Below are 55,872 nucleotides of genomic sequence, written 5' to 3' on the forward strand. Positions count from 1 at the left end.
CCATTACCACAAACAGGACAACGAGGATATCCTCTCAATATACGATTTTTCTTACCCCTACAATCTTCAAAAGTAAACTGACGTCTACAGTCTTTACATTGATATTTTTGATTACCTGCTTTGTCTTTTCCAAAGCGATAGAGATTTTGACTATGGCATCTTGGACATGAAATTTTATTCAATAATTTGCACATAATTTCATCTCTCCTTCGGAGGTATTTTTGGTGTTGCTATATTTAAGATACTCTAAGGAGGGATGAAATTCAAATATCATATAACTTAACAGAACTTAGTATTATTTATGGAGGGTTATATATGAAATTGGTAATAGCCATAGTACAAGATGATGATTCAGCAGAATTAATCGATTCTGTAACAGAAGCAGGATTTAGGGTTACAAAACTAGCTACAACTGGGGGTTTTTTAAAAGCTGGTAATACAACTTTAATTATTGGAGTTGAAGAAGAAAAAGTTAATTATGTTATTAGTTTAATAGAAGATACTTGTAAAAAGCGTAAGCAAATAATAAACACTACAACACCTATTACTGGTAATATGGATATGTTCATGTCTTACCCTATTGAAGTTGAAGTAGGTGGAGCTACTATATTTGTTTTAGATGTAGATCAGTTTATTAGGGTATAAATAAATTATTGGAGGATATCATGGGGGAATTTATTGGACATAGTAGAATATTAAATAATTTAAATTCAAGAATCAGCACAGGAGAAATCTCCCATGCCCACATAATAGTTGGAGAAGATGGAATTGGAAAAAGCCCATTAGCCAATATAATGGCTAAAAATATATTAGGGATAAGGGCTGATAGAGAATGCGTAGATATTATAAATTATAGATTGAAAAAAGCTTCCTTTGGGGTTGATGAAGCTAGAGAAATAATAAGTGAGATTAATAAAAAACCCTATGAGGGAGATAAGAAGATAATCATAATTCATGATGGAAATAAATTAACAGTTCAAGCTCAAAATGCTCTTTTAAAAACTATTGAGGAGCCTCCTAAAGGTGTTTATATAATTTTATTATGTGAGAGTTTAGAGCTGATTCTAGATACTATAAAATCCAGATGTGAAATACATAAACTAACTCCCTTATCCAATGAAGAAGTTAGTTTATATCTAAAAAAGATAGGTATTTCTGAATACAAAGATGAAGAGATAAGTGCAGCTATTTCATATGCAGAAGGAATACCTGGAAAAGCTGAAGCTTTCTTAAAGGATTCATCCTTAAAGAATTTACGAGATATATTAATTGATTTATTATATAAAATCATTAAAGGAGATATTAGCAATTTATTGGAATATGAAGATAAATTGTCTTCCTATAAAGAAAAAAAAGAGGAAATATTAAATATTTTATCATCTTTTATAAGAGATATAATGGTTTTTAAGGAAATAAATAATGAAAAGGGGATAATAAATAAAGATAAGATAAATGATATTAAGCAATTAGCTATTGAAATGTCCTATAAGAAACTTACTAAAATTATTGATAAAATAGGAGAGTGCAGACATAATTTATTAAAAAACTCAAATTTTTTATTGACAGTTAGAGTTATGCTTATAGGTTTTATGGAGGTTAAATAATGATAGAAGTTGTAGGTGTAAGATTTAAGAAGGCAGGTAAAATATATTATTTTGATCCTAATAATTTAGAAATAAATGCTGGAGATTTTGTTATAGTAGAAACTGCTAGAGGAATAGAGTTTGGAGAATGTGTTATTGGAATTAAGGAAATACCTGAATCTGATATTGTAGCACCTTTAAAAAGTGTAATAAGAGTTGCAGAAGAAGATGATGTAAAGAAACATAAGGAAAATAAATTAAAAGAAAAAGATGCTCTAGAAATTTGTTTAAAGAAAGTAGAAGAGCATGGATTAGATATGAAATTAATAGATGTAGAATATACATTTGATAATAATAAAGTAATATTTTACTTCACAGCAGATGGAAGAGTAGATTTTAGAGAATTAGTAAAAGACTTGGCTACTATTTTTAAAACACGAATAGAACTTAGACAAATTGGTGTTAGAGATGAGGCTAAGATGCTAGGGGGATTAGGAGCTTGTGGAAGAACTCTTTGCTGCTCAACCTTCTTAGGAGATTTTGCATCAGTTTCTATAAAAATGGCTAAGGAACAGAATCTTTCATTAAATCCAACAAAAATATCTGGAATATGCGGAAGATTGATGTGCTGTTTAAATTATGAGCAAAGTACATATGAAGATATAAGACAAAGATTACCTAAAGTAGGTTCAATTGTTAGAATAGGAGATATAGAAGGTGAAGTTGTATCTAATAGTACAGTAAAAGAGAGCGTGAAAGTAAAATATAAAAGAATAGATGAGGAAATAATAGAAGAATTTAAGATAGATAATATTGAATTGGTTGAAGGAAGTTATGAAGATGCTGTTGATGATTCAGAAATAAAATTAGAAGTTGAGTCACCAGAAGATAAAAATTTAATTAAGGATCTTATAGAGGAAAACTAGGGGGAGAAATGATATGAAGTCCTTTTTAAAGGTTCCTAATATGAAAGATAATAAAGATGTTGCTATTATTAGAGAAGCTATTGCTAAAAATATAGGGGTAATAGCTTGTGAAATATTATTTTCTAAAAAGGAAGTTACTATATTTTATGATGAATCAAGTATTACTTTAGAGGATTTAATTTCTTCAATAGAAGATATGGGTTATACTGTAATTTAATTTAAATGTATAACTTAACCCTTTAAAATTTAGAAGGCCTATGTTAGAATAGTAATGAAATAATTCTTATTTTTAGGAGGTGCTTTATATGGCATATAAAATAGAAGATTCATGCATAAGCTGTGGTGCATGCGCTGCAGAATGCCCTGTTGAAGCTATATCACAAGGAGATACTCAATTCATCATTGATGAAGATACTTGCATAGATTGTGGAAACTGTGCAAATGTTTGTCCTGTAGGAGCTCCAGTAGAAGCATAATTTACATAAGGAACCGCTATATTAGCGGTTCTTTATTTTTTGTTTGACAATATTATTATAGTGCAGGGCTCATCAAATAATAATTCATCAGTATATATTATATCCTTTTCTATTAGTAGAGTATTCTTCATGGATGATAGGAATTTATGAGGTCCGTCAAGAAAGAAATATTCTGATGAAGTTTTATAAGCCATTGGAATTATATATTTAGGATTAATATTTTTCGATAATTTAGCAGCTTGAAAACCATCTAAGCAAAAGTGACCGCCAATAGGAATAAATAAAAAATCACAGCCATATATTTTAGATAATAATTCAGAATCTAAGCAATGACCTAAGGAACCCAAATGACATATTTTATAATCATCAATATTAAAGTAATATATAATATTTTCTCCTCTTTTATATCCATTTAAATCATCTCTATAAGTATTATAACCTTCTATAGATATATATTCATTAGTAAAGCTGCAGGGGGAAGTTATAACGATAGAATTTTTATTGATAAAATCACTAATAATTTCATTATTATGCAAGTGGCTAAAAGTAATTATATCTGGATTAAAATCATACTTTTCTATTAAAGGATGAATTTGTATAGGATCTAAAAGAATTTTCTTGCCAAGGGAAGTTTTTATTAAGAAACTTGTGTTACCCATCCATTTAATCTCCATCTTATTATCACCTCATATATAGTTTTGACAAAATTGATAGAATTAACAAATGGACATTTAAAAAATAATAATATATAATAAAAGTCAAAGAAGGTCAACAAAAAATTTGGTTTAAGAAGGTGATAAAATGGCAAGAATTTCTGATGTAATAGAAAATTTTATAAAAGATATGATAAGTGAAGAAGAAGAAAGTATGGTCTCTATTCGTAGAAATGAATTAGCAGATAAATTTTCATGTGCACCATCTCAAATTAATTATGTTTTATCAACAAGATTTACTTATGAGAAGGGTTATGTTATAGAAAGCAAAAGAGGTGGTGGAGGATGCATTGTTATAAAAAGAATAAATTATCATGATAATAGCGAAAAGCTAAAGTTAATAGGAGAATCAATTGGCAATAGTATTACTTATAATGGAGCTATATCTATATTGAATCATTTAAAAGAAACAGATTTAATTACCAATAGGGAATATGAAATAATGAAAATAGCCTTAAATGATAGAACAATAGCATCCTCAGAGTATAAAAACGAACTTAGAGCTGATATTCTTAAGGGAATGTTAGCTGTTATCTTATCATAATTTATAAAATTTAATAATGAAATAAAATAATGCGGATTGGAGGTATATATGGTTTTTGAGAATTTTACAGAGAGGTCTCAGAAGGTTTTGGTAGAAGCGCAAAAGGAATCTCAATATTTTAGACATGGATATATAGGAACAGAGCATATTCTCTTGGGCATTCTAAGAGAAGGGGGATATGCTAAGGAGGTTCTTTATAATAATAAAATAACGCTTGATAATGTTAGAAGGGTAATAGAAGATTATTTGGGATTTGGAGATATCGATATTTCTATTGGAGAGATGCTTTTAAATCCTCAAACTAAGAAAATTCTTGATGATAGTTTAGTCAAGGCAAGGGCCTTTAATCATCAGAATGTAAAACCAGAACATATTTTATTATCATTATTAGATGATAAAGAGGGTGTAGCTTATTATATTTTAGGAACTTTAGGCCTTGATTTTAATTTAGTAAAGAGTAAATTAAAATCTTATTTGTATGAAGATAAATCAGGAGAAATTAATTTAGAAAATAAAAGTAAGAAGAAAAATTCTAAATTAGTAATGCTTAGTCAATATGGTATAAATCTGACTGAGCTTGCAAGAGAGGGAAAACTGGATCCTGTAATTGGAAGAGAAAAAGAAAATCAAAGAATATTAGAAATATTATGCAGAAGAATAAAAAATAATCCTTGTCTTATTGGAGAACCAGGAGTAGGAAAAACAGCAGTTGTTGAGGGACTTGCTCAAAGAATAGTTAATGGAAATGTTCCTGACATTTTAAGAGATAAGGAAATAATATCTTTAGATTTAACTTCTATGATTGCAGGGGCAAAATATAGAGGTGAATTTGAGGAAAGATTAAAGAGAGTAATGGAAGAAATTAAAATGTCTCAAGACATTATAATTTTTATAGATGAAATACACACAATAGTAGGTGCTGGAGCAGCAGAAGGAGCTATAGATGCTTCTAATATTTTAAAACCAGCTTTAGCAAGAGGAGAAATAAAATGTATTGGGGCAACTACTATAGATGAGTATAGAAAATATATAGAAAAGGATCCTGCCTTAGAGAGAAGATTTCAGCCCGTTAGAATTGATGAGCCAAGCAAGGAAGATACTCTTTTAATTCTTAAGGGTATAAAAGAAAAATATGAAATGCATCATAATGTAAAAATAGAGGATGAAGCTTTGGAAGCAGCTGTAGAATTAGCAGATAGATATATAACAGATAGATATTTACCAGATAAGGCAATTGATTTAATAGATGAAGCTTCAGCAAAAGTAAGAATAGAAAACTTAAACAATTTTGTAGATTTTGAAAGCATAGAAAATATTAAAACAGAAATTAAAAATATAATTAGAGAAAAAGAAAATTCAATAATAAACCAAGATTTTGAAAAAGCAGCTTATTTAAGGGACAAAGAACAGGAGTTAAGAGAAAAATTAAATAATTATAAGGTAAATTCGAATAATGAAATAAGTGATAATTATTTAGTTAATAGAGAAAAAATAGCTAAAGTTGTATCTGCCTGGACTAAAATTCCACTAGAAAAACTTACAGAGAAGGAATCTGAGAAATTATTACGACTAGAGGAAACCTTACAAAAAAGAGTTGTTGGTCAAAAGGAAGCTATTTTAGCAGTTTCTAGGGCTATAAGAAGGGCAAGAGTTGGTTTAAAGGATCCAAATAGGCCTATAGGAACATTTATATTCTGTGGGCCAACAGGTGTTGGAAAAACTGAATTATGTAATGCTTTAGCTGAGACTATGTTTGGAAATAAAAATAATTTAATAAGAATAGATATGTCTGAATATATGGAAAAACATTCTGTATCAAGGTTAATTGGTGCTCCTCCAGGGTATGTAGGATATAATGAAGGAGGGCAGTTAACAGAAGCTGTAAGAAGAAATCCATATTCAGTAATATTGCTTGATGAAATTGAGAAGGCCCATGAAGATATATATAATATATTGCTTCAGATAATGGAAGATGGACGCTTAACAGATAATATGGGCAGAAATATTAATTTTAGAAATTCAATAATAATAATGACTTCTAATGTTGGAGCCCATAATATTAAGAAGCAAAGTTCTGTAGGTTTTTCAATTAGTAATGATCTAGAAAAAGATGAATATGAAAAAATGAAAAATAATATTATGGAAGAGATTAAAAGAAAATTTAAGCCAGAATTCTTAAATAGGGTTGATGATATAATAGTATTCCATAAGTTAAAAGAAAATGATATATTAAAGATAGTTAACTTGTTGCTAAATAATACAATAAATAAACTAAAGGAAAGAGAAATAAGCTTAAGCCTAGATGAGGAAAGTAAAAGATTTTTAGTAAGTAAGGGTGTTGATACAACTTATGGAGCAAGACCATTAAGGAGAGTAATCACTAAGGAATTGGAAGATAAATTAAGTGAAGAAATGTTAAAGGGCTTTATTAAAGTTGGAGATAATTTAAAAGTTTATTGTAGTGAAAATGGACTTAAATTTAAACACATCTCTTAATCCATTGACAATTGAGAATTGACAATTAAGGATTAATTTCAGCCTAGGCTGAAATTCTAAAAAATTATGCTGTTACACATTTTCTGTGTAACGGCTTATTTTTTTAATAATAATTTGTTTATTAGTGAGAATAATAAAAATATAAAATAATTAATAAAATGAGAAAAATTATTAATTATTAGTTGCATTTTATATATAAGAACTATATAATGAAAATAAGACATACCCCTGGGGGGTAGAAAGAGGAGGGAATATGAGTAAGGAAATTAGAAATAAAGATCTAGTAATTATAGGCGGCGGTCCAGCAGGATTAACAGCAGCTATATATGCAACTAGAGCGAAATTAGATATGATTTTATTAGAAGATCAAATAGTAGGTGGTCAAGTTAGGAATAGCTACACTATAGAAAATTATCCTGGATTTAAGGAAATATCAGGTTCAGAATTAGCAGACAAGATGCAGGAACAAGCTGAAGCTCTTGGAGCTGAAATAGATGAATTTGACATAATTGAAAAAGTAGATTTTAGTGTAGATCCTAAAATAATAGAAACTACTAATTATATATACAGAACTAAAGCAGTAATAATAGCTACTGGTGCAACTCCTAGAAAATTACCTATACCAAATGAAGATAAATTTTCTGGAAAGGGAGTACATTATTGTGCAGTATGCGATGGCGCAATGTATGAAGGTAAGATAATTGGAGTTGTAGGTGGAGGTAATTCAGCTTTAGAAGAAGCTCTATTCTTAAGTAAATTTGCTTCAAAAGTAGTTATGATAAGAAGATATGACTACTTTAGGGGAGAAAAATCAACTCTTGATGAAGTAATGAAAAATCCTAAGATAGAAATTCTATTTAATGAAGACTTAGTAGATGTAAAGGGAGAAAACTTTGTTGAAAGGGCATTAATAAGAAATGTAAAAGATAATACTGAAAGGGAAATTCCAATAGATGCAGTATTTGGGTATATTGGAACAGAGCCTAAAACAGTTATTTTTAAAGATTATATAAATTTAACTTCTAATGGTTATATTATAACTGATGAATTAATGAATACTAATATAAAAGGTGTTTATGCAGCAGGAGATGTTAGAGAAAAACAATATAGACAAATAACAACAGCTGTTGCAGATGGTACTATAGCGGCCCTTGAAGCAGAAAAATATATAGTAGAAAGCAAAAGAAAATAATAGGATTTAGAGGTGAAAAAATGATAAAAATTTATTCAACATCATGGTGCCCATCATGTATAAAGGCTAAGAAGTTCTTTAAGATGAAAGGATGGGACTTTGAAGAAATTAATGTAGCAGATGCAAAAGAAGAAAGAGACGAAGTATTTAAGGTTTCAGGACAAAGAACAGTTCCAGTAATTGATATAGACGGACAAATAATAGTTGGTTTTGATCAAAAAGCAATAGAAGCAGCTGTACAAAAATAAAGGTAGGTGATATTATGTTTAGCAATATAAAAGACCAGGAGCTAATATTTAGAAATTTAATAAATGGTAACTGGACTAATAGTAAAAGTGGAAATTTTATTGAAATATATTCACCAATAGACAATAGACTTGTGGGTAAAGTGCCTGCTATGACTACAGAAGAAGTTGATTACACTTTTGAGTCTGCTAGAAAAGCACAGGAAGAATGGAAAAATACACCTATTAATAAAAGAGCTGAGGTTCTTTATAAGGCAGCAGACATATTAGAAGATAAGGTTGAAGACTTAACTAATATAATGATGCTAGAAATAGGAAAAGACAAAAAAAGCTGTGAATCAGAAATTCTAAGAACAGCAGATTTTATTAGATTTACTGCAGATGCTTCAAAGAGTTTATCAGGAGAAAGTATTCCAGGAGATAGTTTCCCAGGATTTAAAAGAAATAAGATATCAGTAGTTACTAGAGAACCTTTAGGAGTGGTATTGGCAATATCTCCTTTTAACTATCCAATTAACTTAGCTGCATCTAAAATTGCCCCTGCAATAGTAGCAGGAAATACAGTGGTTTTAAAGCCTGCAACTCAAGGAAGTCTTTGTGGATTATATTTAGCAAAAGTTTTTGAAGAAGCAGGAGTTCCAGCAGGAGTTTTAAATACAGTTACAGGAAAAGGAAGCGAAATAGGAGATTATATAGTAACTCATAGGGATGTAGATTTTATAAACTTTACAGGTAGTACAGAAATAGGAACAAGAATCTCTAAGATAACATCAATGGTACCATTATTGATGGAATTAGGTGGTAAGGATGCTGCTATAGTATTAGAAGATGCAGATTTAGATTTAACAGCTTCTAATATAGTATCAGGTGCTTATTCTTATTCTGGTCAAAGATGTACAGCAGTTAAGAGAGTTTTAGTTGTTGATAAGGTTGCTGATGCTTTAGTTGAGAAGATAAAAGAAAAGGTTGAAAAATTATCAATTGGAAATCCTTTAGAGATTGATGATGTAAATATAGTTCCTTTAATTAATAGCAAAGCAGCAGATTTTGTAGTTGAACTTATAGAAGAAGCAAAAGAAAAAGGAGCTAAGTTATTAGTTGGAGGAAATAGAGAAGGAAATCTTGTTTATCCAACATTATTTGACTATGTAACTACAGATATGAGATTAGCTTGGGAAGAGCCATTTGGCCCAGTACTACCAATAATAAGGGTAAAGGATAAAGATGAAGCTATAGCTATAGCAAATGAATCAAAATATGGTTTACAATCAGCTGTATTTACTGAAAATATAAATGAAGCCTTTTATGTAGCTGATAGATTAGAAGTAGGTACTGTTCAAGTAAATAATAAAACTGAAAGAGGACCAGATCATTTCCCATTCTTAGGAGTTAAAGCTTCGGGTATTGGAACTCAAGGAATCAAATATTCAATAGAGGCAATGACAAGACCTAAGGCAACTATTATAAATTTAATTGATAGAAAATAATATAAAAAATGAATATATAAATGGATTTGTTGAAAAAAAGAAGATTGTAAACAATCTTCTTTTTTTATGTACTAGTTAGTATTCTATTAAAGATTTAAAGCTTCATCGATAGCTGGTTTATCAAAACCTACAATGATTTTCCCGTTAATATCTAAAACAGGAACTCCCATTTGCTTTGATTTGCTAATCATTTCTTCTCTTGCTTCCATATCATCTTGTACATTATATTCTTCAAATTCAACATTTAGTGACTTTAAATAATTTTTTGCTTTTACACACCAAGGACATGAAGATGTACTATATACTTTAACCATTTGTATTCACTCCTTTAAAACGTAATTAATATTATTTAATATTAATTTTATACTAATTATGAGATATTTACAATACACATATTATGTTATAAAAATAAATAATATTGTTATCTTATTATATTATCATTATTTAGGTTAGAATTTAAAATCATATTGCTTAATAAGTCTGATGAATATGTATTAGAAAGATCTTCAGACAATACTCTTTTATTTTCTTCTCTAATAGTATTCTTTGCAGGGATATTTTTTAAATAATTTTTATTAATCATAGAATCATCTCCTTGTATAATAGAATCAAGTATATTTTTTGTAAAAATACTTTTTTTATAACAATTAATAAAATTTTATAAGTGGTCTAGACATCTATAATGATTATGAGTATAATATGATTAGGAGGATTAATAAATGATAGACAAAAGTAGTCCAATTCCCGTTTATTATCAATTAAAAAATGATTTAATTAAAAAAATATCTGAAGGATTATGGAAGCCTGGTGATTGTATAGCTAGTGAAAGAGAATTGTGTGAACTTTATGGAGTAAGTAGAATGACAATAAGGCAGGCTATAGGGGAGTTAGTTCAAGAGGGTGCACTCATGAGGATAAAAGGTAAGGGAACCTTTGTATGTGATCAAACCCTAAAGCAACAAGATATTATGAGTTTTACAGATATTATAAAGAAAACAGGAAGATCTTTAGAAACAGAGGTTTTAGAATTTATTGAAATTAATACACCAGAAAAATATAAATCGATATTCCTATCAGATAAATTATTTAAAATTAAAAGAAAAAGAATAGTTGATAATGAATGTATAGCTTTAGAAACAGTATATATTCCTAAGGAATACTGTGAAAAAATAGATGAGAGTATGTTAAAAAACTCTTTATTTAAAATTTTAGAGAGCTTTGGTCACAATATTGAATATTCAGAATCATCAATTGCAGCTATTTTAATGGATGATGAATTAGGAAGAATATTCAATGTAGAAACCATGGTTCCAATGTTAAAAATATCAAGTAAAACATTCGACCAAAGAAATAAGATTATATTTTTAGAAGAAGCTATTTATAGGTCAGACAAATTTTTATTAGAAGTTAATATATCAAGGAGAGAGGGTAAAATAACATGAGACTAATAATTACTAAAAATTATGATGAATTAAGTAAAAGAGCTGCTGAAATAATAGCAGAAACAATAAAGGAAAAACCAAATGCAATATTAGGTCTGGCAACAGGTAGTTCACCAGTTGGCTTATATAAAGAGTTAATAAAAATGTATAAAGATGGGGAAGTAGATTTTTCAAATGTAACAACAGTTAATCTAGATGAATATGTAGGATTATCAGGAGAACATCCTCAAAGTTATAGATACTTTATGAATGAAAATCTATTTAATCATGTTAATATTAATAAGAACAATACTTATGTTCCAAATGGTCTTGCAGAAGATGCTGAAGAAGAAGGAAGAAGATATGATGCAAAGATAGCAGAACTTGGTGGAACAGATCTTCAATTATTAGGTATAGGAAATAATGGACATATTGCATTTAATGAACCAGCAGAAGAGCTTGTTTTTGGGACACACTTAACAGATTTAACTGAAGATACAATTAAGGCTAATTCAAGATTTTTTAATTCAATTGAAGAAGTTCCAACTCAGGCATTCTCAATGGGAATCGGTGGAATAATGAAAGCTAAGAAAATATTATTAATTGCAAGTGGTGAAGAAAAAGCAGAAGCAGTAAAAGCTATGATAGAAGGAAATATTACTACTAAGTTACCAGCATCCCTTCTACAATTACATCATGATGTAACAGTTATAGTAGATGAAGCAGCAGCAAAATTACTTTCAAGATAATAATAACTAAAATAATTAGAGATTAGGTAATTGATAAAATTATCTAATCTCTTTTTCTTTTAAAGAATATTTTTTACACAAAAAATGGTATTTGGAAAATACTTATGATATATTAAATATTAGTGTTAAATTTAATTTAAATAAGGTTATAATAATAAATAGCAATAAAGCTAAAAAATAGATAGGTAGGTAGATATAATGCCTAAAATAAAATCTGTATATGTTTGTCAGGAATGTGGATATGAGTCTGCAAAGTGGCTTGGTAAATGTCCAGACTGTAATAATTGGAATACACTAGTAGAGGAAATTAGAGATAATAAAAAAGAAGTAAAAAATCAAATAAATACTGTAAGAATATTAGAAAATTCTCCGAAAAGTATAGGGGAGATACAATCAGGTGAAAAAAAAAGATATAATACCGGATTAGAAGAATTAAATAGAGTGTTAGGGGGAGGAATTGTAAGGGGTTCCTTAACATTAATTTCGGGAGATCCTGGAATAGGCAAATCTACACTTTTACTTCAAACATCAAATTATATTGCCAGCAATTATGGAAAAGTTCTTTATGTATCTGGTGAAGAATCTGAAGAACAAATAAAAATTCGAGGAGATAGGCTTGGAGTAAAATCAAATAATTTATACATATTATCAGAAACAAATCTAGATTTAATAGAAGCTCATATAGAGGAACTAAAACCTGTCTTTGTAATAATAGATTCGATACAAACAGTATATAAGGAAAATATAAGTTCAGCACCTGGAAGTGTATCTCAGGTTAGGGAATGTTCAAATGCAATAATGAGAATAGGAAAAAATAATAATATTCCCTTATTTATAGTTGCTCATGTAACAAAACAAGGGGAGCTTGCAGGACCAAGGGTGCTAGAGCATATAGTTGATACTGTATTGTATTTTGAAGGAGAACGTACAGAGGAATTTAGAGTTTTAAGAACAATGAAAAATAGGTTTGGTACAACTAGTGAAATTGGAGTATTTGAAATGTCAGAAGAAGGTTTAGTAGAAATATATGATCCTTCAAAGATATTTTTAGAGGAAACTAATTTTAATCAGGAAGGCTCATCAGTTATAGGAATAATGGAGGGTACAAGACCTATTTTAGTAGAAATGCAGGCTTTAGCTACTGAGACAAAGATGAATATTCCGATAAGAACTGGTATAGGGATAGATTTTCAAAGACTGAGATTAATAATAGCTGTTTTAGAGAAAAAGTTAAGAATACCTTTCTATAAGTATGATGTATATGCAAATGTTGTAGGAGGCCTTAGACTAGAAGGAACAACTGGTGATTTAGGGTTAGCCTTATCCCTAATATCTAGTATTAAAAATAAGCCTTTTAAATTAGAGAAAGTATTAATAATAGGAGAAGTAGGTCTTACTGGAGAAATTAGGCCAGTTGCATCCTGCGATAAACTAATAAGAGAAGCAGAAAAAATGGGATTTAAACATGCTATAATTCCTGATAGAAATAAAGATAAGGTAAAGAGCAAAACAATAAGCATAATTGGAGTAAGCAATTTAATAGAGGCAATTAATAATATATTCTAAAGATTAGGTGAGCATATGAGAATAAAAGATGATGAAAAAATGAAAGATATTTTAAAAATTATGAGTCCCGGCACACCATTAAGAGAAGGTTTAGAAAATATTTTAAGAGCTAAAACAGGAGGGCTAATTTTAATTGGTGATAGCGAAGAAGTAATGAATTTAGTTGATGGAGGCTTCAAAATTGATGCTGACTATTCACCAGCCTATATATATGAATTAGCTAAAATGGATGGTGCCATTGTAATAAGCGAAGATTTAAAAAAAATATTAAGGGCTAATACTCAATTGGTTCCAGAACATTCTATTACTACTTATGAAACTGGAACAAGACATAGAACTGCCCATAGAATGGCAAAGCAGACAGGTAAAATTGTAATTGCCATATCTCAGAGAAGAAATATTATAACAGTTTATAAAGGAGACTTAAAATATGTCCTTCAAGATACTAGCGTAATTTTAAGCAGAGCAAATCAGGCTATTCAAACTTTAGAAAAGTATGTAAAAGTATTGGATAAAGTAATAAGTAATTTAGACATATTAGAATTTCAAGATTTAACAACTGTATTTGATGTGGTTACGGCTATACAAAGAACAGAAATGGTAATGAGAATTGTAGAAGAAATAGAAAGGTATATTGTAGAGCTTGGAAATGAAGGTAGACTTGTTTCTATGCAGTTAAATGAATCTATAAGATTTATAGAAAGAGATGGTATACTTCTTATCAGAGATTATTGTAGATCCGATTTAGATTATTGTGAAGTGTATGAAGAAATACAAAAATTAAGTTCTAGTGAATTGTTAGATTTAGAGCATATAGCAAAGATTATAGGAAGACAAGGAAATTCTTTAGTTGATTCTTTAATATCTCCAAGGGGATACAGAATACTTTTTAAATTACAGAGAATCCCTATATCTGTTATAGAAAACTTAGTAAAACACTTCAAAAAATTAAAATATGTATTAGAAGCAGATATTGAAGATCTAGATAATGTAGAAGGTATAGGAGAAGCAAGAGCTAGAATGATAAGAAATGGTTTAAAAAGAATTAAGGAACAAATCTACTTAAAAAGTGAAATTTGACAAAATTATGAATAACAACTAATAATATGGTTAATAATATGAAAGCAGGTTTAAAACCTGCTTAAAATTTTATTCTAAATTAAATTTTCCAAGAATATTAAGTTTTTCGCTTTCTTTTAGCAGAACATCATATAAACTAATATCTAAAGTATTGCATAGGGCACTTAGATAAAACATGCTATTTCCTATTTCAGATTCAATTATTTCCCTGCAATTATCACATATTTTTCCCTTTAAGTGGCTATCCAGGGAAATTTTAAAATCATCTAACTCTTCGGGCAGATTCTGTTTTTTTGCAGAGATTTTTATACAGCCACAATTAGTTACAGCTTTAGCAACAGCTCTGCTTACTCTTGAAGAAGCCTCATTATATTTAGTTATAATATCCAAAATGCTTTTATGACGAAGAAGCAATTCATTTACATCATTTTGAAAAGCATCAAAAATTATGTCTTTCATAGGTCTTATCTCCTTAATAAAAGAATTATTAGTTATAAAAGTTAATTTTAAGACTGAATATGGTAAATAAATTTCTTTGTGGATTAGCTTAATATAATAATATATAATAATCCTAATATTTTATAGGGGGTATTTTAAATTAATAAGATTTTAATAATTTTTAAGTGTAGGGAATGGCTTTATATGGTATAATAATAAGGAATTTTATAGTTATTTTATAAGAAATAAATAGGAGGTGAAATTTATGTTAAAAAAGATTATAAGAGCTATATTTACTATTATAGGTTTTATTAGCGGCTATATTGTAAGCGGCTTAATATTTGAAATTGTTGCTTTGCAAGGAATATCTTTTTTATCTAAACCAATCGGACTTATATCTTTACGTATCTTTATAACTGTATTATTTGGAATTATATTTTATTTTATATCTCCACGTGTATATAGCTCTATTTTAAAATTAATAGAATATGCTGAGAGAAGCGTTCAAAATTTAACAGTTGCTGAACTTATTTTCGGAGGAGTAGGAGCTTTAATATCATTAATAATAACATCTTTAATAGGGTTGCCTTTAAATAGTATAGATTTATATGGATTAGGTCCAATACTTTTTGTGCTATTGAATTTAATATTTGCAATAATATCAGCTAATATATTTATTGAGAAGAAAGATGATATTACAAATATTCTTAATAATATGAAAAAAGGTACAAGTAATAAAGAAAAAAAAGGAAAATCAAACATAAAAGGTATTCCTAAGGTGTTAGATACATCAGTAATAATAGATGGTAGAATTTTTGATATATGCCAAACGGGATTCATAGAAGGTCCTCTTGTAATACCAAGTTTTGTATTAGATGAGCTCAGACATATTTCTGACTCAGCAGATGCCTTGAAAAGAAATAGAGGAAGAAGGGGACTTGATATATTAAATAAAATTCAAAAAGAGTTAGAAATAGAAACTCAAATTTGGGAAGGCGATTTTCCTGAAATTACAGAAGTAGATAGTAAATTATTGAAGCTTGCTCAAAAGTTAAAAGGAAAAGTTATAACAAATGATTTTAACTTAAATAAAGTAGCAGAGTTTCAAGGAGTTCCAGTTCTTAATATTAATGAATTAGCAAATTCTATAAAGCCAGTAGTCCTACCTGGTGAGGAAATGAAGGTTATAGTTGTAAAGGATGGAAAAGAGGCATCCCAAGGTATTGGTTATTTAGATGATGGAACTATGATAGTAGTTGAAGATGGAAGAAGATTCATAGGAGAGCAAATAGTAGTAATAGTGACTTCTGTCCTTCAAACTGCAGCAGGAAGAATGATATTTGCGAAACCAAAGGAATAGTTAGTAGGTGTTAAGATGGTAAGTGCTATAATTTTGGCAGGGGGAAAAGGTAAAAGAATGGGATCTAAAGTTAGCAAGCAATATATAGAGTTAAAGGGCAAACCCATTTTATATTACACCCTAACCAAATTTATAAATTCTATTCATATAGATAAAATAATTTTAGTTTTGCCAAAAGATGAAATAGAATTTTGCAAAGAAAATGTGTTATTCAAATATTCTTTAAAGGTTGATAAAATAGTCGAAGGTGGCAAAGAGAGACAAGATTCTGTCTATAACGCCTTGAAGGAAGTGGATGATTCAGAAATTGTCTTAATACATGATGCTGCAAGACCTTTTACAAAAAACAGCATAATAGAAGATGGAATAAAATATGCTAGGCAATATGGTGCAGCAGCGCCGGGAGTTAAACCAAAGGATACAATTAAGGTAATTGATGAAAATGGATTTTCCAAATTTACGCCAGTAAGAAATACCTTAGTTGCAATACAGACTCCGCAGGTATTTAAAGCATCAATAATAAAGGAATGTCATAAAAGAATAAAAGAAGAGGGCATATCCGTTACCGATGATACTATGGTTGTTGAAAGATATAATAATAAAGTATATCTATATGAAGGTGACTATGAAAATATAAAGGTTACTACTCCAGAAGATTTGATTTTAGCAGAAAAGCTAATATAATGGTAATAACTTTATTGACAAGATTTTTAGTAAAATATATAATAAATTAAGCTAAAAGTTAATATGCTAAAACGTTGAAGAAGAATAGTAGAATCCGATGTTCAGAGAGAAAATTCGTAGGCTGAAAGATTTTCAATAGGGTTTGAACCAGCTTTGGAGTATAGGCAAAAACTATCGGTTTAATACCGTTATCATTTTAGAGAACAAATTTAGGTGGTACCGCGATACAAGTTCGCCCTAATACATTAGGGCGGACTTTTTTGTTATACTATATTTTAAAGATAAGAGATTTAATTTAATATGAAAATATACAATTAGGAGGAAGAGAATATGAAAATGTCTAATATGTTAATATCAACATTAAGAGAAGTTCCAGCAGAAGCAGAAATAGATAGTCATAAATTAATGCTTAGAGCTGGTATGATAAGAAAAATGGCTTCAGGGATATATAACTATATGCCATTAGGTTTAAAAGTTTTAAAGAATATTGAAAATATAATAAGAGAAGAAATGAATAATGCAGGAGCTCAAGAATTTTTAGCATCAGCTATTATTCCTGCTGAGCTTTGGCAAGAATCAGGAAGATGGAATGCTTACGGAGCAGAAATGTTTAGATTAAAAGATAGAAATGATAGAGATTTTTGTCTTGGACCAACTCACGAAGAAGTATTTACTGATATAGCAAGAAATGAAATAAAATCATATAAGCAATTACCTCTTAATCTTTATCAAATACAAACAAAATATAGAGATGAAAGAAGACCAAGATTTGGTGTTATGAGATCAAGAGAATTCGTAATGAAGGATGCCTATAGCTTTGATAAGGATCAAGAAGGATTAGATATATCTTACAATAAAATGAGAGATGCCTATATTAGAATTTTTGAAAGATGTGGAATAGTGGCTAAGCCAGTTGATGCAGATACAGGGGCTATTGGAGGATCTGGTTCTGCTGAATTTATGGTAAAATCAGAAGTTGGAGAAGATGATGTAGTATTCTGTACAAACTGCGACTATGCAGCAAATATTGAAAAGGCGCCTTCAACTCCAGAAAAAGCTGAAAAAGAAGAATATAAAGAAATAAATAAGATAGAAACACCTAATGTAAGAACTATAGAGGACTTAATTAAATTCTTTAATACAACTAAAAAGAAATTTGCTAAAACTCTAATATATAATGCTGATGGTAAAATAGTAGCAGTTATGGTTAGAGGTGATAGAGAAGTAAATGAAGTTAAGCTTTCTAATGCTTTAGGTGGAGTTGTTGATTTAAGCATGGCTAGTCCTGAGGAAGTTTTTAAGGCTACAAATGCACAAGTAGGTTTTGCAGGTCCTATAAATTTAAATGTTGATATTTTATTAGTAGATGAAGAAGTAGCTAATATGTATAATTTTATTGTAGGAGCTAACGAAACTGGATATCATTTTGAAAATGTTAATTATGGCAGAGATTTTGAAGGTAAGGTTGGAGATTATAGAAATATAACAGAAGGTGAAAACTGCCCAGTTTGTGGTGGAAAAATAACAATATCAAAGGGAACAGAAGTAGGTCACATTTTCAAGCTTGGAACAAAATATTCTGAAGCAATGAATGCAAAATTTATAGATGAAAATGGAAAAGAGGTTCCTTTTTTAATGGGCTGCTATGGAATAGGTGTAACAAGAACAATGGCATCAATAATAGAGCAGAACCATGATGAAAACGGAATTATATGGCCATTATCAGTAGCTCCATATCATGTTAATGTTATAGCAGTAAATATAAAAGATGAAATGCAAATGAAAGTTGCAAATGAAATATATGAAGAATTAAAAGCTATGGGAATAGATGTAATTTTTGATGACAGAAATGAAAGAGCTGGAGTTAAGTTTAAAGATTCAGACCTTATGGGTATACCAATGAGAATAACTGTTGGTAAAAAGGTATCTGAAGGTATGGTTGAATTTAAGTTAAGGACTTCAGAAATTGAAAATATAAAAATAGAAGAAGTTGCAGCTAGGGTAAAAGAAGAGTTTGAGAAAAATAAAATATCTATAAGATAGGGGGTATTATAAATGAAGATTTATAATAGTTTAACGAGGAAAAAAGAAGAATTCATCCCTATTACTCCAGGAGAAATAAAGATGTATGTCTGTGGACCAACTGTGTATAACTATTTTCATATAGGGAATGGAAGAACTTTTATAGTTTTTGATACTATTAGAAGATATTTTGAGTATAGAGGATATAAGGTCAAGTTTGTACAAAACTTTACAGATATAGATGACAAAATGATTAAAAGAGCAAATGAAGAAGGTACAACTGTAAAGGATGTAGGAGATAAATATATTCAAGAATATTATAAAGATGCAGACGGTTTAAATATAAAGAGAGCTTCCATTAATCCAAGAGCAACAGAATTTATTGAAGATATTATAGAATTTATTAGCGGCTTAATTGAAAAAGGCTATGCCTATGAAGTAGATGGAGATGTATATTTTAGAACTAATAAATTTGAAAGTTATGGCCAGTTAATTGGTCAAAATCTTGAGGATCTAAAAGCAGGAGCAAGAATTAATGTAGATGAAAGAAAAGAAGATCCAATGGATTTTGCTTTATGGAAAGCTCAAAAACCTGGTGAGCCAGCTTGGGATAGCCCATGGGGAAAAGGAAGACCAGGATGGCATATAGAATGCTCTTGCATGGCAAAAAAATTATTAGGAGACACCATAGATATTCATGCTGGAGGAGTAGATTTAACCTTCCCTCATCATGAAAATGAAATAGCACAAAGTGAAGCCCTAACAGGTAAAAAGTTCGCAAATTATTGGATGCATGGTGCCTTCTTAAATATAAACAATCAAAAAATGTCTAAATCCTTGAATAACTTTTTAACTGCAAGAGAAATATTAAAAGATTATAGCGCTGATGTTGTAAGATTTTTAATGTTATCAGGTCATTATAGATCGCCTTTAAATTTTAGTGAAGATCTTCTTGAATCAGCTAAATCATCAGTAGAGAGAATGTACAATGCTATTAACAATTTAGAAAACCTTATAGATGAAGTAAAAAAAGAAAAAATGGATGATAAGGAAAGAGAATATTTAAAATCTTTAGATGTATATAGACAAAAATATATAGAAAAAATGGATGATGATTTTAATACGGCAGATGCTATAACTGCAATTTTTGATTTAATAAAAGATATAAATACTAACATATCTATTGAGTCTTCAAAGGAACTGTGCCAAGAAGCATTAAATTTAATTAGAGAGTTAGGAGCTCCTCTTGGAATACTTCAAAATTCAACAAAGTTAAGCTTAGAAGAAGAAGTTGAAGAATTAATAAAACAAAGACAGGAAGCAAGGAAAAATAAAAACTTTGCACTAGCAGATAAAATAAGAGATGATTTAAGAGCTAGAAATATAATTCTAGAAGATACTCCACAAGGAGTTAGATGGAAAATTATAAAGTAATGCTAAGAGGGCTGCAGTATTGCAGCCTTTATTTAGAGGAGTGATAAAATGCTGGATGATTTAAGAACAAGAGAATTTACAAAAGAAGAAGCCAGGAGATTAAACCCCCTGCAGTTAGCTTTAATAGGAGATGCGGTTTTTGAAATTTTTATAAGGAATTATATCCTATCAAATAATGTAGAGTTATCTGTTCATAAGATTCATCTTAAAGCAATTCAATATGTCAAGGCCCAGGCTCAATCTAAGATAATTAAGACTATTGAAGATAGTTTGGAAGAAGATGAATTATATATTTATAAGAGAGGCAGGAATACAAAATCAGCAACTATTCCTAAAAATGCAGATGTTATAGACTATAGAAATGCAACAGGATTTGAAGCCCTAATTGGATATTTGTATTTGATAGGTAATAAAACAAGATTATCAGAAATATTAGAGAGAAGCATGGAAATAATATAAGCAAATTAAAATAATAAGAAGGAGTGATTATAATGACAAAAGGTAATAGAGAAGCTAGACTTAAAGCTAGAATGGAAAGAGAACTTTTAGAAGGAAAGATAAAAGGAAAAGGACAAAGAAAAAAAGAAACAGAAAAGCAGTTTGACGGGAATTCATCTTCAATAGAGATAAGAGAGGATTTAGTTGTTGGTAGAAATGCGGTTATGGAGCTATTAAAGGGAAGTAGAACTATAGAATGTATTTATATAGCTAGCGGAAATATGGAAGGGTCTATAAAGGCTATTATAAATATGGCAAAGGAAAAAAAGGTAGTATTAAAAGAAGTAGATAGGAAAAAGCTTGATACAATGAGCGGTGGAATGAGTCACCAAGGTGTTATAGCACAGGTTACTCCTTTTGTTTATTCTGAAGTTGAAGATATGCTTAAACTTGCAAAAGAAAGAAATGAAGATCCTTTTATAGTTATATTAGATGAAATAGAAGATCCTCATAACTTAGGATCTATAATAAGAACTGCAGAGTTATGTGGAGTTCATGGAATTATTATTCCCAAAAGAAGAAATGTAGGAGTAACAGCAACAGTTTATAAAGCTTCAGTTGGTGCTATAGAGCATATGAAAATAGCAAAGGTTACAAATATAAATTCAATAATTGATGAACTAAAGGAAAAAGGAATTTGGATATATGGAGCTGATATTGAAGGAAAAGAGTATAGTTATGAAGTAAACTTTTCAGGACCTTGTGCAGTGGTTATAGGAAGTGAAGGAAGAGGGATATCAAAACTTACATTAAAGAAGTGCGATAAATTAGTTAAAATACCTATGGTAGGAAAAATTAACTCTTTAAATGCTTCGGTTGCTGGTGGTATAATGATGTATGAAATATTAAAAGGAAGATTATTAAATAAATAAGTCAAAGAGGTAAACGTGAAGATTATATTTGTTGATGGATATAACGTAATAAATAGTTGGCCTAATTTAAAAAAAGAAAAGAAATATAGCTTTGAGGGAGCAAGGCGAACTCTTATAGATATTTTACATAACTATTCAGTATATGAAGAATGTAAAATAGTAATAGTTTTTGATGCCCATATGGTAGCTGGAAGCATTGAAAAGAAAGAAGAAGTTTATAAAAACCTTAGTGTAATATTTACAAAGGATGGAGAAACAGCAGACTCATATATAGAAAGGGAAGTACATAATATCGGGAGAAAGTATGAGGTTTATGTAGTTACTTCTGATTGGCTCCAACAGCAGATAATTTTTCAACGAGGAGCTGTAAGAATATCTTCCATAGAATTTTATAATGAGGTTTTAAAAACACAAAATAAAATTACTAATGTAAAAAGCAGTATTCAAGATAATGTAAAAAATAATTTAGGTGATAATTTAGAGGAAGATATAATTAAAAAATTTGAAGCTTGGAGAAGAGGTAAATAATAACTTAATAAGTATATTGATATTAAGCTATATTTATTATACTATTAGGTTATATCATAAGGGATAAGTGGGGTGACGAGGTATTGGGATATAGAAAGAAGAAACTTGGGTTATTTTCAGAATTTGAAAATAAAACTGATGAAGAAATTGTTATAGAAGCTAAAGCAGGAAATACTAGAGCACAGGAGTTTTTGATTTCTAAATACGAAAATTTTGTAAAAGCAAAATCAAAATCTTATTTTTTAATTGGAGCAGATAAAGAAGATATATATCAAGAAGGAATGATAGGTTTATATAAAGCAATACGAGATTTTAATCCTGAAAAATTAACAAGTTTTAAAGCTTTTGCAGAACTTTGCATAACAAGGCAAATAATAACTGCTATAAAAACAGCTACAAGACAAAAGCATATTCCATTAAATACTTACGTATCACTTAATAAACCTATATATGAAGAAGAATCAGACAGGACTTTAATAGATGTGCTTTCTGAATTGAAAATAACAGATCCTGAGGAGCTTATAATTGGAAAAGAACAAATTAAATATATAGAGAATGAGATGAGTAAGGTATTATCAGATTTGGAAATGGAAGTACTACAATCTTATTTAGATGGTAAATCATACCAAGAAATAGCTAGTGATTTAGACAGACAGGCTAAATCTATAGATAATGCTTTACAAAGAGTTAAAAGAAAGCTTGAAAAGTGTCTTTATTCAGGGAAATAAGTCGTTAAATTTTTATTGACAAATTTTTTGGAAAATAGTAAACTTTATAATTGGTATATAAACATATATATTATTATATATAACTGCTCACGTAGCTCAGTAGGCAGAGCGTCGCCTTGGTAAGGCGGAGGTCGTCGGTTCAATCCCGATCGTGAGCTCCAATTAATATTACAAAACGCTAGGCAAAGTTTATTAAGAAAATATAAGGAGGATTTTACAATGGCAAAGTCAAAATTCGAAAGAAGTAAACCACACGTAAACATTGGTACAATCGGTCACGTAGACCATGGTAAGACAACATTAACAGCTGCAATAACAACTGTTTTATCAAAGAAAGGATATGCAGAAGCATTTGATTATGCATCAATCGATAAAGCACCAGAAGAAAAAGAAAGAGGAATCACAATAAATACATCTCACGTAGAATATCAAACAGACAACAGACACTATGCACACGTTGACTGTCCAGGACACGCTGACTACGTTAAGAACATGATTACTGGAGCTGCACAAATGGACGGAGCTATCCTAGTTGTTTCAGCAGCAGACGGTCCAATGCCACAAACAAGAGAACACATACTACTAGCATCAAGAGTTGGTGTTGATTACATAGTAGTATTCTTAAATAAGGCAGATATGGTAGACGACGAAGAATTATTAGAATTAGTTGAAATGGAAGTTAGAGAATTATTAAATGAATACAACTTCCCAGGAGACGATATTCCAATAATTAAGGGATCAGCTCTACAAGCATTAGAAAACCCAACAGATCCACAAGCAACAGCTTGTATATTAGAACTTATGGAAGCAGTAGATAACTACATTCCAACTCCAGAAAGAGCAACAGATAAGCCATTCTTAATGCCAGTAGAAGACGTATTTACAATCACTGGTAGAGGAACAGTTGCAACAGGAAGAGTTGAAAGCGGAGTTCTTAAGCTAAGCGACGAAGTTGAAATAGTTGGATTAACAGAAGAAAGCAGAAAGACAGTAGTAACAGGAATAGAAATGTTCAGAAAGTTACTAGATGAAGCACAAGCAGGAGATAACGTAGGGGTTCTATTAAGAGGTATCCAAAGAACTGACATCGAAAGAGGTCAAGTATTAGCAAAACCAGGTTCAGTAAAACCTCACCAAAAATTCGTAGGTCAAGTATACGTACTTAAGAAAGAAGAAGGTGGAAGACATACTCCATTCTTCGATGGATATAGACCACAATTCTACTTCAGAACAACAGACGTTACTGGTACAATCAAATTACCAGAAGGAATGGAAATGGTTATGCCAGGAGATCACATTGATATGAACGTTGAATTAATCACTCCAGTTGCAATGGATGAAGGATTAAGATTCGCTATCAGAGAAGGTGGAAGAACTGTAGGTTCAGGAGTTGTTACTAAGATAGTTGAGTAATTAGTTGTTGGTGATTATTGGAGGGATTGGGTTTTAATACTTAATCCCTTACAAAATCTTATATATTGACACACATTGTCTTTTGTGGTAATGTGTTTAGGTAATTAACGAAAATACATTAAGATAAACATAGTAAGTTTTATATTATTTACTGTAAACTGGAGGTGCAGACTGTGAGAGTGAAAGTGACTTTAGCATGCACAGAGTGTAAGCAAAGAAATTATAATTCTATGAAGAACAAGAAAAATAATCCAGACAGATTAGAAATGCATAAATACTGCAAGTTCTGTAAAAAGCATACACTTCATAAAGAAACAAAATAATCAGCTGATATAGTGATGACATATACTCACAATAATTAAGGATGTGAAGTAATGGCTGTTAAGGAAAATGTAAATTTAACTAAAAATACACCTAATAAAGGTGGATTACTTAAGCTTTTTAGAGAGGTTAAGGCAGAAGTTAATAGAATAACTTGGCCTTCTAAAAATGAAACTAAAAAAGCGTTAATTGCAGTTGGCGTAGTCATACTAATATATGTAATATTAGTAGGCGGGTTAGATTATATTTTTCAAAACCTCTTTGAATTGGTTCTTAGATTAAAGTAAGGAGGTTAAGGTGATATTCACCTAAAGAAAATATGAGCGAAAAAGCAAGATGGTATGTTGTACACACATACTCAGGTTACGAAAACAAGGTTAAAGCAAATCTTGAAAAAACTATTGAAAATAGAAATCTTCAAGGCTTACTTCAGGATATACAAGTTCCTATGGAAGAAGTTATAGAAGAAAAAGATGGGAAACAAAAGGTTTCTCTAAAAAAGAAGTTTCCTGGATATGTGTTAGTAAAAATGCTAATGACAGATGAATCATGGTATGTGGTTAGAAACACAAGGGGTGTAACAGGTTTTGTTGGCCCTGCTTCTAAACCAGTTCCTCTTACCGATGAAGAAGTTGAATCTATGGGAGTTAAAGAAGCTCCTGTTGAGATTGATTTAGAGGTAGGAGAGTCAATAAGAGTTACCTCTGGACCGTTAAGAGATTTTACAGCAACGATCCAAGAGATAAATTTTGAAAAACGTAAGATAAAAGTATTAATTGATATGTTTGGCAGAGAAACTCTAGCTGAACTTGATTTTACACAAGTTGAAAAATTAGTTTAATATAAACTAATGTTTTAATAAAGTGGGAGGACAAAAAGTCCGTATTACCACAGTATAGGAGGAATATACATGGCTAAGAAAGTAACAGGAATAATTAAACTTCAACTTCCTGCAGGTAAGGCAACACCAGCACCACCAGTAGGACCAGCATTAGGTCAACATGGTGTTAACATTATGGGATTCTGTAAGGAGTATAATGCAAAAACTGCAAACCAAGCTGGATTAACAATTCCAGTTGTAATTACAGTTTACCAAGATAGATCTTTTAGTTTCGTACTAAAGACTCCACCAGCTGCAGTACTAATTAAGAAAGAATTAGGTATTGAAAGTGGTTCAGGAGTACCAAACAAGAACAAAGTTGGTAAGTTAACTAAAGATCAAGTTAGAAAAATTGCTGAATTAAAAATGCCTGACTTAAATGCAGCTTCAATAGAAAGTGCTATGAGCATGGTAATTGGAACTGCTAAGAGTATGGGAGTAACAGTAGAAGAGTAATTCGTAAAAATAGTGGGAGGTAAAAACCGTTATTACCACAAAGGAGGCAAGTTATGGGAAAAAATTATATTGAAAGCGCAAAGCTAATAGACAAAAGTGCATTATATGAACCAAAACAAGCTTTAGAATTAGCTGTAAAGACTGCTAAAGCTAAGTTTGATGAAACTATTGAACTACATGTTAGATTAGGGGTAGACCCAAGACATGCAGATCAACAAGTAAGAGGAGCAGTTGTTCTTCCAAACGGAACAGGAAAAACTGTAAGAGTTTTAGTTTTTGCTAAAGGAGATAAAGCTAAAGAAGCTGAAGCTGCCGGAGCAGATTTCGTTGGAGGAGAAGAACTAGTTCAAAAGATTCAAACTGAAAACTGGTTCGATTATGATGTAGTAGTTGCTACTCCTGATATGATGGGAGTTGTTGGTAGAATAGGTAGACTTTTAGGACCTAAAGGATTAATGCCAAACCCAAAATCAGGAACTGTAACATTTGATGTTGCTAAAGCAATTGCAGAAATTAAAGCTGGTAAGGTTGAATATAGAGTAGATAAAACAGCTATAGTTCACTGTCCAATCGGAAAGAAATCTTTCGGAGTTGATAAACTATATGAAAACTTCCAAACTTTAATGGAAGCTATAGTTAAAGCTAAACCAGCAGCTGCTAAAGGACAATATATCAAGTCTGTATCAGTTTCCAGCACAATGGGACCTGGAGCTAAAATAAATCCACAAAAAGTTCTAGATTAGTATTGACATATATGTAGTTATGTTGTAAAATAACTACTGTTGTAAAAATGAATACTAATTCCAAAGACAGTAGGTGCCGCAAGGTTTAAATTAATTGCCTACCGAGGAATACCAAGGTAAGTGATTAATTTATTTATTGGTCTTCCTATGTCTATGGGAAGGCCTTATTTATTATAAAATAGCAGTTGTAAACTGTGAGGAGGTGGACACACAGTAATGAATAATAACAGAAGAATTAAAGAAGCTAAAGTAGCTGAAATTAAAGAAAAGTTACAAAATTCAAAGAGTATTGTTTTAGCTAATTATCAAGGTTTAACTGTTGAAGAAGATACTAACTTAAGAAAAACATTAAGAGAAGCTGGCGTTGAATACAAGGTTTATAAGAACACTTTAGTATTATTAGCAGCTAAAGAATTAGGTATCGAAGGTCTAGAACAATATTTAGAAGGGCCTGTTTCTATAGCATTTGGATATGATGATGCTACTGCTCCTGCAAGAGTATTACATACATTTGCTAAGGATCATAAGAAATTAGAATTAAAAGCAGGTATTGTGGAAGGAGCTTTATATAATAAAGAAGAAATTGAAAAAATCGCTACAATACCATCAAAAGAAGTTCTTATTGCAAAACTTCTTGGAAGCTTCAAAGCTCCATTATCAAATCTTGCATACTTATTAAATGCAATTAAAGAAAAGAAAGAATCAGAATCAGCTGAATAAAACTGATAAAAAATTTGGAGGTGCAATTTAAATGACAAGAGAAGATATAATTCAAGCTATAAAAGAAATGACTGTTTTAGAATTAAACGAGCTAGTTAAAGCTTGTGAAGAAGAATTTGGTGTAAGCGCAGCTGCTCCAGTAGCAGTAGCAGGTGCAGCAGTTGCAGGTGCTGCAGCAGCAGAAGAAAAATCAGAATTTGACGTAGTATTAGCAAGCGCTGGTGCCAACAAGATTAAGGTAATCAAAGTAGTTAGAGAATTAACTGGATTAGGATTAAAAGAAGCTAAGGAAATAGTTGACGGAGCTCCTAAGACAATTAAGGAAGGCGTTGCTAAAGAAGAAGCTGAAGAAATGAAAGCTAAACTTGCTGAAGTTGGAGCAGAAGTAGAACTTAAGTAATTAATTTTTAATTAAGAAAAGGTGCTGTTTAAAGCACCTTTTTAATTCTAATAAAATAAAACTATATAAAATATTAATTTCCTGGTATACTTTATATGGTTTTATAAATAAGGTATCTTTTAAGTTGAAGTGATTTTATATAAGAATATTGACATCGCTTTAATTGTATGATACTATAACTAAATGTACTATTCAATATGGGATATTATAATTATATTGAGAAATTGCATAACCAGTATAAAAATGGTTATACTAATAAGTGTTGCTATCCGAAAGCAAGTATCCTTAGGGGAACTATGCTTTGGGTTATTTTAGTTTAATGCAAGGGGTGAAAATTCATGGTACATCCTGTCCAAAATGGAAAAAGAACTAGAATGAGTTTTGGTAAGGTTAAAGATGCAACCGAAATGCCAAATCTTATTGAAGTACAATTAGATTCATATCAGTGGTTTTTAGATGAAGGACTTTATGAAGTTTTTGACGACATAAATCCAATTACAAATTTCACTGGTAATCTTGTACTTGAATTTGTTGATTACAAACTTGATATGGATAGTATTAAGTATTCTGTGGAAGAGTGTAAGGAAAGAGATGCTACTTATGCTGCGCCACTAAAAGTTTCTGTAAGATTACAAAATAAAGAAACAGGTGAAATTAAAGAACAAGAAGTATTTATGGGAGATTTCCCTCTAATGACTGAACAAGGAACTTTCATTATTAATGGTGCTGAAAGAGTAATAGTAAGTCAGTTAGTAAGATCTCCTGGAGTTTATTACAATTATAATGTTGATAAAAGTGGTGAAAAGCTATTTTCATCAACAGTAATACCAAATAGAGGTGCTTGGTTAGAATATGAAACAGATTCTAACGGTGTTATCTATGTAAGAATAGATAAAACAAGAAAGCTTCCTATTACTATATTAGCTAGAGCGATGGGATATGGAAGTGACCAAGAATTATTAAGCTTCTTTGGAGAAGAAGAAAGACTAAGAGCTACAATAGAAAAAGATAATACTAAATCCAGAGAGGAAGCTTTATTAGAAATATATAAGAGATTAAGACCAGGCGAACCACCAACTGTGGATAGTGCTGTTTCTCTTATAGATTCAATATTTTTTGACCCTAAGAGATATGACTTGTCAAGGGTTGGTAGATATAAGTTTAACAAAAAGTTAGCTTTAAATATCAGACTAGTAAATCAAATTACAGCAACTGATATAGTTAACCCTGAAACAGGAGAAATTATAGTAGAAAAAGGTCAAAAAATTAACAGAGTAAAGGCAGAAGAAATACAAAATTCAGGTATTAATTCTGTTGATGTTTTAGTTGAAGACAAAGTGGTAAGAGTAATAGGTAATCACTTTGTAGATATTAATAAGGTTGTACCATTTGATATAAGTGATTTAAATATAAAGGAAATGGTTCATTACCCAACTTTAAAAGAAATATTAGATAATTATGATGATGAAACGAGTATAAAGGAAGAGATTAAAAAGAACATAATTAATCTTATTCCAAAGCATATTATCAAAGATGATATATATGCAACAATAAGCTATCAATTAGGCTTACGTTATGGCATTGGATATGTTGATGACATAGACCATTTAGGAAATAGAAGAATTAGATCTGTTGGAGAATTATTACAAAATCAATTTAGAATTGGTCTTTCAAGAATGGAAAGAGTAGTTAAGGAAAGAATGACAATACAAGATCAAGAAGCAATAACTCCTCAGATGTTAATAAATATAAGACCAGTATCAGCTGCTATTAAGGAATTTTTTGGTAGTTCTCAATTATCACAATTCATGGACCAAATCAATCCGTTATCAGAATTAACTCACAAGAGAAGATTATCAGCTTTAGGACCAGGTGGACTTTCAAGAGAAAGAGCTGGTTTTGAAGTAAGAGACGTTCACTATTCACACTATGGTAGAATGTGTCCTATAGAAACTCCAGAAGGACCAAACATAGGACTTATAAACTCATTATCTACTTTTGCTAGAGTAAATGAATATGGATTTATAGAAACACCATATAGAATTGTTGATAAGGAAAAAGGCGTTGTTACTGACGAAATTAAATACTTTACAGCTGATGAAGAAGATTTATATTATATAGCACAAGCTCAAGAACCTCTTGACGAAAATGGAAGATTTATAGATAAAAGAGTAACTGTTAGATACCTAGATGAAGTACTAGTAGTTAATTCTGAAGAAGTTGACTTAGTTGACGTATCTCCAAGACAAATTGTTTCAGTTGCAACAGCAATGATTCCTTTCCTTGAAAATGATGATGCTTCAAGAGCACTTATGGGATCAAACATGCAACGTCAAGCAGTTCCACTATTAAAGCCAGAAGCTCCAATTGTAGGAACAGGAATAGAATACAAGGCTGCTTATGATTCAGGAGTACTTCGTAAAGCTAAAAACTCAGGTAAGGTTGTATATGTAAGTGCTGATGAAATAAGAATAAGAAGAGATTCAGATGGCGGAATAGATACTTATAAATTATTAAAATTCAAGAGAAGTAACCAAGGAACATGTATAAATCAAAGACCTATTGTTCAAAAGGGTGATATAGTATTCAAAAACGAAGTGATCGCAGACGGTCCTTCTACAGATTTAGGAGAAATATCATTAGGAAAGAATATCAGAATGGGCTTTATCACATGGGAAGGTTACAACTACGAAGATGCTATGCTGATATCTGAAGAATTAGTAAGAGAAGATATCTTTACTTCAATTCATATAGAAGAATATGAATGCGAAGCTAGAGATACAAAATTAGGACCTGAAGAAATTACAAGAGATATTCCTAATGTAAGTGAAGATGCATTAAAAGACATAGACGATAGAGGAATAATAAGAATTGGTGCTGAAGTTAGATCAGGTGATATACTTGTAGGAAAAGTAACACCAAAGGGAGAAACTGAACTAACTGCAGAAGAAAGATTATTAAGAGCTATATTTGGAGAAAAGGCAAGAGAAGTAAGAGATACTTCTTTAAGAGTTCCTCATGGGGAAGCTGGAATAATAGTAGATGTTAAAATATTTACTAGAGAAAATGGTGATGAGCTAAACCCTGGAGTTAATGAATTAGTTAGATGCTATATTGCTCAAAAGAGAAAGATTTCTGTTGGTGACAAGATGGCAGGACGTCACGGAAACAAAGGGGTTATCTCAAGAATCTTACCAGAAGAAGATATGCCTTTCTTACCAGATGGAAGACCTCTACAAATATGTTTAAACCCATTAGGGGTTCCTTCACGTATGAATATAGGTCAAGTACTTGAAGTTCACTTAGGATGGGCTGCAAGCAAATTAGGATGGCATGTTGCTACTCCTGTATTTGATGGAGCAACTTATGAAGATATACAAGAATGCTTAGAAAAGGCTGGATATCAAGCAAATGGTAAGACAATTTTATATGATGGTAGAACAGGAGAGCCTTTTGATAATGAGGTAACTGTTGGAATAATGTATATCTTAAAGCTAGCTCACTTAGTTGACGATAAGATTCACGCAAGGTCAACAGGACCATATTCATTAGTAACTCAACAACCACTAGGTGGTAAGGCACAATTTGGTGGTCAAAGATTTGGAGAAATGGAAGTTTGGGCTTTAGAAGCATATGGTGCAGCTCATACATTACAAGAAATATTAACTGTTAAGTCAGATGATATTGTAGGTAGAGTTAAAACTTATGAAGCTATTGTTAAGGGAGAAAATATTCCTGAACCAGGCGTTCCAGAATCCTTTAAAGTATTAATAAAAGAACTTCAAGCATTATGCTTAGATGTTAAAGTATTAAATGAAGAAAATGAAGAAGTAAAACTTAAAGAATTCATTGATACAGATGTTGATGATTTAGATGTTAATATAGAAGGTACTGAAGATATAACTCCAGACAATGTAGATATTGATGACAGTTATAAAATATCAGATGAAGAACCAATAGAGGATGACAGCGATTTTGATGATTCCTTATTAGAAGGATTTCATGCAGAAGATCTAGGATTTGACGATTTTGTAAATGATGAAGACTAAATTTGAAGGGAGGATATACCCTTGTTTGAATTGAATAATTTTGATGCATTACAAATAGGTTTAGCTTCACCAGACCAAATAAGAGAATGGTCAAGAGGAGAAGTAAAAAAACCTGAAACAATAAACTATAGAACTTTAAAACCAGAAAGAGACGGTCTATTCTGTGAAAGAATATTTGGACCTACAAAAGACTGGGAATGTCATTGTGGTAAGTATAAGAGAGTTAGATATAAGGGAATAGTTTGTGACAGATGTGGAGTTGAAGTTACTAAGGCTAAAGTAAGAAGAGAAAGAATGGGGCATATAGAACTTGCAGCCCCAGTTTCTCACATCTGGTACTTCAAGGGAATTCCATCAAGAATGGGATTATTACTTGATATGTCACCAAGAGCTTTAGAAAAGGTGCTATATTTCGCTTCATATATTGTAATAAATCCTAAAGAAACTCCTCTTTTAAAGAAACAACTTCTTACTGAAAAAGAGTATAGGGAAGCTGTTGAAAAATACGGAGAAGATAGCTTTGTAGCAGGAATGGGTGCTGAATCAATTCAACAATTATTAGCTGAAATTGATTTAGAAGCTCAAGCAAGAGAATTAAAAGAAGAATTAAAAAATAGTACAGGTCAAAAGAAAGTAAGAATAATTAGAAGATTAGAAGTTGTAGAATCCTTTAGAAAATCTGGTAATGAACCAAAGTGGATGATAATAAATGTTATACCAGTAATTCCACCAGAATTAAGACCTATGGTTCAACTAGATGGAGGAAGATTTGCTACTTCAGACTTAAATGACCTATACAGAAGAGTTATAAATAGAAATAACAGATTAAAGAAGCTTTTAGATTTAGGAGCTCCAGAAATAATCGTTAGAAATGAAAAGAGAATGCTTCAAGAAGCAGTTGATGCTCTTATAGACAACGGTAGAAGAGGAAGACCAGTTACAGGTCCAGGAAATAGACCTCTTAAGTCTTTATCAGATATGCTAAAAGGAAAACAAGGTAGATTTAGACAAAACCTACTAGGAAAAAGAGTTGACTATTCTGGTAGATCAGTTATCGTTGTAGGACCAGAGCTTAAAATGTATCAATGCGGACTTCCAAAAGAAATGGCCTTAGAATTATTCAAGCCTTTCGTAATGAAGAAGTTAGTTGAAGAAGGAATAGCTCATAACATAAAAAGTGCAAAAAGAATGGTTGAAAGAGTAAATAATCAAGTATGGGATGTACTTGAAGATGTTATTACAGATCACCCAGTTCTATTAAACCGTGCACCTACACTTCACAGATTAGGAATTCAAGCTTTCCAACCTGTATTAGTAGAAGGTAGAGCTATAAAATTACATCCATTAGTTTGTACAGCATACAATGCTGACTTCGATGGTGACCAAATGGCTGTTCACTTACCTTTATCAGTTGAAGCTCAAGCAGAAGCAAGATTCTTAATGTTAGCTGCAACAAATATAATGAAGCCATCAGATGGTAAGCCAGTTTGTGTACCTACACAAGATATGGTTTTAGGTTCATACTACCTAACAATGACAAAAGAAGGATGTAAAGGTGAAGGTAAGATATTTGCGTCTAAAGAAGAAGCTATAATGGCTTACAGACTAAATGAAATAGACATTCATGCTGCTATTAAAGTAAGAATGTTTAGAGAAGTAAATGGTGAAGTTAGACACGGAATAATTAATACAACAGTTGGAAAAATAATATTCAATGAGTCTATACCTCAAGATTTAGGCCTTGTTGATAGATCAAATCCAGAGCATGAATTTGATTTAGAAGTTGATTTCTTAGTAAGTAAGAAAACTTTAGGAAAAATTATAGGTAAATGTTACGAAGTTCATGGACCAACTGAAACTGCTATAATGCTAGATAAGATTAAGGCTGTTGGATATCATTATTCAACAATTGGAGCCGTAACAGTAGCAGTATCAGATATGAGCGTACCAAAGCAAAAATATGACTTACTAAAAGATGCGGATGAAACTGTTAGTAAAATAGAAAAAATGTATAAGAGAGGTTTCATATCTGAAGATGAAAGATATGAAAGAGTAATTGAAAAATGGACTAAGACAACAGAAGATATCGCTGATGCCCTAATGGAAAGTATGGATAAGTTTAATCCAATATTCATGATGGCTGATTCAGGAGCGAGAGGTTCTAAGTCTCAGATTAAGCAATTAGCTGGTATGAGAGGACTTATGGCTAGTCCTACTGGTAAGATTATAGAATTACCAATCAGAGCATCCTTCAGAGAAGGTCTAGGAGTTTTAGAATACTTCATATCAACTCACGGAGCTAGAAAAGGTAATGCCGATACAGCTTTAAAAACTGCAGACTCAGGTTACTTAACAAGAAGACTTGTTGACGTATCTCAAGAAGTTATAGTAAGAGAAGAAGATTGTGGAAGCACAGAAGGTTTATATGTATCTGAAATAAAAGAAGGTAATGAAGCAGTTGAAGGATTATCCGAAAGATTATATGGAAGATATACTGCAGAACCAGTTATTCATCCAGAAACTGGAGAAGTACTTTTAGAAGCTGATCAATATATTGATAAGAGCATGTCAGAAAAAATTCCAACTCTTGGAATTAAGAAAGTTAAAATTAGATCAGTGTTTACATGCAAATCTAAGGTTGGTGTTTGTGCTAAATGCTATGGTATGAATATGGCTACAGCACAAAAGATTAATATTGGTGAAGCAGTTGGTATTATAGCTGCACAATCAATAGGGGAACCAGGAACCCAACTTACAATGAGAACATTCCACACAGGTGGAGTTGTAGGAGCAGATATTACACAAGGTCTTCCTAGAGTTGAAGAGTTATTTGAAGCTAGAAAGCCAAAGGGATTAGCAATTGTAAGTGAAATCTCAGGAACCGTAAGAATAGAAGAAACTAAGAAAAAGAGAACAGTTTATGTTGTCAGTGATGATGGTGAAGAACGCAGCTATGAAATACCATTTGGATCAAGACTTAAAGTTTCAAATGGTGATGTGATAGAGGCTGGAGATGGAATTACAGAAGGTTCTATAAATCCACATGATATAGCTGCTATAAAAGGAATAGCTGGAGCAAGAGATTACTTATTATCAGAAGTTCAAAAAGTATATAGACTACAAGGTGTTGATATCAACGATAAGCATCTAGAAGTAGTTATTAGACAAATGACAAGAAAAGTGAAAGTTCTTGATTCAGGGGATACAGATTTATTACCAGGTACAATGATAGATATGTTTGATTTTGAAGCAGAAAATGAAAGAGTTAGAGCTTTCGGTGGAGAAGAAGCTAAAGGAGAACAAACTCTTCTTGGTATAACAAAGGCAGCTCTAGCAACAGACAGCTTCTTATCAGCAGCATCCTTCCAAGAAACAACAAGAGTATTAACAGATGCAGCTATTAAAGGAAAGAAAGACCCATTGGTAGGATTGAAAGAAAATGTTATTATTGGTAAGTTAATCCCAGCAGGAACAGGATTAATGAAGTATAGAAACATAAAGCTAGATGTTCCAGCAGATTTAGCAGCAAATGAGGCTGCAGAAACAATAGAATAATAGAGTTTATTGTTATTGACATGCATATTCATAAATGATAAAATACGAGTTGTGTGATTTTGCAAGATAAATAATTTAACGTTTATTATATTCATGAAGACAAGAGATTTTCTTTGTCTTCATGAAATTTGAATGTTATTAATAAAATAAATTTTTTATTAATTTTTACACAATTTAAAATAAGTATAGTTACAAATTAAAAAGAAATCTAAATAGAATTAGTATTATTTTTAGCATTCCATAATTTGTAAAAAAATAATAAGCTTTTATCTTAATTTAATATAGATAAAAAAATTTTCAGGAGGTGAAAAGATGCCAACTATTAGTCAATTAGTAAGAAAAGGTAGAAAGTCTGCTGTTTATACTTCTGCAGCACCAGCACTTAATAATTGCCCACAAAAAAGAGGAGTTTGTACAGTTGTAAAAACAACTACTCCAAAGAAGCCTAACTCAGCTTTAAGAAAAATTGCCAGAGTAAGACTTACACATGGAGTTGAAGTAACTGCTTACATTGGTGGTGTAGGACACAACTTACAAGAACACAGCGTTGTTCTAATAAGAGGTGGTAGAGTTAAGGACCTTCCTGGTGTTAGATACCATATCATAAGAGGAGCACTTGACTGTGCTGGAGTAGCTAACAGAATGCAAGGAAGATCAAAGTATGGTGCTAAAAAGCCTAAGGCTAAGAAGTAATAAATTGATTAAATTGCAATAGTGTTGGTTTCAACATTTACATAGATTTATAAAATAAGTTTATATAGATGAAGAGCGACACTTTACGGCAATGTAATCATTGCAGAGTACCAATGAACTTAAATTTTAAATGTTAAGGAGGGAAGAAAAGTGCCAAGAAAAGGACATATCGCTAAGAGAGATGTATTACCAGATCCAATATATAATTCAAAGGTTGTTACAAAGTTAATCAACAACATAATGGAAGATGGTAAAAAAGGAGTAGCACAAAAAATATGCTACAAAGCCTTTGATATAGTTGCACAAAAAACTGGTAAAGAAGCTTTAGAAGTATTTGAAGAAGCTTTAAATAATATAATGCCTTTACTAGAAGTTAAAGCTAGAAGAATAGGTGGAGCTAACTATCAAGTTCCAATCGAAGTTAGACCTGAAAGAAGACAGACTTTAGGAATAAGATGGCTTTTAACTGCTGCAAGAAACAGAGGCGAAAAAATAATGGCTGAAAGATTAGCTGGAGAAATAATGGATGCAGCTAACAATACAGGAGCAGCTGTTAAGAAAAGAGAAGATACTCATAAGATGGCTGAAGCAAATAAAGCATTTGCTCATTATAGATACTAATACTTGCATGAGACTGTTTTGGCTTAGGTCAAAACAGTCTTGTCGAATTTAAAATTACTCGTTGAGAGGAGGAAATACACATGGCAAGAGAATATCCTTTAGAAAAATTCCGTAACTTCGGTATAATGGCTCACATAGATGCTGGTAAGACAACAACTACTGAGCGTATACTATTCTATACAGGTAAAACTCACAAAATAGGTGAAACACATGAAGGTGCTTCACAAATGGACTGGATGGTTCAAGAACAAGAAAGAGGTATAACAATTACTTCTGCTGCAACAACTTGCTACTGGAAGGGCCATGAATTAAATATCATTGACACTCCAGGACACGTAGACTTTACAGTTGAAGTTGAAAGATCTCTAAGAGTTCTTGACGGAGCTGTAACAGTTCTAGATGCAAAGAGCGGGGTTGAACCACAAACTGAAACTGTTTGGAGACAGGCAGATAAATATAGAGTTCCAAGAATGATATATGTTAATAAGATGGATGCTACAGGAGCAGACTTCTTTAGATGTATCAAGACAGTTAGAGATAGATTAAATGCTAATGCAGTTCCAATACAAATCCCTATTGGTTCTGAAGATACATTCAGAGGAATGGTAGACTTATTAACAATGAAAGCTATTGTTTTCTACAATGATTTAGGAACTGATGTAAGAGAAGAAGAAATTCCAGCTGATTTAGTAGATCAAGCAGAAGAATACAGAAGCCTAATGGTAGAAGCAATTGCTGAAACTGATGATGAATTAATGGAAAAATATTTAGAAGGTGAAGAACCAACATATGAAGAATTAATAGCAGCTTTAAGAAAGGCTACTATATCTAACGAAATAGTTCCATGTATCTGCGGTTCATCATATAAGAACAAAGGTGTTCAACAAATGATAGATGGTGTTGTTAACTTCTTACCTTCACCATTAGATATTCCAGCAGTTAAAGGAAAGACTTTAGATGGAGAAGATGCAGTAAGAGAAGCTTCAGACGATGCTCCATTATCAGCTTTAGCATTTAAAATTGCAACTGACCCATTTGTTGGTAAGTTAGCATTTACAAGAATTTATTCAGGAATAATGCAAAGCGGTACTTATGTTCTTAACTCAACAAAAGGTAAGAAAGAAAGAATTGGAAGACTTGTTAAGATGCATGCTAACTCAAGATCAGAAGTTGAATCATTAGAAGCTGGTGAGTTAGGAGCTATAATTGGATTAAAGAACACTACAACAGGAGATACTCTTTGTGTAGAAAGCGATCCAATAATTCTAGAATCAATGGAATTCCCAGAACCAGTTATTTCTGTAGCTATTGAGCCAAAGACAAAGGCTGGTCAAGAAAAGATGGGCTTAGCATTAGCTAAACTTGCAGAAGAAGACCCAACTTTCAAGACTTATACAGATCAAGAAACAGGTCAAACTATTATATCAGGTATGGGAGAACTTCATCTAGAAATTATAGTTGATAGATTACAAAGAGAATTTAAAGTAGAATGTAACGTTGGTGCGCCACAAGTTGCATATAAAGAAACTATTAGAAAAGCTGTTAAGGCTGAAGCTAAATATGCAAAACAATCAGGTGGTAAGGGACAATACGGTCACTGCGTTATTGAAATGGAACCATCAGAAAGCGGATATTCATTTGAAAATGCTATCGTTGGGGGAGTTATTCCAAAGGAATACATTCCAGCTATAGACAATGGTATCCAAGAAGCTGCTCAAAACGGTATAATAGCAGGATATGAAACTATTAACTTCAAGGTTAAGTTAGTTCATGGATCATACCATGAAGTTGACTCATCTGAAATGGCCTTCAAGATTGCAGGATCTATGGCATTTAAAGAAGCTATGGCTAAGGCAGACCCAGTACTTCTTGAACCAATAGCTAAGGTTGAAGTTACTGTTCCAGAAGAATATATGGGAGACGTAATTGGAGACCTTAACTCAAGAAGAGGTAAAATTGAAGGAATGGAAGCAGTAAATGGTGCACAAGTAATAAGATCATACGTTCCAATTTCAGAAATGTTTGGATATGCAACTACTTTAAGATCAAGAACTCAAGGTAGAGGTGTATATTCAATGACATTTGATCACTATGAAGAAGTTCCAAAGAACATTCAAGAAAAGATCAAAGGTGAAAGAAAGTAATTCTTTTAAATAAAATATTATAATGTTCATAAATTATTTTATGAACATTATAATAAACTATCTATTAATATAATAAAATTTATGTTAAATGTAGAAAATTCACGGATAATTAGATATAATAACCAAGAAGGTTAATATAAATATATTTCCATAAAGGAGGATTTTACAATGGCAAAATCAAAATTCGAAAGAAGTAAACCACACGTAAACATTGGTACAATCGGTCACGTAGACCATGGTAAGACAACATTAACAGCTGCAATAACAACTGTTTTATCAAAGAAAGGATATGCAGAAGCATTTGACTATGCATCAATCGATAAAGCACCAGAAGAAAAAGAAAGAGGAATCACAATAAATACATCTCACGTAGAATACCAAACAGACAACAGACACTATGCGCATGTTGACTGTCCAGGACACGCTGACTACGTTAAGAACATGATCACTGGAGCTGCACAAATGGACGGAGCTATCCTAGTTGTTTCAGCAGCAGACGGTCCAATGCCACAAACAAGAGAACATATACTACTAGCATCAAGAGTTGGTGTTGATTACATAGTAGTATTCTTAAATAAGGCAGATATGGTAGACGACGAAGAATTATTAGAATTAGTTGAAATGGAAGTTAGAGAATTATTAAATGAATACAACTTCCCAGGAGACGATATTCCAATAATTAAGGGATCAGCTCTACAAGCATTAGAAAACCCAACAGATCCACAAGCAACAGCTTGTATATTAGAACTTATGGAAGCAGTAGATAACTACATTCCAACTCCAGAAAGAGCAACAGATAAGCCATTCTTAATGCCAGTAGAAGACGTATTTACAATCACTGGTAGAGGAACAGTTGCAACAGGAAGAGTTGAAAGCGGAGTTCTTAAGCTAAGCGACGAAGTTGAAATAGTTGGATTAACAGAAGAAAGCAGAAAGACAGTAGTAACAGGAATAGAAATGTTCAGAAAGTTACTAGATGAAGCACAAGCAGGAGATAACGTAGGGGTTCTATTAAGAGGTATCCAAAGAACTGACATCGAAAGAGGTCAAGTATTAGCAAAACCAGGTTCAGTAAAACCTCACCAAAAATTCGTAGGTCAAGTATACGTACTTAAGAAAGAAGAAGGTGGAAGACATACTCCATTCTTCGATGGATATAGACCACAATTCTACTTCAGAACAACAGACGTCACTGGTACAATCAAATTACCAGAAGGAATGGAAATGGTTATGCCAGGAGACCACATTGATATGAACGTTGAATTAATCACTCCAGTTGCAATGGATGAAGGATTAAGATTCGCTATCAGAGAAGGTGGAAGAACTGTAGGTTCAGGAGTTGTTACTAAGATAGTTGAATAATTATTTTAGAAATAACTTTAAAATAATTAATTTATAATAAAATGAATATATATTCAATAAATAAGAAAATGTGATCACATTGAGAGGGTAGAGGGACGCTTCTACCCTCTTATTTTATACTTATAAAAAATAAGATAATAAAGAAATTTTGTCTATCGATTACAATAAAAATAGCTATTGAAAAAAGTATAAAATAAAGATAGAATATAAACGTTGAATTAAAGATATAACTAAATACAAAATTATAAAAAAGTGTTGAAAAAAATAAATAAAAATAGTATAATGTAATAGTTGTATAGCAAACAGTGATGAATCAAGAGGTTGCCGGACTTCCGGGTAAATTCTTGATGAGCATGTTAGGATCTAGAATCCAACGACAGGGATTGTATAAACGTGGTATTATTTATGAAACACCAGGAACAGTTTATAGAATATCCGCTGTTGTGCGTTAGAAGTAAAGCGTACATGAAAAGGAGGGAAACCAAGATGTCAAAACAAAAAATAAGAATCAGATTAAAGGCTTTTGATCACACAATATTAGATCAATCAGCTGAAAAAATCGTTGAAACAGCTAAGTCAACAGGAGCAAAGGTTTCAGGACCAGTTCCACTACCAACAGAAAAAGATGTTGTAACAATATTAAGAGCTGTTCACAAGTACAAAGATTCTAGAGAACAATTCGAAATCAGAACACACAAGAGATTAATCGACATAGTTAATCCATCACCAAAAACTGTTGATGCATTAATGAGATTAAACTTACCAGCAGGTGTTGATATCGAAATCAAACTATAATTACAAGAAATAAATAACATTTAAACTGTTAAGACTGCAATGCAGTCCGCTGATATGTTTAGGAGGTGTAATACATGAAAAAAGCTATATTAGGAAAGAAGATAGGAATGACTCAAATCTTCGATGCAAGTGGAAAAGTTGTTCCAGTAACAGTAGTAGAAGCTGGCCCATGTGTTGTTGTTCAAAAGAAAACTGTTGAAAAAGACGGTTATGATGCAATACAAGTAGGCTTCGGCGACATAAGAGAAAAATTAGTTAACAAGCCTATGAAGGGTCACTATGCAAAAGCTGGTGTTTCTTTAAAGAGAAGACTTAAAGAATTTAGATTAGAAGACTGCTCTGCTTATGAAGTAGGTCAAGAAATTAAAGTTGACATATTTGAAGCTGGAGAAAAAGTTGACGTATCTGGAGTTTCTAAAGGTAAGGGATTCCAAGGTGTTATTAAGAGATGGAATGCTAATAGAGGACCAATGTCTCACGGTTCTAAGTTCCACAGAGCTGTAGGTTCTATGGGAGCTTCATCAGATCCATCAAGAACATTTAAGAACAAGAAAATGCCAGGACATATGGGAGCTGTTAATACAACAGTACTTAACCTAGAAGTAGTTAAGGTTATACCTGAAAAAAACTTAATACTTATAAAGGGTGGTATCCCAGGTCCAAATAAAGGCACAGTAGTAATAAGAAACGCAGTTAAAGCTTAATTGTGTAGAAAGGAGGAAACAGGATGCCTACAGTAGGATTATTCAATCAAGAAGGAAAACAAATTGGAGATATCCAATTAAATGATAAAGTGTTCGGAGTTGAAGTTAACGCTGATGCAATTCATCAAGTTGTAGTAGCTTTATTAGCTAATAAAAGACAAGGAACTCAATCAGCTAAAACTAGAGCTGAAGTTAGAGGAGGCGGAATTAAGCCTTGGAGACAAAAAGGAACTGGTAGAGCAAGACAAGGTTCTATAAGAGCTCCACAATGGGTAAAAGGTGGTGTTGTATTCGCACCAAAGCCAAGAGATTACAGAATGTCAGTGCCAAAGAGCATGAGAAGAGTAGCTATGAAGTCTGCTTTAACTAGCAAGGTTCAAGACGGACAAATGATCGTACTTGACTCATTAACTCTAGAAGCACCAAAGACTAAGGATATGGTTCAAGTATTAAAGGCTTTTGATGCAAAGAAAGCTTTAATAGTAACAGCAGAAGCTAATGAAGTACTATACAAATCAACTAGAAATATTGCTGGAGTTAATATAATACCAGCTAACAACATCAATGTTTATGATTTATTAAAAGCTGACAAATTAATCATAACTAAGGATGCTGTATCAAAAATTGAGGAGGTGTACGCATAATGACAAGCTATGATATCATAAGAAAGCCTGTTATCACTGAAAAAAGCATGAATGCTATGGCTGACAAAAAGTACACTTTCATAGTTCAAATTAACGCTAATAAAGTTCAAATTAAAAGAGCTGTAGAAGAGATTTTCGGTGTTAAGGTTAAAGATGTTCAAACCATGAGAACTATGGGAAAAACAAAGAGAATGGGCGTACATGTAGGAAAGAGAGCAGACTTCAAGAAGGCAATTGTTACTTTAACTGAAGATAGTAAGAATATAGAATTCTTTGAAGGAATGCAATAAAGCATAGAAAAGCGTATTATTGGCATTAGAATGCCAGAGAAGCTAAAGTTAGGAGGGAATTTACAATGGCAGTTAAAAAGTTTAAGCCAACTACTGCATCAAGAAGACATATGACTATGGCTACTTTTGAAGAAATAACTACAGATCAACCAGAAAAGTCACTTCTTGTTACATTAAAGAAAAATGCAGGTAGAAATGCACAAGGTAAGATAACTGTTAGACACCATGGTGGTGGAGCTAAGAGAAAATATAGAATTATAGACTTTAAGAGAAATAAGGATGGTATTCCAGCAAAGGTTGCTACAATAGAATACGATCCAAACAGAACAGCATACATTGCTTTAGTAGTATATGCTGATGGTGAAAAGAGATATATAATAGCACCAGTTGGATTAAAAGTTGGTGATGTTATAGTATCAGGACCAGATGCTGATATTAAGGAAGGAAACGCTCTTCCATTAAGAAACATACCAGTGGGTACTTTTATTCACAACATAGAATTACAAGCTGGAAAAGGTGCTCAATTAGTAAGATCAGCAGGAGCATCTGCTCAATTAATGGCTAAAGAAGGTGACTATGCAACATTAAGATTACCTTCAGGTGAAATGAGATATGTAAGACTTGAATGTAGAGCAACTATAGGTCAAGTTTCAAATACTACTAACGCTATTATCAATATTGGTAAAGCTGGTAGAAAGAGACATATGGGATGGAGACCTACAGTAAGAGGTTCTGTAATGAACCCTAATGATCACCCTCACGGTGGTGGTGAAGGTAAGTCACCAATCGGTAGACCAAGTCCAGTTACTCCATGGGGTAAACCAGCACTTGGATACAAGACTAGAAAGACTAAGAAGTATTCTGATAGATTCATAATAAAGAGAAGAAACGATAAGTAGCAGAAGAGAATATAATTCTCTTCATGGCTTGTCATCCTAAAGATTATGAAGGGAGGCAAATATAGTGAGTAGATCAATTAAAAAAGGACCATTTGTACATGAAGGACTTTTAAAGAAAATCGAAGAAATGAATGCTAGTGGAGATAAAAAGGTTATTAAAACTTGGTCAAGAAGTTCAACAATATTTCCACAAATGATAGGTCATACAATCGCTGTTCATGATGGAAGAAAGCATGTTCCAGTTTATATTACAGAAGATATGGTTGGACATAAGCTTGGTGAGTTCGTTTTAACAAGAACTTATAGAGGACACGATTACGACGAAAAAGCAGCTAAAAAAAGAAAGTAATCCGAGAAAGGAGGAACATAAATGGAAGCTAGAGCTATAGCTAAATATGTTAGAATGTCTCCAACTAAAGTAGGAGTAGTTCTTGATTTAATAAGAGGAAAGAATATTCAAGAGGCTTTCGCTATCTTACAATACACTCCAAAAGAAGCAGCCGTTGCTATAAATAAAGTATTAAAATCAGCTGTTGCTAATGCTGAAAACAATCATGATATGGATGTTGAAAAATTATACGTAGCAGAAGCATATGTTGGAGCTGGTCCAATATTAAAGAGATATAGACCAATGGATCACGGAAAAGCATTTAGAATTAACAAAAGAACAAGTAATATAACACTTGTAGTTAAAGAAAGAGCTTAAAAGAAGGAGGGAAATAAATGGGTCAAAAAGTACATCCTCATGGACTTAGAGTAGGAGTTATCAAAGATTGGGATGCAAAATGGTACGCTGATAAGAAAAACTTTGCTGATAACCTAATCGAAGATAACAAAATAAGAGAATTCATTAAGAAGGAACTTTACTCAGCTGGTATCGCAAAAATCGAAATAGAGAGAGCAGCTAAAAGAGTTAAAGTTAACATATATACTGCTAAACCAGGTGTTATAATTGGAAAAGGTGGAGCAGGAATAGAAACATTAAAAGCAAAATTAGCTAAAATAGTTTCTGATAATAAAAATATATTAATTAACATAGTAGAAGTTAAAAATGTTGAAACAAATGCTCAATTAGTAGCTGAAAATATAGCTGCTCAACTTGAAAAGAGAATATCATTCAGAAGAGCTATGAAGCAAAGCATTCAAAGAGCTATGAAACTTGGAGCTAAGGGTATTAAAACTGCTTGCTCAGGTAGATTAGGCGGAGCTGAAATGGCAAGAACTGAATCATATCATGAAGGAACTATCCCACTACAAACTTTAAGAGCAGATATAGATTATGGATTTGCTGAAGCTGATACAACATATGGAAAAATCGGTGTTAAAGTTTGGATATATAATGGAGAAGTTCTTCCAACTAAAAAAGTTGAAGAAAAGGAAGAAATTAACGCATAAGAAAGGAGGACTTAGTCATGTTAATGCCTAAAAGAGTTAAGCGTCGTAAGGTTCAACGTGGTAGAATGAAAGGAAAAGCTACTAGAGGTAACTTCCTAGCATATGGAGATTTTGGTATTCAAGCAAAGGAATGTGGTTGGATAAAGAGTAATCAAATAGAATCTGCCAGAATTGCAATAAATAGATATATAAGAAGAGGAGGAAAACTTTGGATAAAGATTTTCCCAGATAAGCCAGTAACTCAAAAAGCTGCTGGAACAAGAATGGGTTCTGGTAAAGGTAATCCAGAATACTGGGTTGCAGTAGTTAAGCCTGGTAGAGTTTTATTTGAGTTATCAGGGGTTAATGAAGAAGTTGCAAGAGAAGCAATGAGACTTGCATCACATAAGCTTCCTGTTAAGACTAAATTCGTAACAAGAAGAGATTTTGAGGAAATGGGTGGTGAAGAATAATGAAGGCTAGAGAATTAAAAGAGTTAAGAGCAAGTAATCCTCAAGATTTAAAGGTTAAATTAAATGACCTAAAGGCTGAATTATTCAACTTAAGATTCCAATTAGCTACAGGTCAATTAGAAAATCCTATGAGAATTAAAGAAGTAAAGAAATCTATAGCCCAAATCAAAACCATCATTAGAGAAGAAGAGATCAGGGCTTTCGAACAGTAGAAGCTGAAAGGAGGTAACCCTTAACAATGGAAAGAGGATTAAGGAAAAAGAGAATAGGTAAAGTTGTTTCAGATAAAATGGATAAAACAATAGTTGTTGCCGTTGAAACAAAAGTTAAACATCCGCTATATGGAAAAATTGTTAACAGAACAACTAAGTTTAAGGCTCATGATGAAAATAATGAAGCTAGAATAAATGATAAAGTATTAATTATGGAAACTAGACCATTATCTAAAGATAAGAGATGGAGACTTGTTGAAATAGTTGAGAGAGCTAAATAAGCTTTAATACTGAAAGGAGGGTAATTCAATGATACAACAACAATCCTTATTAAAGGTAGCTGATAACTCAGGTGCTAAAGAAATAATGTGCATTAGAGTATTAGGTGGATCAAATAGAAAGTTCGGTAACATTGGAGATGTAATAGTTGCTAGCGTTAAAAGTGCAACACCAGGCGGAGTTGTTAAAAAAGGTGACGTTGTAAAAGCTGTTATAGTTAGATCTGTAAGAGGAGTAAGAAGAGCTGATGGTTCATACATAAAGTTTGATGAAAATGCAGCTGTTATAATAAAAGATGATAAGCAACCAAGAGGAACTCGTATTTTCGGACCAGTTGCTAGGGAGCTAAGAGATAATGAATTTTATAAAATTTTATCATTAGCGCCAGAAGTTCTATAAGAGGAGGTGTCTTACTTGAAGGTACATGTTAGAAAGAACGATACGGTAGTAGTGATTTCTGGAAAAGATAAGGGAAAAACTGGAGAAGTTTTGAAAGTATATCCTAAGACAGGAAAAGTTATTGTTCAAGGAGTTAATATAATAAAGAAACATCAAAAGCCAAATAGAGCTAATGTTGAAGGCGGAATAATAGAAAGAGAAGCAGCTATATATAGCTCAAAGGTAATGTTATACTGCACAAAATGTAAGAATGCTACAAGAATTAGCAATAAAATTTTAGAAGACGGTACAAAAGTTAGAGTTTGCAAAAAGTGTGGAGAAACATTCTAAAATCTGAAAGGAGGTACTAAATAATGACAACAAGACTTCAAGAAAAGTATGAAAAAGAAGTAGTTCCAGCTATGATTGAAAAGTTCGGATATAAAAATATAATGGAAGTTCCAAGGCTTGAAAAAATAGTTATCAACATGGGAGTTGGTGAAGCTAAGGACAATCAAAAATTCCTAGAAGCTGCAGTTAATGATTTAACTATAATTGCAGGACAAAAGCCAATCTTAACAAGAGCAAAGAAATCAGTTGCTAACTTCAAGTTAAGAGAAAACATGGCAATAGGATGTAAGGTTACATTAAGAAAGAGAAAAATGTATGAATTTGCAGATAAATTCATGACAATAGCTCTACCAAGAGTAAGAGACTTCAGAGGAGTTTCAAGTAAATCCTTCGATGGAAGAGGAAACTATTCAATAGGAGTTAAAGAACAATTAATATTCCCAGAAATAGAATACGATAAAATCGATAAGGTTAGAGGAATGGATATAATCTTCGTTACAACTGCAAAGACTGACGAAGAAGCAAGAGAATTATTAAGATTCCTTGGAATGCCATTCGCTCAATAATAAGGAGGGAAAACTGTGGCACGTAAGGCTATTATTGAAAAGTGGAAAAAAGAACCAAAATATAAAACAAGAGCTTATACAAGATGCAGAATATGTGGAAGACCACATGCAGTATTAAGAAAATATGGTGTATGCCGTATTTGCTTTAGAGAACTTGCTTATAAAGGTGAAATCCCTGGTTGCAAGAAAGCAAGCTGGTAATACTAAAGTAGTGAAAGGAGGCACATTAAATGGTTATGACAGATCCTATCGCAGATTTGCTAACACGTGTTAGAAATGCAAATGCTGCTAGACATGAAGTAGTAGAAGTTCCTTCATCAAATATTAAGAAAGCAATAGCAGAAATATTATTACAAGAAGGATATATTAAAGAATTAGAGGAATATAGCGATGGAGTAGTTCCAATGCTAAGAATTACTCTTAAATATGGAGCAGATAAAGAAAGAGTAATAACTGGAATAAAGAGAATATCTAAGCCAGGTCTTAGAATTTACTGCAAGAAAGATGAAATTCCAAAGGTACTTAACGGACTAGGAATTGCAATAATATCAACATCAAAAGGATTATTAGTTGATAGAGAAGCAAGAAAAGTTGGCTTAGGCGGAGAAGTTATCTGCTACGTTTGGTAATTTTAAATAAGGAAATTGACTTTATTAACATATAACGGAACAAGTAAAACAGGAGGTGCGATTATGTCAAGAATAGGTAGATTACCTATAGCTATACCTGCAGGAGTAACAGTAGAAGTTTCAGCAGATAATGTTGTTACAGCAAAAGGACCTAAAGGTCAACTTGTTAAAGCTATGCATAAAGATATGAATATAGCAGTAGTAGACAATCAAGTTGTTGTAACTAGACCTAGTGATAACAAAGAACACAAGGCTCTTCACGGTTTAACTAGAACATTAATAAATAACATGATAATCGGCGTTGAAAAGGGATTTGAAAAAACACTAGAATTAGTTGGTGTTGGTTATAGAGCTCAATTACAAGGAAAGAAGCTTGTAATGAACTTAGGATTTTCACATCCAGTAGAAATTGAACCAGTTGATGGAGTAACATTTGAAACTCCTTCAGCAACAAAAGTTGTTGTAAAAGGTATAGACAAAGAATTAGTTGGAGATGTTGTGGCTGATATAAGATCATGGAGAAAACCTGAACCATATAAGGGCAAGGGAATTAAGTTCGAAAATGAAGTTATCAGACGTAAAGAAGGAAAAACTGGTAAGAAATAATAGAAAGGAGTGAAACCTCTATGTTCAAGAAGGTAGACAAGAACAGCAAAAGAGCAAAACGTCACCTAAGAGTACGTAAAAAAGTATTTGGTACAGCTGAAAGACCAAGACTTTCAGTTTATAGAAGTGAAAAGAATATATATGCTCAAATCATAGATGATGTTAAGGCAGTAACTTTAGTTTCAGCTTCATCATTAGATAAGTCATTAAACTTAAAAGTTGGTGGAAATAAGGAAGCTGCTAAATTAGTTGGAGAATTAATAGCTAAAAAAGCATTAGAAAAGGGAATTACTGAAGTGGTATTCGATAGAGGCGGTTATGTATATCACGGAAGAGTTCAAACTTTAGCAGAAGCTGCTAGAGAAGCAGGCTTAAAATTCTAATAAACAAGGAGGGAAATAAATGAGAATCGATCCTAGCACACTAGACCTTAAGGAAAAGGTAGTAAGCATAAACAGAGTAACTAAGGTTGTTAAGGGTGGTAGAAACTTCAGATTCAGCGTACTAGTTGTTGTTGGTGACGAAAACGGACACGTAGGCGTTGGAAGTGGAAAGTCAATAGAAATCCCAGAAGCAATAAGAAAAGGAATAGAAGACGCTAAGAAACATTTAGTAAGTGTTGCAATAGTTGATGGTACTGTTCCTCATTCAATATATGGAAAATTCGGAACTGGAAAAGTTCTTATAATGCCAGCTAAAGAAGGTACAGGAGTTATCGCTGGAGGTCCAGCTAGAACTGTATTAGAATTAGCAGGATTAAAGGATGTTAGAGCTAAGTCATTAGGTTCAAACAATCCTAAAAACATGGTAAATGCAACTATTAACGGTTTAGCAAACTTAAGAACAGCTGAAGAAATAGCTAGATTAAGAGGCAAAACTGTTGAAGAAATACTAGGTTAGGAGGGGAAAGCAATGGCAAAAATTAAAGTAACTCTAGTAAAGAGCTTAATCGGAAGAAAAAGAGACCAAATTGCTACTGCACAAGCCCTTGGACTAAATAAAATCGGTAAGACAGTAGAACATGAAGATACTCCTCAAATCAGAGGAATGATAAATAAAGTTAGCTATTTATTGAAAGTAGAAGAAATTTAGTAAGAGGAGGTGCTTGAGTAATGAAACTTCATGAATTAAGACCAGCAGCTGGAAGTAGAAAAGCTCCTAAAAGAGTTGGTAGAGGTACTGGTTCAGGTTTAGGTAGAAACGCTGGTAAAGGTGAAAAAGGTCAAAATGCTAGATCAGGTGGCGGTGTAAGACCTGGCTTCGAAGGAGGTCAAATGCCACTATACAGAAGACTTCCTAAGAGAGGATTTACTAACATATTTGCTAAGGAAATTGTTAGCATAAATGTTGATAGATTAAATATATTTGAAAACGGAACTGTTGTTACACCTGAACTATTACTTGAAAGAAGAGTAATAAGCAAGGTTAAGGACGGAGTTAAAATCTTAGGTAACGGTACTTTAGAGAAAAGCTTAACTGTTAAAGGATGCAAGTTCTCAAAATCAGCTGCAGAAAAAATAGAAGCAGCTGGAGGAAAAGTAGAGGTGGTTTAGTATGCTATCAACCCTACGAAATGCCTGGAAGGTTCCCGAATTAAAGAAAAAATTCCTATGGACTATATTATTAATTGCAATTTTCAGGATAGGAACGCACATTCCTGTTCCTGGAATTAGCAAAGAAGTCTTAGAAAGTTTAGCACAAAGCGGAACTTTGTTTGGTTTTTATGATTTAATATCAGGAGGAGCTTTTAGTCAATTTAGTATATTGGCTTTAGGAGTAACACCTTATATTAATGCATCGATAATAGTGCAACTATTGACTATTGCAGTACCATCTCTAGAACAATTATCAAAAGAAGGTCAAGAAGGAAGAAAGAAAATTCAAAATATAACAAGAATCTTATCTATATTTATTGGGTTTATATTGGCTTTCGGAACTTATAATTTGGCAGCTTCAAGAGGAGCTACACAAGACGGTGGTTTTAGTCAAATCATTGTTGTATTAATATCATTAGTTGCGGGATCAACTTTTTCAATGTGGTTAGGAGATCAGATAACAGCTAAAGGATTTGGAAATGGAACATCAATATTAATTTTCGTAAATATTGTGTCTCAGTTACCGGTGACTTTAATGTCATTATATACATTAAAAAGTATAGGAAAGATCACTATCGTAGAAATATTGCTGTTTGTGTTATTTATGTTAATAATGTTAGTAGCATCTGTATTCTTCTCATTAGCAGAAAGAAGAATTCCAGTGCAATATGCAGGAAAAGCTGTTGGAAATAAAGTTATGCGTGCACAAAATACCCATATACCAATAAGTATAATAGGGTCTGCAGTTATAGCTATAATATTTTCATCATCAGTTATGATGTTCCCTGCTACACTAGCTCAATTTTTCCCAAATAGCAAGGTATTGGCTAGTCTAACAACAAGTAAGTATAGTTTATTTAATAGAGGAACATGGTTATATGCAGTTGTATATTCTTTATTGACTATATTCTTTACTTGGTTCTATACACAAATTACAATGAAACCTGATGAAATGGCAGAAAACTTACATAAGTCAGCAGGTTTTGTACCTGGAATCAGACCAGGAAATGCAACTGAAAAATATTTCGAAAAACTACTTACTAAAGTATCAATAATAGGTGGATTATTTGCAGCTGTTTTAGCAGTACTACCTATATTAATGTCAAATACAAATTTACAAGGAATTCAATTTGGTGGTACATCATTATTAATTATGGTAGGAGTTGGACTTGATTTTTCAAGACAATTAGACTCACAATTAATTATGAGACATTATCAAGGATTCTTAAAATAGTTTAATAATGGAGATGATGCCCGTGAAGATAGTATTATTAGGTCCTCCTGGAGCAGGGAAAGGAACACAGGCAAAATCAATTAGTAATAGATACTCAATACCTCATATTTCAACTGGAGATATTTTTAGAAAGAATATTTCAGAGAATACTCCTTTAGGAATAGAAGCTAAGAAATACATCGATAAAGGTCAATTAGTACCTGATGAAGTTACAATTAATATGGTTAAGGATAGACTTCAAGAAGATGATTGTAAAAGTGGGTTCTTATTAGATGGATTTCCTAGAACTGTAATTCAAGCAGAAGCTCTACAAGAATTTTTATCTGAAAGAGATGAAAATCTTGATACTGCATTACTGATTGAAGTGCCAACAGAGTTTATTTTAGAAAGAATGACAGGAAGAAGAGTTTGTCCATCGTGTGGAGCTAGCTATCACATAAAATATAATCCACCTATCCATTCAGATAAGTGTGATGTTTGTGGAAGTGATATCATTCAAAGAAAAGATGACTCGGAGGAAACAGTATCTGAAAGATTAGATGTGTATAAGAAACAAACACAACCACTAATTGATTTTTATAAAGAAAGAAACTTACTTTCAGTTGTAGATGGAACAAAGGCTATTAATGAAGTTTTTGAAGGTATTTGTGCCTTATTAGGAGATATAAAATAATGATTTTCATTAAAAAAGATAAAGAAATTGAGCTAATGAGGTTGGCTGGAAGAATAGTAGCCGAAACATTATTATTGATTGAAGAAAAAGTAAGGCCAGGAATAACTACTGCTGAATTAGATAAAATTGCAGAAGAATTTATAACTAAGCATGGAGCTAAACCTTCCTTTAAGGGCTTATACGGCTTTCCAGCTTCATTATGTATATCTGTAAATGAGCAAGTTGTTCATGGAATCCCAGGAAAATATGTATTAAAAGATGGAGATATAGTTAGTGTAGATTGTGGTGCGTTTCTTAATGGCTTTCATGGAGATGCTGCGAGAACTTTTGCAGTAGGAAATGTAACAGAGGAAGCTAGTAAGTTAATTAAAGTAACTAAAGAAAGTTTCTTTAAAGGCATTGAAAAAGCTAAAGTAGGTAATAGACTTACTGATATATCACATGAAATACAAAAGTACGTAGAAGCTGCTGGTTTCTCAGTGGTAAGAGAATTCGTGGGACACGGTATAGGAAGATCTCTGCATGAGGATCCAGATATACCAAATTACGGTAGGCCAGGTAAAGGTCCTAAATTAGTAGAAGGAATGGCTTTGGCCATTGAGCCTATGGTTAACGTAGGGAACTATAAAGTTAGAACATTAAATGATAACTGGACTGTAGTAACTAGTGATAGCAGTTTATCTGCTCATTACGAGAACACTATTGTAGTTTTACCAGATGGACCAGAAATATTAACACTGATTGAATAAGTGTTGCTTAGTTATAAATTAACATGATACCACAAGAGTGGCTTGTAGATTTATGACTAAGGTAATCATTGAGGTGAAAAGTTTGCAAAACAATGACTTGATTGGAAAAGTAGTTCTTTCAAAAGCAGGAAGAGACAAAGATCATTTATATGTAATAGTAGATGTATTAAATGATAAATATGTTCTTCTGAGCAATGGGAATACAAAAACAGTTCAGATGCCTAAACGTAAGAGTTTAAAACATTTAAAAGTTTTAAATAATGTAGATGATGAGATTAAAGAATCTATCATATCAAAAGATAGAGGTACTGATTTAAAAATAAAGAGATTTCTAAAACTTAAAGGCATTGTTAAGGAGGGTTGATTACCTTATGTCAAAAGATGATGTAATTGAAATGCAAGGTACAGTACTAGAAGCATTGCCAAATGCTATGTTCCAAGTAGAACTTGAAAGCGGGCATAAGATTCTAGCACATATATCCGGAAAATTAAGAATGAACTTCATAAGAATTCTTCCAGGAGATAAGGTTACAATAGAACTTTCTCCATATGACTTAACAAGAGGTAGAATTACGTGGAGAGAAAAATAAACAAATACTAAACGCTACAAAGTTTTACAAGGAGGGTTAGCGATGAAAGTAAGACCATCAGTTAAGCCTATTTGCGAAAAGTGCAAAGTTATAAAGAGAAAAGGAAGAGTAATGGTTATCTGTGAAAATCCTAAGCACAAGCAAAAACAAGGCTAATACAATAAAAGTATAGGCAAAAAAAGTATTATATTCCTATATGAATTTTATTGACTTTTAACTTAAAGTCAAATATGATTATATAGGCATTTATTTAACGATAAATAAATATTAGGTGCGGCTGACAGTAGAGTAAGACTCTACTGACCTAGTTTTTATTATATAAATACACAAAATCTGAAAAATAAAAAACATTAATTAAAATTGTTTTTAGTTCAATACCAGGAGGTGTAAGTTTTAATGGCAAGAATTTCAGGCGTAGACCTACCAAAGGAAAAAAGAGTTGAAATAGGTCTAACATATATATATGGAATAGGACTTTCTACTTCACATAAGATATTAGCAGCAACAGGAATAAATCCTGATACAAGAGTTAAGGATCTTACTGAAGATGAAGTAACAAAGATAAGAGAATATGTAAAGACATTAACAATCGAAGGCGATTTAAGAAGAGAAGTAGCATTAAACATTAAGAGATTAGTGGAAATCGGATGTTACAGAGGAATAAGACATAGAAAAGGGCTTCCAGTTAGAGGTCAAAGAACTAAGACTAACGCTAGAACAAGAAAAGGTCCTAAGAAGACTATAGCAAACAAGAAGAAATAGTTAGGAGGGAATTTAATGGCTCAGAAAGTTAAGAAAACTAGAAGAAGAAAAGAAAGAAAGAATGTTGAGCATGGCGCAGCACATATTTCTTCAACATTCAACAACTCAATAGTTACTTTAACTGATGCAAGAGGAAATGCTTTATCATGGTCAAGCGCAGGAGCTTTAGGCTTCAGAGGGTCAAGAAAGAGTACTCCTTATGCAGCTCAAATGGCAGCAGAAACTGCAGCTAAAGCAGCTATGGAACATGGATTAAAGAGTATAGAAGTATATGTAAAGGGACCAGGAGCTGGAAGAGAAGCAGCTATCAGATCTTTACAAGCAGCAGGATTAGAAGTAACTTTAATTAAAGATGTTACTCCAATCCCACACAACGGATGTAGACCACCAAAGAGAAGAAGAGTCTAGTATTCATATAGGAGGTGTAATTTAATGGCAAGATATACTGGAGCTACATGCAGATTATGTAGAAGAGAAGGTATGAAACTATTCCTTAAAGGGGATAGATGTTATACAGATAAGTGTGCTTTTGTTAGAAGAAGCTATGCACCAGGACAACACGGAGCAGCAAGAAAGAAATTATCTAACTATGGAGTACAATTAAGAGAAAAGCAAAAAGCAAGAAGAATTTACGGATTATTAGAAGGCCAATTCAGAAATTACTATGAAAAGGCTGATCACATGAGAGGAATCACAGGGGAAAACCTATTAAAATTACTAGAAATGAGATTAGATAACGTTGTTTACAGACTAGGTTATGGTTCTTCAAGACCAGAAGCTAGACAATTAGTAAACCATGGACATTTCTTAGTAAATGGTAAGAGAGTTAATATCCCATCATATCAAGTTTCTGTTAATGATGTAATAACAGTAGCTGAAAAGAGCAGAGGCTCTGAAAAGTTCAAGACATTTATTGAAAATCCTAAGACATTACCAAAATGGTTAGAAGCTGATGTTGAAAATTATACAGGTAGAGTAGTTGCTGAGCCTTCAAGAGAAGACATTGATAGCCCAATTAACGAAACTCTAATTGTCGAATTATACAGCAAGTAATAGTTTAGTATTTGTATTGTTAAGATTTCTCTTGCGATATAAATATTTAAGCGTTGCCCTCAGAGTAAAGTTGCCATTTAATATATAAGGAGGGTTTGTGCATGTTAGAAATAGAAAAGCCAGTTATAGAGTGTACAGAAGTAAATGAAAATGGTACTTATGGTAAGTATGTTATTGAACCACTTGAAAGAGGATATGGTATAACTCTTGGAAATGCTTTAAGAAGAATACTTTTATCTTCCCTTCCAGGAGTTGCTCCTACATCTGTTAAGATAGATGGAGTATTACATGAATTCTCAACTGTACATGGAGTTAAGGAAGATGTAACAGAGTTAATTCTTAACATAAAATCTTTAGCATTAACTATGAATGGTGAAGGTCCAAAGACTATTTATATAGATGCTAAAGGGCCTGGTGAAGTTACAGGTGCTGATATAAAAACTGATGGAGATGTAGAGGTAGTAAATAAAGATCTTCACATCGCTACGTTAGATGAAGACGGTAAGTTATATATGGAGATAACTGTTAACAAAGGAAGAGGATATGTAACTCAAAGTAAAAACAAGAGTGAAGATCTTCCAATATCATCAATAGCAGTAGATTCAATATATACACCA

General features: G+C 32.0%; 72 protein-coding genes, 1 tRNA gene and 1 other annotated feature (1 of these 74 only partly in view). Of the genes, 68 read left to right on the forward strand and 5 right to left on the reverse strand.

All coding sequences use genetic code 11. The annotated features are described in order from the left end of the window. Nucleotides 1–194, reverse strand: a 194-nt coding sequence (locus KQI16_RS13100; protein ID WP_442861798.1) for an IS1/IS1595 family N-terminal zinc-binding domain-containing protein, incomplete at its 3' end; no start/stop codon positions are given. Between the two features lie 121 nt (nucleotides 195–315). On the opposite strand from KQI16_RS13100, the gene KQI16_RS09905 reads away from it, so the two are divergent. The 5 genes from KQI16_RS09905 to KQI16_RS09925 all read left to right on the forward strand — a co-directional run bounded on the left by KQI16_RS09905 (nucleotide 316) and on the right by KQI16_RS09925 (nucleotide 2,985). Continuing rightward, on the forward strand, nucleotides 316–645 hold the full coding sequence (locus tag KQI16_RS09905; RefSeq protein ID WP_216434028.1) for a cyclic-di-AMP receptor: 330 nt from the start codon (nucleotides 316–318) through the stop codon (nucleotides 643–645). A 20-nt stretch (nucleotides 646–665) separates the two neighbouring features. After that, the gene (locus KQI16_RS09910) at nucleotides 666–1,604 is read left to right on the forward strand and encodes a DNA polymerase III subunit delta' (protein WP_216434030.1); all 939 of its coding nucleotides are present in this window, start codon (nucleotides 666–668) and stop codon (nucleotides 1,602–1,604) included. Beyond that, nucleotides 1,604–2,509, forward strand: coding sequence for a PSP1 domain-containing protein (locus KQI16_RS09915; RefSeq protein ID WP_216434032.1), 906 nt, complete (start codon nucleotides 1,604–1,606; stop codon nucleotides 2,507–2,509). The genes KQI16_RS09910 and KQI16_RS09915 overlap by 1 nt, the downstream gene beginning before the upstream one ends. 13 nt (nucleotides 2,510–2,522) lie before the next feature. Then, complete coding sequence (locus KQI16_RS09920) at nucleotides 2,523–2,726, forward strand: heavy-metal-associated domain-containing protein (RefSeq protein WP_216434035.1); 204 nt, start codon at nucleotides 2,523–2,525, stop codon at nucleotides 2,724–2,726. 88 nt (nucleotides 2,727–2,814) lie between these two features. Beyond that, nucleotides 2,815–2,985: a DUF362 domain-containing protein gene (locus tag KQI16_RS09925; RefSeq protein WP_216434037.1), complete on the forward strand. Its 171-nt coding sequence runs from the start codon at nucleotides 2,815–2,817 to the stop codon at nucleotides 2,983–2,985. Between the two features lie 32 nt (nucleotides 2,986–3,017). Here the strand turns inward: KQI16_RS09925 and KQI16_RS09930 are convergent, their stop codons facing one another. After that, the gene (locus KQI16_RS09930; RefSeq protein ID WP_216434040.1) at nucleotides 3,018–3,659 is read right to left on the reverse strand and encodes an MBL fold metallo-hydrolase; all 642 of its coding nucleotides are present in this window, start codon (nucleotides 3,657–3,659) and stop codon (nucleotides 3,018–3,020) included. A 127-nt stretch (nucleotides 3,660–3,786) separates the two neighbouring features. On the opposite strand from KQI16_RS09930, the gene KQI16_RS09935 reads away from it, so the two are divergent. The 5 genes from KQI16_RS09935 (at nucleotide 3,787) to KQI16_RS09955 (ending at nucleotide 9,662) form a co-directional block, all read left to right on the forward strand. Next, nucleotides 3,787–4,242, forward strand: coding sequence for a CtsR family transcriptional regulator (locus KQI16_RS09935; protein ID WP_216434041.1), 456 nt, complete (start codon nucleotides 3,787–3,789; stop codon nucleotides 4,240–4,242). Between the two features lie 48 nt (nucleotides 4,243–4,290). After that, a complete protein-coding gene (locus KQI16_RS09940) occupies nucleotides 4,291–6,738 on the forward strand; it encodes an ATP-dependent Clp protease ATP-binding subunit (RefSeq protein WP_216434043.1) in 2,448 nt (815 codons plus the stop codon). A gap of 253 nt (nucleotides 6,739–6,991) precedes the next feature. After that, nucleotides 6,992–7,930, forward strand: coding sequence for a thioredoxin-disulfide reductase (gene trxB, locus KQI16_RS09945; protein WP_216434045.1), 939 nt, complete (start codon nucleotides 6,992–6,994; stop codon nucleotides 7,928–7,930). Between the two features lie 20 nt (nucleotides 7,931–7,950). Next, nucleotides 7,951–8,178, forward strand: a complete 228-nt coding sequence (locus tag KQI16_RS09950; RefSeq protein WP_216434047.1) for a glutaredoxin domain-containing protein — start codon at nucleotides 7,951–7,953, stop codon at nucleotides 8,176–8,178. 14 nt (nucleotides 8,179–8,192) lie between these two features. Then, a complete protein-coding gene (locus KQI16_RS09955) occupies nucleotides 8,193–9,662 on the forward strand; it encodes an NADP-dependent glyceraldehyde-3-phosphate dehydrogenase (RefSeq protein ID WP_216434049.1) in 1,470 nt (489 codons plus the stop codon). An 86-nt stretch (nucleotides 9,663–9,748) separates the two neighbouring features. On the opposite strand, the gene KQI16_RS09960 is transcribed toward KQI16_RS09955, so the two are convergent. Both KQI16_RS09960 and KQI16_RS09965 read right to left on the reverse strand, forming a co-directional pair. Further along, nucleotides 9,749–9,976 (reverse strand): glutaredoxin family protein, encoded by a 228-nt coding sequence (locus KQI16_RS09960; protein WP_216434051.1) that lies wholly within the window; start codon nucleotides 9,974–9,976, stop codon nucleotides 9,749–9,751. Nucleotides 9,977–10,083: 107 nt separating this feature from the next. Continuing rightward, nucleotides 10,084–10,245 carry a hypothetical protein gene (locus KQI16_RS09965; protein WP_216434053.1) on the reverse strand — a complete coding sequence of 54 codons (162 nt, stop codon included), beginning with the start codon at nucleotides 10,243–10,245 and terminating at the stop codon, nucleotides 10,084–10,086. 136 nt (nucleotides 10,246–10,381) lie between these two features. Here KQI16_RS09965 and KQI16_RS09970 point away from each other — a divergent pair, with 136 nt between their 5' ends. The 4 genes from KQI16_RS09970 (at nucleotide 10,382) to disA (ending at nucleotide 14,478) form a co-directional block, all read left to right on the forward strand. Then, nucleotides 10,382–11,104: a GntR family transcriptional regulator gene (locus KQI16_RS09970; RefSeq protein ID WP_216434055.1), complete on the forward strand. Its 723-nt coding sequence runs from the start codon at nucleotides 10,382–10,384 to the stop codon at nucleotides 11,102–11,104. Next, entirely contained in the window at nucleotides 11,101–11,832 is a 732-nt protein-coding gene (gene nagB / locus KQI16_RS09975) for a glucosamine-6-phosphate deaminase (protein ID WP_216434057.1), read from the forward strand. Before KQI16_RS09970 ends, nagB begins: the two co-directional genes overlap by 4 nt. A 198-nt stretch (nucleotides 11,833–12,030) precedes the next feature. Further along, on the forward strand, nucleotides 12,031–13,398 hold the full coding sequence (gene radA, locus KQI16_RS09980; protein WP_216434059.1) for a DNA repair protein RadA: 1,368 nt from the start codon (nucleotides 12,031–12,033) through the stop codon (nucleotides 13,396–13,398). 15 nt (nucleotides 13,399–13,413) lie between these two features. Next, nucleotides 13,414–14,478 (forward strand): DNA integrity scanning diadenylate cyclase DisA, encoded by a 1,065-nt coding sequence (gene disA / locus KQI16_RS09985; protein ID WP_216434061.1) that lies wholly within the window; start codon nucleotides 13,414–13,416, stop codon nucleotides 14,476–14,478. A 69-nt stretch (nucleotides 14,479–14,547) separates the two neighbouring features. Here disA and KQI16_RS09990 read toward each other — a convergent pair whose 3' ends face one another. Then, the gene (locus tag KQI16_RS09990) at nucleotides 14,548–14,937 is read right to left on the reverse strand and encodes a DUF1573 domain-containing protein (RefSeq protein WP_216434063.1); all 390 of its coding nucleotides are present in this window, start codon (nucleotides 14,935–14,937) and stop codon (nucleotides 14,548–14,550) included. Between the two features lie 244 nt (nucleotides 14,938–15,181). Here KQI16_RS09990 and KQI16_RS09995 point away from each other — a divergent pair, with 244 nt between their 5' ends. The 54 genes from KQI16_RS09995 to KQI16_RS10260 all read left to right on the forward strand — a co-directional run. Next, complete coding sequence (locus tag KQI16_RS09995; protein WP_216434065.1) at nucleotides 15,182–16,276, forward strand: PIN/TRAM domain-containing protein; 1,095 nt, start codon at nucleotides 15,182–15,184, stop codon at nucleotides 16,274–16,276. A 15-nt stretch (nucleotides 16,277–16,291) separates the two neighbouring features. Further along, entirely contained in the window at nucleotides 16,292–16,960 is a 669-nt protein-coding gene (gene ispD / locus KQI16_RS10000; RefSeq protein ID WP_216434067.1) for a 2-C-methyl-D-erythritol 4-phosphate cytidylyltransferase, read from the forward strand. A gap of 330 nt (nucleotides 16,961–17,290) precedes the next feature. Beyond that, nucleotides 17,291–19,003, forward strand: coding sequence for a proline--tRNA ligase (locus tag KQI16_RS10005; protein ID WP_216434069.1), 1,713 nt, complete (start codon nucleotides 17,291–17,293; stop codon nucleotides 19,001–19,003). Nucleotides 19,004–19,015: 12 nt separating this feature from the next. Further along, complete coding sequence (cysS, locus tag KQI16_RS10010; RefSeq protein ID WP_216434071.1) at nucleotides 19,016–20,416, forward strand: cysteine--tRNA ligase; 1,401 nt, start codon at nucleotides 19,016–19,018, stop codon at nucleotides 20,414–20,416. A gap of 48 nt (nucleotides 20,417–20,464) precedes the next feature. Beyond that, complete coding sequence (locus KQI16_RS10015) at nucleotides 20,465–20,875, forward strand: Mini-ribonuclease 3 (protein ID WP_216434073.1); 411 nt, start codon at nucleotides 20,465–20,467, stop codon at nucleotides 20,873–20,875. A 71-nt stretch (nucleotides 20,876–20,946) separates the two neighbouring features. Then, nucleotides 20,947–21,786: a 23S rRNA (guanosine(2251)-2'-O)-methyltransferase RlmB gene (gene rlmB / locus KQI16_RS10020; protein ID WP_286173059.1), complete on the forward strand. Its 840-nt coding sequence runs from the start codon at nucleotides 20,947–20,949 to the stop codon at nucleotides 21,784–21,786. Nucleotides 21,787–21,801: 15 nt separating this feature from the next. Next, a complete protein-coding gene (locus KQI16_RS10025) occupies nucleotides 21,802–22,314 on the forward strand; it encodes an NYN domain-containing protein (protein ID WP_216434076.1) in 513 nt (170 codons plus the stop codon). An 83-nt stretch (nucleotides 22,315–22,397) separates the two neighbouring features. Continuing rightward, complete coding sequence (gene sigH / locus KQI16_RS10030) at nucleotides 22,398–23,042, forward strand: RNA polymerase sporulation sigma factor SigH (RefSeq protein ID WP_216434078.1); 645 nt, start codon at nucleotides 22,398–22,400, stop codon at nucleotides 23,040–23,042. An 85-nt stretch (nucleotides 23,043–23,127) separates the two neighbouring features. After that, nucleotides 23,128–23,203: transfer RNA gene (locus tag KQI16_RS10035), tRNA-Thr, on the forward strand. A gap of 58 nt (nucleotides 23,204–23,261) precedes the next feature. Beyond that, nucleotides 23,262–24,455, forward strand: a complete 1,194-nt coding sequence (gene tuf, locus KQI16_RS10040; protein ID WP_216434080.1) for an elongation factor Tu — start codon at nucleotides 23,262–23,264, stop codon at nucleotides 24,453–24,455. 173 nt (nucleotides 24,456–24,628) lie between these two features. Continuing rightward, entirely contained in the window at nucleotides 24,629–24,778 is a 150-nt protein-coding gene (rpmG, locus tag KQI16_RS10045; protein ID WP_066889817.1) for a 50S ribosomal protein L33, read from the forward strand. Between the two features lie 51 nt (nucleotides 24,779–24,829). Next, a complete protein-coding gene (gene secE / locus KQI16_RS10050; RefSeq protein ID WP_216434082.1) occupies nucleotides 24,830–25,063 on the forward strand; it encodes a preprotein translocase subunit SecE in 234 nt (77 codons plus the stop codon). Between the two features lie 32 nt (nucleotides 25,064–25,095). Then, nucleotides 25,096–25,617 carry a transcription termination/antitermination protein NusG gene (gene nusG, locus KQI16_RS10055; RefSeq protein WP_216434084.1) on the forward strand — a complete coding sequence of 174 codons (522 nt, stop codon included), beginning with the start codon at nucleotides 25,096–25,098 and terminating at the stop codon, nucleotides 25,615–25,617. Between the two features lie 69 nt (nucleotides 25,618–25,686). Then, a complete protein-coding gene (rplK, locus tag KQI16_RS10060; protein WP_119864275.1) occupies nucleotides 25,687–26,112 on the forward strand; it encodes a 50S ribosomal protein L11 in 426 nt (141 codons plus the stop codon). Between the two features lie 53 nt (nucleotides 26,113–26,165). Further along, nucleotides 26,166–26,855, forward strand: coding sequence for a 50S ribosomal protein L1 (rplA, locus tag KQI16_RS10065; RefSeq protein ID WP_216434086.1), 690 nt, complete (start codon nucleotides 26,166–26,168; stop codon nucleotides 26,853–26,855). A 42-nt stretch (nucleotides 26,856–26,897) separates the two neighbouring features. Further along, nucleotides 26,898–27,034 (forward strand) — a sequence feature (ribosomal protein L10 leader region). A 37-nt stretch (nucleotides 27,035–27,071) separates the two neighbouring features. Then, nucleotides 27,072–27,575 (forward strand): 50S ribosomal protein L10, encoded by a 504-nt coding sequence (gene rplJ, locus KQI16_RS10070; RefSeq protein ID WP_216434088.1) that lies wholly within the window; start codon nucleotides 27,072–27,074, stop codon nucleotides 27,573–27,575. Nucleotides 27,576–27,606: 31 nt separating this feature from the next. Then, nucleotides 27,607–27,975 carry a 50S ribosomal protein L7/L12 gene (gene rplL, locus KQI16_RS10075; RefSeq protein ID WP_216434090.1) on the forward strand — a complete coding sequence of 123 codons (369 nt, stop codon included), beginning with the start codon at nucleotides 27,607–27,609 and terminating at the stop codon, nucleotides 27,973–27,975. Between the two features lie 338 nt (nucleotides 27,976–28,313). After that, nucleotides 28,314–32,024: a DNA-directed RNA polymerase subunit beta gene (gene rpoB / locus KQI16_RS10080; protein WP_216434092.1), complete on the forward strand. Its 3,711-nt coding sequence runs from the start codon at nucleotides 28,314–28,316 to the stop codon at nucleotides 32,022–32,024. Nucleotides 32,025–32,045: 21 nt separating this feature from the next. Further along, entirely contained in the window at nucleotides 32,046–35,579 is a 3,534-nt protein-coding gene (gene rpoC, locus KQI16_RS10085) for a DNA-directed RNA polymerase subunit beta' (RefSeq protein ID WP_216434094.1), read from the forward strand. Nucleotides 35,580–35,891: 312 nt separating this feature from the next. After that, entirely contained in the window at nucleotides 35,892–36,272 is a 381-nt protein-coding gene (gene rpsL / locus KQI16_RS10090) for a 30S ribosomal protein S12 (RefSeq protein WP_216434096.1), read from the forward strand. Nucleotides 36,273–36,422: 150 nt separating this feature from the next. Beyond that, the gene (gene rpsG / locus KQI16_RS10095; RefSeq protein ID WP_216434098.1) at nucleotides 36,423–36,893 is read left to right on the forward strand and encodes a 30S ribosomal protein S7; all 471 of its coding nucleotides are present in this window, start codon (nucleotides 36,423–36,425) and stop codon (nucleotides 36,891–36,893) included. Between the two features lie 80 nt (nucleotides 36,894–36,973). Next, nucleotides 36,974–39,037 (forward strand): elongation factor G, encoded by a 2,064-nt coding sequence (gene fusA / locus KQI16_RS10100; protein ID WP_216434100.1) that lies wholly within the window; start codon nucleotides 36,974–36,976, stop codon nucleotides 39,035–39,037. A 168-nt stretch (nucleotides 39,038–39,205) separates the two neighbouring features. Then, entirely contained in the window at nucleotides 39,206–40,399 is a 1,194-nt protein-coding gene (gene tuf, locus KQI16_RS10105) for an elongation factor Tu (RefSeq protein ID WP_216434080.1), read from the forward strand. A 486-nt stretch (nucleotides 40,400–40,885) separates the two neighbouring features. Beyond that, on the forward strand, nucleotides 40,886–41,194 hold the full coding sequence (gene rpsJ, locus KQI16_RS10110; protein ID WP_216434102.1) for a 30S ribosomal protein S10: 309 nt from the start codon (nucleotides 40,886–40,888) through the stop codon (nucleotides 41,192–41,194). Between the two features lie 74 nt (nucleotides 41,195–41,268). Further along, a complete protein-coding gene (gene rplC, locus KQI16_RS10115; protein ID WP_216434104.1) occupies nucleotides 41,269–41,898 on the forward strand; it encodes a 50S ribosomal protein L3 in 630 nt (209 codons plus the stop codon). 23 nt (nucleotides 41,899–41,921) lie between these two features. Beyond that, nucleotides 41,922–42,542 carry a 50S ribosomal protein L4 gene (gene rplD / locus KQI16_RS10120; protein WP_216434106.1) on the forward strand — a complete coding sequence of 207 codons (621 nt, stop codon included), beginning with the start codon at nucleotides 41,922–41,924 and terminating at the stop codon, nucleotides 42,540–42,542. Then, nucleotides 42,542–42,832, forward strand: coding sequence for a 50S ribosomal protein L23 (gene rplW, locus KQI16_RS10125; RefSeq protein WP_216434108.1), 291 nt, complete (start codon nucleotides 42,542–42,544; stop codon nucleotides 42,830–42,832). Before rplD ends, rplW begins: the two co-directional genes overlap by 1 nt. A gap of 65 nt (nucleotides 42,833–42,897) precedes the next feature. Next, the gene (rplB, locus tag KQI16_RS10130; RefSeq protein ID WP_216434110.1) at nucleotides 42,898–43,731 is read left to right on the forward strand and encodes a 50S ribosomal protein L2; all 834 of its coding nucleotides are present in this window, start codon (nucleotides 42,898–42,900) and stop codon (nucleotides 43,729–43,731) included. A gap of 64 nt (nucleotides 43,732–43,795) precedes the next feature. Further along, on the forward strand, nucleotides 43,796–44,080 hold the full coding sequence (gene rpsS, locus KQI16_RS10135) for a 30S ribosomal protein S19 (protein WP_216434111.1): 285 nt from the start codon (nucleotides 43,796–43,798) through the stop codon (nucleotides 44,078–44,080). 21 nt (nucleotides 44,081–44,101) lie between these two features. After that, nucleotides 44,102–44,437 (forward strand): 50S ribosomal protein L22, encoded by a 336-nt coding sequence (gene rplV / locus KQI16_RS10140; RefSeq protein WP_119864290.1) that lies wholly within the window; start codon nucleotides 44,102–44,104, stop codon nucleotides 44,435–44,437. 17 nt (nucleotides 44,438–44,454) lie between these two features. After that, nucleotides 44,455–45,126: a 30S ribosomal protein S3 gene (gene rpsC / locus KQI16_RS10145; RefSeq protein WP_216434113.1), complete on the forward strand. Its 672-nt coding sequence runs from the start codon at nucleotides 44,455–44,457 to the stop codon at nucleotides 45,124–45,126. A 17-nt stretch (nucleotides 45,127–45,143) separates the two neighbouring features. Then, nucleotides 45,144–45,578: a 50S ribosomal protein L16 gene (gene rplP, locus KQI16_RS10150; RefSeq protein WP_216434115.1), complete on the forward strand. Its 435-nt coding sequence runs from the start codon at nucleotides 45,144–45,146 to the stop codon at nucleotides 45,576–45,578. Beyond that, nucleotides 45,578–45,790 (forward strand): 50S ribosomal protein L29, encoded by a 213-nt coding sequence (rpmC, locus tag KQI16_RS10155; RefSeq protein ID WP_119864293.1) that lies wholly within the window; start codon nucleotides 45,578–45,580, stop codon nucleotides 45,788–45,790. Before rplP ends, rpmC begins: the two co-directional genes overlap by 1 nt. Before the next feature lie 26 nt (nucleotides 45,791–45,816). Beyond that, on the forward strand, nucleotides 45,817–46,071 hold the full coding sequence (gene rpsQ, locus KQI16_RS10160) for a 30S ribosomal protein S17 (protein WP_216434117.1): 255 nt from the start codon (nucleotides 45,817–45,819) through the stop codon (nucleotides 46,069–46,071). A 28-nt stretch (nucleotides 46,072–46,099) separates the two neighbouring features. Continuing rightward, a complete protein-coding gene (rplN, locus tag KQI16_RS10165) occupies nucleotides 46,100–46,468 on the forward strand; it encodes a 50S ribosomal protein L14 (protein ID WP_216434119.1) in 369 nt (122 codons plus the stop codon). Between the two features lie 15 nt (nucleotides 46,469–46,483). Next, nucleotides 46,484–46,798, forward strand: a complete 315-nt coding sequence (gene rplX / locus KQI16_RS10170) for a 50S ribosomal protein L24 (RefSeq protein ID WP_216434121.1) — start codon at nucleotides 46,484–46,486, stop codon at nucleotides 46,796–46,798. 23 nt (nucleotides 46,799–46,821) lie between these two features. Then, nucleotides 46,822–47,364 (forward strand): 50S ribosomal protein L5, encoded by a 543-nt coding sequence (gene rplE, locus KQI16_RS10175; RefSeq protein WP_216434123.1) that lies wholly within the window; start codon nucleotides 46,822–46,824, stop codon nucleotides 47,362–47,364. 15 nt (nucleotides 47,365–47,379) lie between these two features. Beyond that, on the forward strand, nucleotides 47,380–47,565 hold the full coding sequence (locus tag KQI16_RS10180; RefSeq protein ID WP_119864298.1) for a type Z 30S ribosomal protein S14: 186 nt from the start codon (nucleotides 47,380–47,382) through the stop codon (nucleotides 47,563–47,565). 29 nt (nucleotides 47,566–47,594) lie between these two features. Beyond that, nucleotides 47,595–47,993: a 30S ribosomal protein S8 gene (gene rpsH / locus KQI16_RS10185; RefSeq protein ID WP_119864299.1), complete on the forward strand. Its 399-nt coding sequence runs from the start codon at nucleotides 47,595–47,597 to the stop codon at nucleotides 47,991–47,993. Between the two features lie 63 nt (nucleotides 47,994–48,056). Next, entirely contained in the window at nucleotides 48,057–48,599 is a 543-nt protein-coding gene (gene rplF / locus KQI16_RS10190; RefSeq protein ID WP_216434125.1) for a 50S ribosomal protein L6, read from the forward strand. A gap of 20 nt (nucleotides 48,600–48,619) precedes the next feature. Then, entirely contained in the window at nucleotides 48,620–48,982 is a 363-nt protein-coding gene (gene rplR / locus KQI16_RS10195) for a 50S ribosomal protein L18 (protein ID WP_216434128.1), read from the forward strand. Between the two features lie 19 nt (nucleotides 48,983–49,001). Continuing rightward, nucleotides 49,002–49,499, forward strand: coding sequence for a 30S ribosomal protein S5 (rpsE, locus tag KQI16_RS10200; protein WP_216434130.1), 498 nt, complete (start codon nucleotides 49,002–49,004; stop codon nucleotides 49,497–49,499). Nucleotides 49,500–49,511: 12 nt separating this feature from the next. Next, nucleotides 49,512–49,691, forward strand: a complete 180-nt coding sequence (gene rpmD / locus KQI16_RS10205) for a 50S ribosomal protein L30 (RefSeq protein WP_216434132.1) — start codon at nucleotides 49,512–49,514, stop codon at nucleotides 49,689–49,691. Nucleotides 49,692–49,711: 20 nt separating this feature from the next. Then, the gene (gene rplO, locus KQI16_RS10210; RefSeq protein WP_216434135.1) at nucleotides 49,712–50,152 is read left to right on the forward strand and encodes a 50S ribosomal protein L15; all 441 of its coding nucleotides are present in this window, start codon (nucleotides 49,712–49,714) and stop codon (nucleotides 50,150–50,152) included. A gap of 1 nt (nucleotide 50,153) precedes the next feature. Continuing rightward, a complete protein-coding gene (gene secY, locus KQI16_RS10215) occupies nucleotides 50,154–51,428 on the forward strand; it encodes a preprotein translocase subunit SecY (protein WP_216434137.1) in 1,275 nt (424 codons plus the stop codon). A 22-nt stretch (nucleotides 51,429–51,450) separates the two neighbouring features. Beyond that, nucleotides 51,451–52,101, forward strand: coding sequence for an adenylate kinase (locus tag KQI16_RS10220; RefSeq protein WP_216434139.1), 651 nt, complete (start codon nucleotides 51,451–51,453; stop codon nucleotides 52,099–52,101). Beyond that, on the forward strand, nucleotides 52,101–52,850 hold the full coding sequence (map, locus tag KQI16_RS10225; RefSeq protein WP_216434141.1) for a type I methionyl aminopeptidase: 750 nt from the start codon (nucleotides 52,101–52,103) through the stop codon (nucleotides 52,848–52,850). Before KQI16_RS10220 ends, map begins: the two co-directional genes overlap by 1 nt. 82 nt (nucleotides 52,851–52,932) lie before the next feature. Then, nucleotides 52,933–53,214, forward strand: a complete 282-nt coding sequence (locus KQI16_RS10230; RefSeq protein ID WP_216434143.1) for a KOW domain-containing RNA-binding protein — start codon at nucleotides 52,933–52,935, stop codon at nucleotides 53,212–53,214. Between the two features lie 7 nt (nucleotides 53,215–53,221). After that, nucleotides 53,222–53,440, forward strand: coding sequence for a translation initiation factor IF-1 (gene infA, locus KQI16_RS10235; RefSeq protein ID WP_119864309.1), 219 nt, complete (start codon nucleotides 53,222–53,224; stop codon nucleotides 53,438–53,440). 42 nt (nucleotides 53,441–53,482) lie between these two features. After that, nucleotides 53,483–53,596, forward strand: a complete 114-nt coding sequence (gene rpmJ / locus KQI16_RS10240) for a 50S ribosomal protein L36 (protein WP_003373491.1) — start codon at nucleotides 53,483–53,485, stop codon at nucleotides 53,594–53,596. A gap of 240 nt (nucleotides 53,597–53,836) precedes the next feature. Next, complete coding sequence (gene rpsM / locus KQI16_RS10245) at nucleotides 53,837–54,202, forward strand: 30S ribosomal protein S13 (protein ID WP_216434145.1); 366 nt, start codon at nucleotides 53,837–53,839, stop codon at nucleotides 54,200–54,202. Nucleotides 54,203–54,217: 15 nt separating this feature from the next. Next, nucleotides 54,218–54,610: a 30S ribosomal protein S11 gene (gene rpsK, locus KQI16_RS10250; RefSeq protein ID WP_119864311.1), complete on the forward strand. Its 393-nt coding sequence runs from the start codon at nucleotides 54,218–54,220 to the stop codon at nucleotides 54,608–54,610. A gap of 24 nt (nucleotides 54,611–54,634) precedes the next feature. Next, nucleotides 54,635–55,255, forward strand: a complete 621-nt coding sequence (gene rpsD, locus KQI16_RS10255) for a 30S ribosomal protein S4 (RefSeq protein ID WP_216434147.1) — start codon at nucleotides 54,635–54,637, stop codon at nucleotides 55,253–55,255. 101 nt (nucleotides 55,256–55,356) lie between these two features. Further along, on the forward strand, nucleotides 55,357–55,872 hold the 5' portion of the coding sequence (locus tag KQI16_RS10260; RefSeq protein ID WP_216434149.1) for a DNA-directed RNA polymerase subunit alpha. The gene runs 432 nt beyond the window's last position; 516 of the gene's 948 nt are visible here — the first part of the coding sequence; it begins with the start codon at nucleotides 55,357–55,359; its stop codon lies beyond the right edge, outside the window.

Source organism: Caproiciproducens sp. MSJ-32, assembly GCF_018918055.1.
Taxonomy (GTDB): Bacteria; Bacillota; Clostridia; order Clostridiales; family Clostridiaceae; genus Clostridium.

Bases quoted from the DNA above. Each gene is read 5' to 3' on its own strand.
- rplN (WP_216434119.1), top strand. From the start codon at position 46,100: ATGATACAACAACAATCCTTATTAAAGGTAGCTGATAACTCAGGTGCT.
- rplB (WP_216434110.1), top strand. From the start codon at position 42,898: ATGGCAGTTAAAAAGTTTAAGCCAACTACTGCATCAAGAAGACATATG.
- KQI16_RS10015 (WP_216434073.1), top strand. From the start codon at position 20,465: ATGCTGGATGATTTAAGAACAAGAGAATTTACAAAAGAAGAAGCCAGG.
- rplF (WP_216434125.1), top strand. From the start codon at position 48,057: ATGTCAAGAATAGGTAGATTACCTATAGCTATACCTGCAGGAGTAACA.
- KQI16_RS09920 (WP_216434035.1), top strand. From the start codon at position 2,523: ATGAAGTCCTTTTTAAAGGTTCCTAATATGAAAGATAATAAAGATGTT.
- KQI16_RS09905 (WP_216434028.1), top strand. From the start codon at position 316: ATGAAATTGGTAATAGCCATAGTACAAGATGATGATTCAGCAGAATTA.
- nusG (WP_216434084.1), top strand. From the start codon at position 25,096: ATGAGCGAAAAAGCAAGATGGTATGTTGTACACACATACTCAGGTTAC.
- rpsM (WP_216434145.1), top strand. From the start codon at position 53,837: ATGGCAAGAATTTCAGGCGTAGACCTACCAAAGGAAAAAAGAGTTGAA.
- KQI16_RS09940 (WP_216434043.1), top strand. From the start codon at position 4,291: ATGGTTTTTGAGAATTTTACAGAGAGGTCTCAGAAGGTTTTGGTAGAA.
- fusA (WP_216434100.1), top strand. From the start codon at position 36,974: ATGGCAAGAGAATATCCTTTAGAAAAATTCCGTAACTTCGGTATAATG.
- KQI16_RS09970 (WP_216434055.1), top strand. From the start codon at position 10,382: ATGATAGACAAAAGTAGTCCAATTCCCGTTTATTATCAATTAAAAAAT.
- radA (WP_216434059.1), top strand. From the start codon at position 12,031: ATGCCTAAAATAAAATCTGTATATGTTTGTCAGGAATGTGGATATGAG.
- KQI16_RS09915 (WP_216434032.1), top strand. From the start codon at position 1,604: ATGATAGAAGTTGTAGGTGTAAGATTTAAGAAGGCAGGTAAAATATAT.
- KQI16_RS09965 (WP_216434053.1), bottom strand. From the start codon at position 10,245: ATGATTAATAAAAATTATTTAAAAAATATCCCTGCAAAGAATACTATT.
- KQI16_RS09935 (WP_216434041.1), top strand. From the start codon at position 3,787: ATGGCAAGAATTTCTGATGTAATAGAAAATTTTATAAAAGATATGATA.
- rplE (WP_216434123.1), top strand. From the start codon at position 46,822: ATGACAACAAGACTTCAAGAAAAGTATGAAAAAGAAGTAGTTCCAGCT.
- KQI16_RS09950 (WP_216434047.1), top strand. From the start codon at position 7,951: ATGATAAAAATTTATTCAACATCATGGTGCCCATCATGTATAAAGGCT.
- rplC (WP_216434104.1), top strand. From the start codon at position 41,269: ATGAAAAAAGCTATATTAGGAAAGAAGATAGGAATGACTCAAATCTTC.
- KQI16_RS09910 (WP_216434030.1), top strand. From the start codon at position 666: ATGGGGGAATTTATTGGACATAGTAGAATATTAAATAATTTAAATTCA.
- rpsC (WP_216434113.1), top strand. From the start codon at position 44,455: ATGGGTCAAAAAGTACATCCTCATGGACTTAGAGTAGGAGTTATCAAA.
- KQI16_RS09925 (WP_216434037.1), top strand. From the start codon at position 2,815: ATGGCATATAAAATAGAAGATTCATGCATAAGCTGTGGTGCATGCGCT.
- tuf (WP_216434080.1), top strand. From the start codon at position 39,206: ATGGCAAAATCAAAATTCGAAAGAAGTAAACCACACGTAAACATTGGT.
- KQI16_RS09960 (WP_216434051.1), bottom strand. From the start codon at position 9,976: ATGGTTAAAGTATATAGTACATCTTCATGTCCTTGGTGTGTAAAAGCA.
- disA (WP_216434061.1), top strand. From the start codon at position 13,414: ATGAGAATAAAAGATGATGAAAAAATGAAAGATATTTTAAAAATTATG.
- secY (WP_216434137.1), top strand. From the start codon at position 50,154: ATGCTATCAACCCTACGAAATGCCTGGAAGGTTCCCGAATTAAAGAAA.
- rpmC (WP_119864293.1), top strand. From the start codon at position 45,578: ATGAAGGCTAGAGAATTAAAAGAGTTAAGAGCAAGTAATCCTCAAGAT.
- rpoB (WP_216434092.1), top strand. From the start codon at position 28,314: ATGGTACATCCTGTCCAAAATGGAAAAAGAACTAGAATGAGTTTTGGT.
- rpsD (WP_216434147.1), top strand. From the start codon at position 54,635: ATGGCAAGATATACTGGAGCTACATGCAGATTATGTAGAAGAGAAGGT.
- rpsK (WP_119864311.1), top strand. From the start codon at position 54,218: ATGGCTCAGAAAGTTAAGAAAACTAGAAGAAGAAAAGAAAGAAAGAAT.
- KQI16_RS09995 (WP_216434065.1), top strand. From the start codon at position 15,182: ATGTTAAAAAAGATTATAAGAGCTATATTTACTATTATAGGTTTTATT.
- rplJ (WP_216434088.1), top strand. From the start codon at position 27,072: ATGAATAATAACAGAAGAATTAAAGAAGCTAAAGTAGCTGAAATTAAA.
- secE (WP_216434082.1), top strand. From the start codon at position 24,830: ATGGCTGTTAAGGAAAATGTAAATTTAACTAAAAATACACCTAATAAA.
- rplL (WP_216434090.1), top strand. From the start codon at position 27,607: ATGACAAGAGAAGATATAATTCAAGCTATAAAAGAAATGACTGTTTTA.
- nagB (WP_216434057.1), top strand. From the start codon at position 11,101: ATGAGACTAATAATTACTAAAAATTATGATGAATTAAGTAAAAGAGCT.
- KQI16_RS10005 (WP_216434069.1), top strand. From the start codon at position 17,291: ATGAAAATGTCTAATATGTTAATATCAACATTAAGAGAAGTTCCAGCA.
- rpsH (WP_119864299.1), top strand. From the start codon at position 47,595: ATGGTTATGACAGATCCTATCGCAGATTTGCTAACACGTGTTAGAAAT.
- KQI16_RS09930 (WP_216434040.1), bottom strand. From the start codon at position 3,659: ATGGAGATTAAATGGATGGGTAACACAAGTTTCTTAATAAAAACTTCC.
- trxB (WP_216434045.1), top strand. From the start codon at position 6,992: ATGAGTAAGGAAATTAGAAATAAAGATCTAGTAATTATAGGCGGCGGT.
- KQI16_RS09990 (WP_216434063.1), bottom strand. From the start codon at position 14,937: ATGAAAGACATAATTTTTGATGCTTTTCAAAATGATGTAAATGAATTG.
- rpsQ (WP_216434117.1), top strand. From the start codon at position 45,817: ATGGAAAGAGGATTAAGGAAAAAGAGAATAGGTAAAGTTGTTTCAGAT.
- rplA (WP_216434086.1), top strand. From the start codon at position 26,166: ATGGGAAAAAATTATATTGAAAGCGCAAAGCTAATAGACAAAAGTGCA.
- rlmB (WP_286173059.1), top strand. From the start codon at position 20,947: ATGGAAAGAGAACTTTTAGAAGGAAAGATAAAAGGAAAAGGACAAAGA.
- rplP (WP_216434115.1), top strand. From the start codon at position 45,144: ATGTTAATGCCTAAAAGAGTTAAGCGTCGTAAGGTTCAACGTGGTAGA.
- rpsJ (WP_216434102.1), top strand. From the start codon at position 40,886: ATGTCAAAACAAAAAATAAGAATCAGATTAAAGGCTTTTGATCACACA.
- rpsL (WP_216434096.1), top strand. From the start codon at position 35,892: ATGCCAACTATTAGTCAATTAGTAAGAAAAGGTAGAAAGTCTGCTGTT.
- rplR (WP_216434128.1), top strand. From the start codon at position 48,620: ATGTTCAAGAAGGTAGACAAGAACAGCAAAAGAGCAAAACGTCACCTA.
- rplW (WP_216434108.1), top strand. From the start codon at position 42,542: ATGACAAGCTATGATATCATAAGAAAGCCTGTTATCACTGAAAAAAGC.
- map (WP_216434141.1), top strand. From the start codon at position 52,101: ATGATTTTCATTAAAAAAGATAAAGAAATTGAGCTAATGAGGTTGGCT.
- rplD (WP_216434106.1), top strand. From the start codon at position 41,922: ATGCCTACAGTAGGATTATTCAATCAAGAAGGAAAACAAATTGGAGAT.
- rplO (WP_216434135.1), top strand. From the start codon at position 49,712: ATGAAACTTCATGAATTAAGACCAGCAGCTGGAAGTAGAAAAGCTCCT.
- ispD (WP_216434067.1), top strand. From the start codon at position 16,292: ATGGTAAGTGCTATAATTTTGGCAGGGGGAAAAGGTAAAAGAATGGGA.
- KQI16_RS09955 (WP_216434049.1), top strand. From the start codon at position 8,193: ATGTTTAGCAATATAAAAGACCAGGAGCTAATATTTAGAAATTTAATA.
- infA (WP_119864309.1), top strand. From the start codon at position 53,222: ATGTCAAAAGATGATGTAATTGAAATGCAAGGTACAGTACTAGAAGCA.
- tuf (WP_216434080.1), top strand. From the start codon at position 23,262: ATGGCAAAGTCAAAATTCGAAAGAAGTAAACCACACGTAAACATTGGT.
- rpmD (WP_216434132.1), top strand. From the start codon at position 49,512: ATGGCAAAAATTAAAGTAACTCTAGTAAAGAGCTTAATCGGAAGAAAA.
- cysS (WP_216434071.1), top strand. From the start codon at position 19,016: ATGAAGATTTATAATAGTTTAACGAGGAAAAAAGAAGAATTCATCCCT.
- rplK (WP_119864275.1), top strand. From the start codon at position 25,687: ATGGCTAAGAAAGTAACAGGAATAATTAAACTTCAACTTCCTGCAGGT.
- rpsE (WP_216434130.1), top strand. From the start codon at position 49,002: ATGAGAATCGATCCTAGCACACTAGACCTTAAGGAAAAGGTAGTAAGC.
- rplV (WP_119864290.1), top strand. From the start codon at position 44,102: ATGGAAGCTAGAGCTATAGCTAAATATGTTAGAATGTCTCCAACTAAA.
- rpmJ (WP_003373491.1), top strand. From the start codon at position 53,483: ATGAAAGTAAGACCATCAGTTAAGCCTATTTGCGAAAAGTGCAAAGTT.